At 70.1% G+C, this 51,404-nt stretch carries 81 protein-coding genes (2 of these 81 running past the window's edge); 12 read left to right on the top strand and 69 right to left on the bottom strand.

Going from position 1 to position 51,404, the window contains the following annotated elements; all coding sequences use genetic code 11:
• A protein-coding gene (locus VA596_RS41760; RefSeq protein ID WP_323335129.1) for an SAM-dependent methyltransferase crosses the window boundary here: on the top strand, nucleotides 1–5 show its 3' portion. 808 nt of this gene lie to the left of the window's left edge; 5 of the gene's 813 nt are visible here — the last part of the coding sequence; the start codon falls outside the window, past its left edge; the stop codon is at nucleotides 3–5.
• Nucleotides 6–554: 549 nt separating this feature from the next.
• Here VA596_RS41760 and VA596_RS41755 read toward each other — a convergent pair.
• The 28 genes from VA596_RS41755 to VA596_RS41620 all read right to left on the bottom strand — a co-directional run bounded on the left by VA596_RS41755 (nucleotide 555) and on the right by VA596_RS41620 (nucleotide 23,148).
• A complete protein-coding gene (locus VA596_RS41755; protein ID WP_323335126.1) occupies nucleotides 555–1,436 on the bottom strand; it encodes a glycoside hydrolase domain-containing protein in 882 nt (293 codons plus the stop codon).
• Nucleotides 1,436–2,173, bottom strand: coding sequence for a hypothetical protein (locus VA596_RS41750; RefSeq protein WP_323335124.1), 738 nt, complete (start codon nucleotides 2,171–2,173; stop codon nucleotides 1,436–1,438). Before VA596_RS41750 ends, VA596_RS41755 begins: the two co-directional genes overlap by 1 nt.
• Nucleotides 2,166–2,432, bottom strand: coding sequence for an MYXO-CTERM sorting domain-containing protein (locus tag VA596_RS41745; RefSeq protein ID WP_323335122.1), 267 nt, complete (start codon nucleotides 2,430–2,432; stop codon nucleotides 2,166–2,168). The genes VA596_RS41750 and VA596_RS41745 overlap by 8 nt, the downstream gene beginning before the upstream one ends.
• 42 nt (nucleotides 2,433–2,474) lie before the next feature.
• Nucleotides 2,475–2,927, bottom strand: a complete 453-nt coding sequence (locus VA596_RS41740) for a hypothetical protein (RefSeq protein ID WP_323335120.1) — start codon at nucleotides 2,925–2,927, stop codon at nucleotides 2,475–2,477.
• A gap of 9 nt (nucleotides 2,928–2,936) precedes the next feature.
• Entirely contained in the window at nucleotides 2,937–6,185 is a 3,249-nt protein-coding gene (locus VA596_RS41735; protein WP_323335119.1) for a carbohydrate binding domain-containing protein, read from the bottom strand.
• A gap of 12 nt (nucleotides 6,186–6,197) precedes the next feature.
• Nucleotides 6,198–8,042, bottom strand: a complete 1,845-nt coding sequence (locus VA596_RS41730; protein ID WP_323335117.1) for a hypothetical protein — start codon at nucleotides 8,040–8,042, stop codon at nucleotides 6,198–6,200.
• Between the two features lie 121 nt (nucleotides 8,043–8,163).
• Nucleotides 8,164–8,604, bottom strand: a complete 441-nt coding sequence (locus VA596_RS41725; RefSeq protein WP_323335115.1) for a hypothetical protein — start codon at nucleotides 8,602–8,604, stop codon at nucleotides 8,164–8,166.
• Between the two features lie 4 nt (nucleotides 8,605–8,608).
• Nucleotides 8,609–9,016 (bottom strand): hypothetical protein, encoded by a 408-nt coding sequence (locus tag VA596_RS41720; protein ID WP_323335114.1) that lies wholly within the window; start codon nucleotides 9,014–9,016, stop codon nucleotides 8,609–8,611.
• A gap of 3 nt (nucleotides 9,017–9,019) precedes the next feature.
• A complete protein-coding gene (locus tag VA596_RS41715) occupies nucleotides 9,020–9,475 on the bottom strand; it encodes a hypothetical protein (RefSeq protein WP_323335113.1) in 456 nt (151 codons plus the stop codon).
• Complete coding sequence (locus VA596_RS41710; RefSeq protein WP_323335111.1) at nucleotides 9,475–10,239, bottom strand: hypothetical protein; 765 nt, start codon at nucleotides 10,237–10,239, stop codon at nucleotides 9,475–9,477. The genes VA596_RS41715 and VA596_RS41710 overlap by 1 nt, the downstream gene beginning before the upstream one ends.
• 1 nt (nucleotide 10,240) lies before the next feature.
• Nucleotides 10,241–10,714 (bottom strand): hypothetical protein, encoded by a 474-nt coding sequence (locus tag VA596_RS41705; RefSeq protein ID WP_323335109.1) that lies wholly within the window; start codon nucleotides 10,712–10,714, stop codon nucleotides 10,241–10,243.
• Nucleotides 10,711–11,085, bottom strand: a complete 375-nt coding sequence (locus VA596_RS41700; RefSeq protein WP_323335107.1) for a hypothetical protein — start codon at nucleotides 11,083–11,085, stop codon at nucleotides 10,711–10,713. The genes VA596_RS41705 and VA596_RS41700 overlap by 4 nt, the downstream gene beginning before the upstream one ends.
• Nucleotides 11,082–12,131 (bottom strand): hypothetical protein, encoded by a 1,050-nt coding sequence (locus VA596_RS41695; protein WP_323335105.1) that lies wholly within the window; start codon nucleotides 12,129–12,131, stop codon nucleotides 11,082–11,084. Before VA596_RS41695 ends, VA596_RS41700 begins: the two co-directional genes overlap by 4 nt.
• 53 nt (nucleotides 12,132–12,184) lie before the next feature.
• Nucleotides 12,185–12,442 (bottom strand): hypothetical protein, encoded by a 258-nt coding sequence (locus VA596_RS41690; RefSeq protein ID WP_323335104.1) that lies wholly within the window; start codon nucleotides 12,440–12,442, stop codon nucleotides 12,185–12,187.
• Nucleotides 12,439–12,813, bottom strand: a complete 375-nt coding sequence (locus tag VA596_RS41685; RefSeq protein ID WP_323335102.1) for an SAP domain-containing protein — start codon at nucleotides 12,811–12,813, stop codon at nucleotides 12,439–12,441. Before VA596_RS41685 ends, VA596_RS41690 begins: the two co-directional genes overlap by 4 nt.
• A 53-nt stretch (nucleotides 12,814–12,866) precedes the next feature.
• Nucleotides 12,867–13,328 carry a hypothetical protein gene (locus tag VA596_RS41680; protein WP_323335100.1) on the bottom strand — a complete coding sequence of 154 codons (462 nt, stop codon included), beginning with the start codon at nucleotides 13,326–13,328 and terminating at the stop codon, nucleotides 12,867–12,869.
• Between the two features lie 24 nt (nucleotides 13,329–13,352).
• Nucleotides 13,353–13,769, bottom strand: coding sequence for a hypothetical protein (locus VA596_RS41675; RefSeq protein ID WP_323335098.1), 417 nt, complete (start codon nucleotides 13,767–13,769; stop codon nucleotides 13,353–13,355).
• An 82-nt stretch (nucleotides 13,770–13,851) separates the two neighbouring features.
• Nucleotides 13,852–13,998, bottom strand: a complete 147-nt coding sequence (locus VA596_RS41670; protein WP_323335097.1) for a hypothetical protein — start codon at nucleotides 13,996–13,998, stop codon at nucleotides 13,852–13,854.
• Nucleotides 13,995–15,428: a phage major capsid protein gene (locus VA596_RS41665; RefSeq protein WP_323335094.1), complete on the bottom strand. Its 1,434-nt coding sequence runs from the start codon at nucleotides 15,426–15,428 to the stop codon at nucleotides 13,995–13,997. The genes VA596_RS41670 and VA596_RS41665 overlap by 4 nt, the downstream gene beginning before the upstream one ends.
• Nucleotides 15,425–16,462: a head maturation protease, ClpP-related gene (locus VA596_RS41660; RefSeq protein WP_323335092.1), complete on the bottom strand. Its 1,038-nt coding sequence runs from the start codon at nucleotides 16,460–16,462 to the stop codon at nucleotides 15,425–15,427. The genes VA596_RS41665 and VA596_RS41660 overlap by 4 nt, the downstream gene beginning before the upstream one ends.
• Nucleotides 16,462–18,741, bottom strand: coding sequence for a phage portal protein (locus tag VA596_RS41655; protein WP_323335091.1), 2,280 nt, complete (start codon nucleotides 18,739–18,741; stop codon nucleotides 16,462–16,464). Before VA596_RS41655 ends, VA596_RS41660 begins: the two co-directional genes overlap by 1 nt.
• Nucleotides 18,734–18,949: a hypothetical protein gene (locus VA596_RS41650; RefSeq protein ID WP_323335089.1), complete on the bottom strand. Its 216-nt coding sequence runs from the start codon at nucleotides 18,947–18,949 to the stop codon at nucleotides 18,734–18,736. The genes VA596_RS41655 and VA596_RS41650 overlap by 8 nt, the downstream gene beginning before the upstream one ends.
• Before the next feature lie 503 nt (nucleotides 18,950–19,452).
• Nucleotides 19,453–20,889: a phage terminase large subunit gene (gene terL / locus VA596_RS41645; RefSeq protein ID WP_323335088.1), complete on the bottom strand. Its 1,437-nt coding sequence runs from the start codon at nucleotides 20,887–20,889 to the stop codon at nucleotides 19,453–19,455.
• A gap of 3 nt (nucleotides 20,890–20,892) precedes the next feature.
• Nucleotides 20,893–21,636, bottom strand: a complete 744-nt coding sequence (locus VA596_RS41640; protein ID WP_323335087.1) for a hypothetical protein — start codon at nucleotides 21,634–21,636, stop codon at nucleotides 20,893–20,895.
• Nucleotides 21,637–21,694: 58 nt separating this feature from the next.
• Nucleotides 21,695–22,342, bottom strand: coding sequence for a hypothetical protein (locus tag VA596_RS41635; protein ID WP_323335085.1), 648 nt, complete (start codon nucleotides 22,340–22,342; stop codon nucleotides 21,695–21,697).
• Nucleotides 22,339–22,476 carry a hypothetical protein gene (locus VA596_RS41630; RefSeq protein ID WP_323335083.1) on the bottom strand — a complete coding sequence of 46 codons (138 nt, stop codon included), beginning with the start codon at nucleotides 22,474–22,476 and terminating at the stop codon, nucleotides 22,339–22,341. Before VA596_RS41630 ends, VA596_RS41635 begins: the two co-directional genes overlap by 4 nt.
• A 106-nt stretch (nucleotides 22,477–22,582) precedes the next feature.
• Nucleotides 22,583–22,924, bottom strand: coding sequence for a DUF6221 family protein (locus VA596_RS41625; protein WP_323335082.1), 342 nt, complete (start codon nucleotides 22,922–22,924; stop codon nucleotides 22,583–22,585).
• Entirely contained in the window at nucleotides 22,921–23,148 is a 228-nt protein-coding gene (locus tag VA596_RS41620; protein ID WP_323335080.1) for a hypothetical protein, read from the bottom strand. The genes VA596_RS41625 and VA596_RS41620 overlap by 4 nt, the downstream gene beginning before the upstream one ends.
• Nucleotides 23,149–23,306: 158 nt before the next feature.
• Here VA596_RS41620 and VA596_RS41615 point away from each other — a divergent pair, with 158 nt between their 5' ends.
• From VA596_RS41615 to VA596_RS41590, 6 genes are all read left to right on the top strand, one after another.
• A complete protein-coding gene (locus VA596_RS41615; protein WP_323335078.1) occupies nucleotides 23,307–23,669 on the top strand; it encodes a hypothetical protein in 363 nt (120 codons plus the stop codon).
• A gap of 60 nt (nucleotides 23,670–23,729) precedes the next feature.
• Nucleotides 23,730–23,864: a DUF6011 domain-containing protein gene (locus tag VA596_RS41610; RefSeq protein WP_323335076.1), complete on the top strand. Its 135-nt coding sequence runs from the start codon at nucleotides 23,730–23,732 to the stop codon at nucleotides 23,862–23,864.
• A gap of 82 nt (nucleotides 23,865–23,946) precedes the next feature.
• Nucleotides 23,947–24,363, top strand: a complete 417-nt coding sequence (locus VA596_RS41605) for a hypothetical protein (protein ID WP_323335075.1) — start codon at nucleotides 23,947–23,949, stop codon at nucleotides 24,361–24,363.
• A 104-nt stretch (nucleotides 24,364–24,467) separates the two neighbouring features.
• Nucleotides 24,468–24,704, top strand: a complete 237-nt coding sequence (locus VA596_RS41600; protein WP_323335074.1) for a hypothetical protein — start codon at nucleotides 24,468–24,470, stop codon at nucleotides 24,702–24,704.
• Nucleotides 24,705–24,850: 146 nt separating this feature from the next.
• A complete protein-coding gene (locus VA596_RS41595) occupies nucleotides 24,851–25,477 on the top strand; it encodes a hypothetical protein (protein WP_323335072.1) in 627 nt (208 codons plus the stop codon).
• A 6-nt stretch (nucleotides 25,478–25,483) separates the two neighbouring features.
• The gene (locus VA596_RS41590) at nucleotides 25,484–25,696 is read left to right on the top strand and encodes a hypothetical protein (protein WP_323335070.1); all 213 of its coding nucleotides are present in this window, start codon (nucleotides 25,484–25,486) and stop codon (nucleotides 25,694–25,696) included.
• A 67-nt stretch (nucleotides 25,697–25,763) separates the two neighbouring features.
• Here the strand turns inward: VA596_RS41590 and VA596_RS41585 are convergent, their stop codons facing one another.
• The 38 genes from VA596_RS41585 to VA596_RS41405 form a co-directional block, all read right to left on the bottom strand.
• Nucleotides 25,764–26,081, bottom strand: coding sequence for a hypothetical protein (locus VA596_RS41585; RefSeq protein WP_323335069.1), 318 nt, complete (start codon nucleotides 26,079–26,081; stop codon nucleotides 25,764–25,766).
• A 232-nt stretch (nucleotides 26,082–26,313) separates the two neighbouring features.
• On the bottom strand, nucleotides 26,314–26,523 hold the full coding sequence (locus VA596_RS41580) for a hypothetical protein (RefSeq protein ID WP_323335068.1): 210 nt from the start codon (nucleotides 26,521–26,523) through the stop codon (nucleotides 26,314–26,316).
• Entirely contained in the window at nucleotides 26,520–26,732 is a 213-nt protein-coding gene (locus VA596_RS41575; protein WP_323335066.1) for a hypothetical protein, read from the bottom strand. Before VA596_RS41575 ends, VA596_RS41580 begins: the two co-directional genes overlap by 4 nt.
• Entirely contained in the window at nucleotides 26,732–27,415 is a 684-nt protein-coding gene (locus VA596_RS41570; RefSeq protein ID WP_323335064.1) for a hypothetical protein, read from the bottom strand. The genes VA596_RS41575 and VA596_RS41570 overlap by 1 nt, the downstream gene beginning before the upstream one ends.
• A complete protein-coding gene (locus VA596_RS41565) occupies nucleotides 27,412–27,861 on the bottom strand; it encodes a hypothetical protein (RefSeq protein ID WP_323335063.1) in 450 nt (149 codons plus the stop codon). The genes VA596_RS41570 and VA596_RS41565 overlap by 4 nt, the downstream gene beginning before the upstream one ends.
• Nucleotides 27,858–28,106 carry a helix-turn-helix domain-containing protein gene (locus tag VA596_RS41560; RefSeq protein ID WP_323335062.1) on the bottom strand — a complete coding sequence of 83 codons (249 nt, stop codon included), beginning with the start codon at nucleotides 28,104–28,106 and terminating at the stop codon, nucleotides 27,858–27,860. The genes VA596_RS41565 and VA596_RS41560 overlap by 4 nt, the downstream gene beginning before the upstream one ends.
• The gene (locus tag VA596_RS41555; RefSeq protein WP_323335061.1) at nucleotides 28,103–28,732 is read right to left on the bottom strand and encodes a hypothetical protein; all 630 of its coding nucleotides are present in this window, start codon (nucleotides 28,730–28,732) and stop codon (nucleotides 28,103–28,105) included. Before VA596_RS41555 ends, VA596_RS41560 begins: the two co-directional genes overlap by 4 nt.
• The gene (locus tag VA596_RS41550; protein ID WP_323335059.1) at nucleotides 28,729–29,016 is read right to left on the bottom strand and encodes a hypothetical protein; all 288 of its coding nucleotides are present in this window, start codon (nucleotides 29,014–29,016) and stop codon (nucleotides 28,729–28,731) included. The genes VA596_RS41555 and VA596_RS41550 overlap by 4 nt, the downstream gene beginning before the upstream one ends.
• Nucleotides 29,013–29,366, bottom strand: coding sequence for a hypothetical protein (locus VA596_RS41545; RefSeq protein WP_323335057.1), 354 nt, complete (start codon nucleotides 29,364–29,366; stop codon nucleotides 29,013–29,015). The genes VA596_RS41550 and VA596_RS41545 overlap by 4 nt, the downstream gene beginning before the upstream one ends.
• Complete coding sequence (locus VA596_RS41540; protein WP_323335056.1) at nucleotides 29,363–29,779, bottom strand: hypothetical protein; 417 nt, start codon at nucleotides 29,777–29,779, stop codon at nucleotides 29,363–29,365. The genes VA596_RS41545 and VA596_RS41540 overlap by 4 nt, the downstream gene beginning before the upstream one ends.
• The gene (locus VA596_RS41535) at nucleotides 29,772–30,086 is read right to left on the bottom strand and encodes a hypothetical protein (protein WP_323335054.1); all 315 of its coding nucleotides are present in this window, start codon (nucleotides 30,084–30,086) and stop codon (nucleotides 29,772–29,774) included. The genes VA596_RS41540 and VA596_RS41535 overlap by 8 nt, the downstream gene beginning before the upstream one ends.
• Complete coding sequence (locus VA596_RS41530; RefSeq protein ID WP_323335052.1) at nucleotides 30,079–30,627, bottom strand: hypothetical protein; 549 nt, start codon at nucleotides 30,625–30,627, stop codon at nucleotides 30,079–30,081. The genes VA596_RS41535 and VA596_RS41530 overlap by 8 nt, the downstream gene beginning before the upstream one ends.
• 1 nt (nucleotide 30,628) lies before the next feature.
• Nucleotides 30,629–30,832, bottom strand: coding sequence for a hypothetical protein (locus tag VA596_RS41525; RefSeq protein ID WP_323335051.1), 204 nt, complete (start codon nucleotides 30,830–30,832; stop codon nucleotides 30,629–30,631).
• On the bottom strand, nucleotides 30,825–31,166 hold the full coding sequence (locus VA596_RS41520; RefSeq protein WP_323335049.1) for a hypothetical protein: 342 nt from the start codon (nucleotides 31,164–31,166) through the stop codon (nucleotides 30,825–30,827). The genes VA596_RS41525 and VA596_RS41520 overlap by 8 nt, the downstream gene beginning before the upstream one ends.
• Complete coding sequence (locus VA596_RS41515; RefSeq protein ID WP_323335048.1) at nucleotides 31,163–31,852, bottom strand: hypothetical protein; 690 nt, start codon at nucleotides 31,850–31,852, stop codon at nucleotides 31,163–31,165. Before VA596_RS41515 ends, VA596_RS41520 begins: the two co-directional genes overlap by 4 nt.
• Nucleotides 31,845–32,285, bottom strand: a complete 441-nt coding sequence (locus VA596_RS41510) for a hypothetical protein (RefSeq protein ID WP_323335046.1) — start codon at nucleotides 32,283–32,285, stop codon at nucleotides 31,845–31,847. Before VA596_RS41510 ends, VA596_RS41515 begins: the two co-directional genes overlap by 8 nt.
• Complete coding sequence (locus tag VA596_RS50845; RefSeq protein WP_458364033.1) at nucleotides 32,282–32,545, bottom strand: zinc finger domain-containing protein; 264 nt, start codon at nucleotides 32,543–32,545, stop codon at nucleotides 32,282–32,284. The genes VA596_RS41510 and VA596_RS50845 overlap by 4 nt, the downstream gene beginning before the upstream one ends.
• On the bottom strand, nucleotides 32,542–32,811 hold the full coding sequence (locus VA596_RS41505) for a hypothetical protein (RefSeq protein ID WP_323335044.1): 270 nt from the start codon (nucleotides 32,809–32,811) through the stop codon (nucleotides 32,542–32,544). The genes VA596_RS50845 and VA596_RS41505 overlap by 4 nt, the downstream gene beginning before the upstream one ends.
• The gene (locus tag VA596_RS41500) at nucleotides 32,808–33,590 is read right to left on the bottom strand and encodes a hypothetical protein (protein ID WP_323335042.1); all 783 of its coding nucleotides are present in this window, start codon (nucleotides 33,588–33,590) and stop codon (nucleotides 32,808–32,810) included. Before VA596_RS41500 ends, VA596_RS41505 begins: the two co-directional genes overlap by 4 nt.
• Nucleotides 33,587–33,925, bottom strand: coding sequence for a hypothetical protein (locus tag VA596_RS41495; RefSeq protein WP_323335040.1), 339 nt, complete (start codon nucleotides 33,923–33,925; stop codon nucleotides 33,587–33,589). Before VA596_RS41495 ends, VA596_RS41500 begins: the two co-directional genes overlap by 4 nt.
• Nucleotides 33,926–34,125: 200 nt before the next feature.
• Nucleotides 34,126–35,043, bottom strand: a complete 918-nt coding sequence (locus tag VA596_RS41490) for a DUF2303 family protein (RefSeq protein WP_323335038.1) — start codon at nucleotides 35,041–35,043, stop codon at nucleotides 34,126–34,128.
• A gap of 34 nt (nucleotides 35,044–35,077) precedes the next feature.
• Nucleotides 35,078–35,410, bottom strand: a complete 333-nt coding sequence (locus VA596_RS41485) for a hypothetical protein (RefSeq protein WP_323335036.1) — start codon at nucleotides 35,408–35,410, stop codon at nucleotides 35,078–35,080.
• A complete protein-coding gene (locus tag VA596_RS41480; protein WP_323335034.1) occupies nucleotides 35,407–35,943 on the bottom strand; it encodes a DUF6011 domain-containing protein in 537 nt (178 codons plus the stop codon). The genes VA596_RS41485 and VA596_RS41480 overlap by 4 nt, the downstream gene beginning before the upstream one ends.
• Entirely contained in the window at nucleotides 35,943–36,065 is a 123-nt protein-coding gene (locus VA596_RS41475) for a hypothetical protein (protein WP_323335032.1), read from the bottom strand. The genes VA596_RS41480 and VA596_RS41475 overlap by 1 nt, the downstream gene beginning before the upstream one ends.
• Complete coding sequence (locus tag VA596_RS50840; protein WP_458364032.1) at nucleotides 36,062–36,472, bottom strand: response regulator transcription factor; 411 nt, start codon at nucleotides 36,470–36,472, stop codon at nucleotides 36,062–36,064. Before VA596_RS50840 ends, VA596_RS41475 begins: the two co-directional genes overlap by 4 nt.
• A 166-nt stretch (nucleotides 36,473–36,638) precedes the next feature.
• Nucleotides 36,639–37,550, bottom strand: a complete 912-nt coding sequence (locus VA596_RS41465) for a hypothetical protein (RefSeq protein ID WP_323335030.1) — start codon at nucleotides 37,548–37,550, stop codon at nucleotides 36,639–36,641.
• Entirely contained in the window at nucleotides 37,547–37,921 is a 375-nt protein-coding gene (locus VA596_RS41460) for an SsgA family sporulation/cell division regulator (protein WP_323335028.1), read from the bottom strand. The genes VA596_RS41465 and VA596_RS41460 overlap by 4 nt, the downstream gene beginning before the upstream one ends.
• Nucleotides 37,918–38,283, bottom strand: a complete 366-nt coding sequence (locus tag VA596_RS41455; protein WP_323335027.1) for a hypothetical protein — start codon at nucleotides 38,281–38,283, stop codon at nucleotides 37,918–37,920. Before VA596_RS41455 ends, VA596_RS41460 begins: the two co-directional genes overlap by 4 nt.
• A gap of 100 nt (nucleotides 38,284–38,383) precedes the next feature.
• Entirely contained in the window at nucleotides 38,384–39,103 is a 720-nt protein-coding gene (locus VA596_RS41450) for an exonuclease domain-containing protein (RefSeq protein WP_323335025.1), read from the bottom strand.
• On the bottom strand, nucleotides 39,100–40,014 hold the full coding sequence (locus VA596_RS41445; RefSeq protein WP_323335024.1) for a recombinase RecT: 915 nt from the start codon (nucleotides 40,012–40,014) through the stop codon (nucleotides 39,100–39,102). The genes VA596_RS41450 and VA596_RS41445 overlap by 4 nt, the downstream gene beginning before the upstream one ends.
• On the bottom strand, nucleotides 40,014–40,910 hold the full coding sequence (locus VA596_RS41440) for a YqaJ viral recombinase family nuclease (RefSeq protein ID WP_323335022.1): 897 nt from the start codon (nucleotides 40,908–40,910) through the stop codon (nucleotides 40,014–40,016). The genes VA596_RS41445 and VA596_RS41440 overlap by 1 nt, the downstream gene beginning before the upstream one ends.
• The gene (locus VA596_RS41435; protein WP_323335020.1) at nucleotides 40,907–41,206 is read right to left on the bottom strand and encodes a hypothetical protein; all 300 of its coding nucleotides are present in this window, start codon (nucleotides 41,204–41,206) and stop codon (nucleotides 40,907–40,909) included. The genes VA596_RS41440 and VA596_RS41435 overlap by 4 nt, the downstream gene beginning before the upstream one ends.
• Nucleotides 41,203–41,670, bottom strand: a complete 468-nt coding sequence (locus VA596_RS41430; RefSeq protein WP_323335018.1) for a hypothetical protein — start codon at nucleotides 41,668–41,670, stop codon at nucleotides 41,203–41,205. The genes VA596_RS41435 and VA596_RS41430 overlap by 4 nt, the downstream gene beginning before the upstream one ends.
• Nucleotides 41,667–41,924, bottom strand: coding sequence for a hypothetical protein (locus VA596_RS41425; protein ID WP_323335016.1), 258 nt, complete (start codon nucleotides 41,922–41,924; stop codon nucleotides 41,667–41,669). The genes VA596_RS41430 and VA596_RS41425 overlap by 4 nt, the downstream gene beginning before the upstream one ends.
• On the bottom strand, nucleotides 41,924–42,211 hold the full coding sequence (locus tag VA596_RS41420) for a hypothetical protein (protein WP_323335015.1): 288 nt from the start codon (nucleotides 42,209–42,211) through the stop codon (nucleotides 41,924–41,926). Before VA596_RS41420 ends, VA596_RS41425 begins: the two co-directional genes overlap by 1 nt.
• Nucleotides 42,211–42,678, bottom strand: a complete 468-nt coding sequence (locus VA596_RS41415) for a hypothetical protein (protein WP_323335013.1) — start codon at nucleotides 42,676–42,678, stop codon at nucleotides 42,211–42,213. Before VA596_RS41415 ends, VA596_RS41420 begins: the two co-directional genes overlap by 1 nt.
• Nucleotides 42,675–43,529, bottom strand: coding sequence for a hypothetical protein (locus VA596_RS41410; protein ID WP_323335011.1), 855 nt, complete (start codon nucleotides 43,527–43,529; stop codon nucleotides 42,675–42,677). Before VA596_RS41410 ends, VA596_RS41415 begins: the two co-directional genes overlap by 4 nt.
• A gap of 329 nt (nucleotides 43,530–43,858) precedes the next feature.
• Nucleotides 43,859–44,206, bottom strand: coding sequence for a hypothetical protein (locus VA596_RS41405; RefSeq protein ID WP_323335009.1), 348 nt, complete (start codon nucleotides 44,204–44,206; stop codon nucleotides 43,859–43,861).
• Nucleotides 44,207–44,396: 190 nt separating this feature from the next.
• Between VA596_RS41405 and VA596_RS41400 the strand changes: the two genes are divergently transcribed.
• Together VA596_RS41400 and VA596_RS41395 are read left to right on the top strand one after the other, a co-directional pair.
• Nucleotides 44,397–44,903 carry a hypothetical protein gene (locus tag VA596_RS41400; protein ID WP_323335007.1) on the top strand — a complete coding sequence of 169 codons (507 nt, stop codon included), beginning with the start codon at nucleotides 44,397–44,399 and terminating at the stop codon, nucleotides 44,901–44,903.
• A gap of 203 nt (nucleotides 44,904–45,106) precedes the next feature.
• Nucleotides 45,107–45,445, top strand: a complete 339-nt coding sequence (locus VA596_RS41395; RefSeq protein ID WP_323335006.1) for a hypothetical protein — start codon at nucleotides 45,107–45,109, stop codon at nucleotides 45,443–45,445.
• Nucleotides 45,446–45,569: 124 nt separating this feature from the next.
• On the opposite strand, the gene VA596_RS41390 is transcribed toward VA596_RS41395, so the two are convergent.
• From VA596_RS41390 to ligD, 3 genes are all read right to left on the bottom strand, one after another.
• On the bottom strand, nucleotides 45,570–46,466 hold the full coding sequence (locus VA596_RS41390) for a tyrosine-type recombinase/integrase (RefSeq protein WP_323335004.1): 897 nt from the start codon (nucleotides 46,464–46,466) through the stop codon (nucleotides 45,570–45,572).
• Complete coding sequence (locus VA596_RS41385; protein ID WP_323335002.1) at nucleotides 46,466–46,867, bottom strand: GIY-YIG nuclease family protein; 402 nt, start codon at nucleotides 46,865–46,867, stop codon at nucleotides 46,466–46,468. The genes VA596_RS41390 and VA596_RS41385 overlap by 1 nt, the downstream gene beginning before the upstream one ends.
• An 81-nt stretch (nucleotides 46,868–46,948) precedes the next feature.
• Nucleotides 46,949–47,971, bottom strand: a complete 1,023-nt coding sequence (ligD, locus tag VA596_RS41380) for a non-homologous end-joining DNA ligase (RefSeq protein ID WP_323335000.1) — start codon at nucleotides 47,969–47,971, stop codon at nucleotides 46,949–46,951.
• Nucleotides 47,972–48,760: 789 nt separating this feature from the next.
• Between ligD and VA596_RS41375 the strand changes: the two genes are divergently transcribed.
• The 3 genes from VA596_RS41375 to VA596_RS41365 all read left to right on the top strand — a co-directional run.
• On the top strand, nucleotides 48,761–49,435 hold the full coding sequence (locus tag VA596_RS41375) for a TVP38/TMEM64 family protein (RefSeq protein ID WP_323334999.1): 675 nt from the start codon (nucleotides 48,761–48,763) through the stop codon (nucleotides 49,433–49,435).
• A 118-nt stretch (nucleotides 49,436–49,553) separates the two neighbouring features.
• On the top strand, nucleotides 49,554–51,218 hold the full coding sequence (locus tag VA596_RS41370) for a serine/threonine-protein kinase (protein WP_323335363.1): 1,665 nt from the start codon (nucleotides 49,554–49,556) through the stop codon (nucleotides 51,216–51,218).
• Between the two features lie 56 nt (nucleotides 51,219–51,274).
• Nucleotides 51,275–51,404: the start of a hypothetical protein gene (locus VA596_RS41365; RefSeq protein ID WP_323334997.1), read on the top strand. It continues 176 nt past the right edge of the window; 130 of the gene's 306 nt are visible here — the first part of the coding sequence; the start codon lies at nucleotides 51,275–51,277; the stop codon falls past the right edge of the window.

Raw genomic sequence — 51,404 nt, 5'->3', positions numbered from 1 at the left:
CCTGATCCCCGGCCCGGCGCGCAGAGTCCGACTGCTCGCTGGTCCGGCGCCGCGCGGCGGGTTCCGCGCGGCACCCCTGCCGGGGCCTGGTCCATCCCCCCTCGTCCAGGTCCCGGCAGGGACTCCAGCTCCGCCCGCTCCGCACCCCGGTTCTTGCACGGCCTGCAGGGTCCACGTGAGCGGGGCGGGCGGACCAGACCGCGCTTGTCCCTGCGGGTGAGCGCGGAGCCGGGCCCCGGGTGCTGCCGGGGCCCGGCGCAAACCCGAAATAGCCAAGAGAGGGGAGCAAAGGTGGACCAGGAGACGACGCCCTTGCGCCGCAACGGCAATCGGCATCACCTCGACTACAACGAGTACGCCAGGGCGTACCGGAACGGTGCCTCGGTGCGCGACCTGGCAAAGGCCGCGGGTGTCGCGTACTCGACGATGCACGCCGGCCTCACGGGCAGCGGCGTCCAACCTGGACCTGTCGGTAGTCGCCTGACCCGGTCTCGATCTTCGAGCGCGGGACGAGCTTCGCGCGCAGTGCCATGATCGTTCTCCTTCGAGGTGAGTTACTGCTGGGAATCAGCCGCGGCGGCCGGTCCGATGTGGACCTCGCCGGTGATCTGGATGTTCTGCTTCACCGCGTCGGTGACGATGGTCTTCACCTGGTCGACGGTGAGGTCGGGCTCGGCGGACAGCGCCGCCACGGCGGCGGTGAGGCCCGCGACCGAGGACGTCAGCTGGGCGACCTGCCCGGCCATCGGCGCGATCGCGCCGAGCACGTCCCTGACGTAGTACCACTTGCCGTCGGGAGCCTTGACGCTTCCGGCGAGCAGGAACTCGAGGTCTTTCTGGTCGAATGCCACGTCTTCCTCCTGTGCGTTGTGCTGGCCCCAGTCGGCTGCCAGGACGTCGTTCACGTCGACCTGGATCCCGCCGACGTAGATTTGCCCGGCGCGCTGGTACAGGTGCCGGGTTTTCGCGGTGCGGCCGCGGGACCACGCGACGGTCTGCCAACCGAAGCGGGCCAGTCCGGCGTCGAGCACCGCGTCGAGCACATCGGCCTCGCCGTACACGCCGGCCGGGCGGCCGCCGAGCACGGAGCCGATGCCGCGGAAGTACTCGAGGACCGTGCCCATCTGGCCGGTGATGTCCTGGTCCACGGCGAAATACAGCGGCCGCGAGGCGGGGAAGCCGACGGCGGCCGCGTCAGCGACGATCGCTTGGGCCGCGGTCACGCCGCGCGGGCGACCCTTCAGCGCGTCGCCGGCGGCGTCTTCGAAAACGAGGGCGACGCCGACGCCCTGCCGGTCCATGTCCAGGTACTCGGCCCTGGTGATGTTCTTCGTCCGACCGGGCGTTCCGGCGTAGCGAACGACGCCGACGTGCTGAGCAGCCTTGACCGCGGCACCCGTCGGCCGGCCTTGGGAGTAGTCGAGGGCGGTGGGCATCAGCTTCCTCCGAGGGGTAGGGGCGGGTCGGTGCTCGGCGGCGCCGAGCGGGTGCACGTGTAGCGGGGCGCGGCCGGGTCGAAGTCCGGCGCCCGGGTGCAGCTGCCGGTCGAACCGTCCGGGTAGGTCGTCGTCCACCCGGCCGGCGGCTGGCCGTCGGCGCCGCGGCACTCGCTCGGCTCCGACACGCATGTCGGGGTCTGGCCGTTCGTGCCGTTCGTTCCCGCCTTCCCTCGGCACGGCTCGTCGGGCTGCCCGCAGTACGCGGCGACCGCGCTGGCGACCTGCGTGGCGGTGGCGTTCGCGCCGTCCTGACCGTCGTCGCCGTTCTTCGGCGCCGGGATCTTCGCGACGACGGCGTCGACGATCGCCTCGAACGGCGGAGTGGATCCGTCACTCCCCCGGCACGGGTGCGTCGGCGCCGCGCAGTACTCGGCGACCGCCGTCTTCGCGGCCTGCCGCAGCTGCGCCGGGTCTGGCTGCACCGAGGCCTGCGCGACCGGCGCCTGGTCCTTCACCTCGGCGGCCTTCGCGCACGCTCCGCGCTGCACGAGCTCGGCCGCCGCCGGGCCGCCCTTCGCGCACGCCTCGGCGACCTGGTCGGCCAGCGTCTTCGCCTGAGACTGGACCGCGGCGGCGTCCTGCTTGACGACGATCGGGCTGACCGTCGCCCACACCGCGGCCACCACGGCGACGACCGACAGGATGAAGGCCACGATCGCGATCCGGCTACGCATCTACGTCACCGACCTTCCGCTTCGCGCGTGCCGCGGCGTCCTCGGCCCGCCACCGACGCCGGCGTTCGTCGTCGACCTGGTCGCTGTTGCGTTCGCGCTCCTTGTCGAGCAGCGCCTGGACGCGCTCGGTGCGCTGGTCGGCGCGTTCGGCGCGACGCTCGGCGCGCAGCCACAGCCAGACCAGCACGATGACGACCACGAGCAGCGCCGCCGACGGACCGGCGCTCTGCAGAAGCTGACCGATGTCAAGTGCACCCACCGTCACCCCTTTCCGACTTCGAGAACAGACCATGTTGGACGGTCACAGTGGCCGCCAGCTGAGCGCGATGTGGTTCTGCCGTCCGGCGCCGGTCTCCAGCGCCTTCGTCGAACCGGTGGTGTGCAGCACCGAAACCTTCACGATGTCGTTGGCGGACACTGGAAATCCGGTTGCGATGTTCCCCTGAAGGGTCGAGCCGCCGTTCGTTCCCGTGACGAGACCACCGTTGAGCTTGATCTTCAGTTCGTATCCGGTGGTCCCCGACGCCATTCGGACAGCGGATTCGGCCTCCAGCCAGCCCGCTTGCAGGATGGTGATGTTCGCGGCGGACACCGAAAAGTACGCCGTGTCTGCCGCGATCAGTGTCCCGAAAGGGATGTCGGTGTCGGTGCTCGTGGTGCAGTTGGTCGCCACGTTGGTCTCGTAGCGGAGCGCGTGCGCGAGCAACTTGTTCAGTTCTGAGGCCCGGACCTTCTGTCCCGCAGCGAATGCCATGGTCGTCTCCTACTGGGCCAGCACCGGCAGGTGCCAGACGGATACGGGCAGCCCGGACGCACGGGCGACGGGCAAGGCATCGACAGTGAACCGCTGGGGCCCCGTGAGGGAGCAGTCGTCGATGTACCAGATCTGTCCGGCGGCAGGCGTTCCTTGCAGGAACGCGGTCACTTGGGCGGAGGCGGCACCGGCGGGCGCGGTGAACGTGTTGCTGACCTGGGTCCAGGTCGCGGCGGTGGCGGACACGAACGCCGTCGACACGCCGAGGGAGTTGTTGTTGGCGTCGAGCCAGGTGATTCCCGCGCAGTAATTGCCGGTGACGGTGTTGGTGAACCAGACCCAGGTCGACACGGTGACCTTGAGCCCAGCCGTGACGCCGATCTTCTCGCTGTTGACGCCGACGTTCGCGGTGACGCCGTCCGGGACGATCCGGCCCGAGAAACTGCCGCTGTGCTTCTGGGTGCTGGACTGCGTGAACGAGCTGGCGCCGAACGACACCCACGGCGAGATGCCGGCCTCGAAGTCGGTGTTGGCCAGGTTGGTGTTGGCGCAGGCGGTTGCTCGGACCATGACGCCGTTGACGTCGAGGTAGATCGGGAAGTCGTCCGCTGCCGTCGTCCACGGTGGACCCGACGGTGTCGCGACGGCCAGGCTGGTTGCGCCCGCGGTCGCTGCCGTGGTCACGACCGAGCCGTCGGTGTCCGCGCGGAACACCCACGGATTGCTATCGCCGGTCTCTTTCGCTACCTCGACGACCTCGTACGGGGTGCCGGGTACGCACACGAAGGTGATCTCGTGCTGCTTGCCGGCCAGGTTTTCGGTGTAGCCAGGCACAATCTGCGAGATCGTGCCGTTGATGATCAGCGCCTTCGGGTTCACGATCTGGATGCGATCTTGCAGGTTCACCGACAACGCATCGACGTACAGCTGCTTCGACACCTTCGCCAGCTTGGCGAGGTTCACCGTGACGCGGGGGTAACGAGGCGCGTCGTTCGTGCCGAGGTGCACCTTCCACGTGGCGATGTCCGGCAGGTCGCCGTCGAACGCGACGTTGTACTCCTGCTCGTCGGCGTACCGGCCGACCCCGGCGCCGTTCGTCGGCGACGTGAGCGCCAGCGGCCCGGTCTCCTGGGTGGCCCGGTAACTCGACCCGTCGGTCCGCTTCGCGGTGAAGTCGTTGACGAGAAGCTGGTCGTCGTCGACCTGACCGAATGGAGGTTGCACCTGACCGGTGTCGTAGTCGAGGGTCAGCACGGGGTCCTGGTTGTACAGCGATCGGCCATAGCGATGCACGAATCCGATGACGTTGCGAGATTCGTTGAGGTAGCCGAGGTCGGCCTTCACGGCTTCGTCGAGCAGGTCCAGCAGCGTCTTGCGGCCTTGCACGCCGACCTGGGTGAATGCGCGGATGCTGCTTTGGTACGACGCGATCGGGATGTCGTCGTTTTCCTGGCAGAGTCGTTCGACGCGGGATGTGACGAACTCTCCTGCGTAGCCGCCGAGCTGGGGGCTGAAGGTGAAGACGGAGATGATGTCGTTGCGGACCATGACGTGCCCGATGGCGGAGCCGGTGATCTGTGTGTACGGGGAGATCAGCAGCTGTCGCGGTGCACCGATCGTGCGGGTGCTCACGGAACCGGAAGTGGTCGTCCCCGCGGCATCACCCTTCGGGAACCAAGCAAGCTTCCAGTCCACATTGGACCCGTTTTGCGTCAGTTCCAATGAGACGATCATTGGGCGTCCGTCGACGTTGACGTCGAGACTGCCCGAGCTGGTGATCAAGGTCCGGTTCTGGTCGTAGAACTTGATCTCCAGATCGCCGCCAGAACCCGTGTGGTAGAAGAGGTCGATGTAGCCGATCGTGCCGGAGCACACCAGCTGCGTGAACGTGCCGAGATCCACCTCGCCGGTGCTCGGCGTCGACAGAAGGAACATCAGCTGAACCTCGCCGGTCGCCGCAACGTTGACGACCGGAGACGTCCACCGCGAACCGTTCGGCTTTCCGAACGGAGCACTGCCGTCGTAGCTGGAATCGGCTCCAAACTGCGGCTTACCCGCACCCGTGATCACCATCGGAGCGACGTTCGGAAGGCCGGACGCGACCACAGTTGAGCCGCTGGGGTCTTCAACCGGGTAGTACAGGACATGCGGAGGAGAGCCGGGATCGAACACGAATTTCTGGTCCTGGTTCGCGCGGGTGACCGGCGACACCAAGGACGCCTGGCCGCGCGACAGGCGCCGGCGGATTCCCCCCGCCTCGATCGGGATGTACACGTCGTTGCCCGAGCTATCCCACTGGCTCGGCCACGACGACACCTCACCGTGGTACCGGTTGAGCCGGACCTCGAAGTCGTCGTAGGAGAACGTCACAGGCGTGTTCGTGTTGCCCGTCGCCACGCCGGACCGGATCCCGACCCACCCCGCCGGCCGGTCGATGTAGGCGTCGATCGCGGTACTGCCCTCGATGTCCCACGCGTAGGGCTCGGGGCCGGAAGCCAGCCACACCTTCGCTCGCAGCACCTGACCTTCCATCTGGAACGCTGCGCGAAGAGGCGCGCCGGTGTAGGTGAGGGCAAGCGTGGTGGTCGGCGCGATCTCGGTGCCGTCGTAGTGGTTGAGCCGGACGGTGATCGCCTCACTGGCGGTGACCTTCATGCTGAGGACGAAATAGTCCGTGCCGCCCGCCCCGGCCAGCCCCTGTCCGCTGAGGATCAGGTTCAGGGGCTCGACGTTTCCGCCAGTCACGTCCGAGGTGGACAGGCTGACGGTGGCACGGATCTCGACGTCCCGATACAGCAACGTTTGCATCGTCGCGATGCGGTACTGGTTGGTGCCGCTGACGACCTGAGTGCCCTTCCCGCTGGCGACGTCGAAGTCGGCCCCGCTCGCACCAGCTCCGCTCCAGTAGTAGTAATTCCAGAGATCGCCGGTGTCAGCGCCGCCCCACGAGTCGTTGACGGTGCGGGTGAAGGTGTCCTTGACGACTCGGGTGGACACACGGACCGGAGTGTTCTGGCCGAAAGAACCGTAGTACGGGCCGAGCACGTTGCGCGGGCTGTATTTCCCGGTGTGGTTCTTGAGGGTGAAGCCACACGACTGCGGTGACGCCGCGCCCGATGCCCGTTCCGAGGTGAAGCCGCGGGTAAGGCTGCAGCCGTCGCGGTTGTACAGGTCACTCGTGACGTTCACCCAGCCGTTGCCGGGGCCCAGGAACAACTCATAGAGGTTGTCCTCCGGGACATCGGGAAACTGCGCCATGCGGTCCTCCTCTCAGCTTCGTCCGAATGCCTGTTGCACATTGCCGCCGCCGTTGACCTGGACGTACTTCCGGATCATCTCGGCGAACAGCTGATCGAACGGCGACGATCCGCTTTGGACGGTCAACTGCACCTGGATCGGGCCCGACACACCAGCCGCGGCAGGGCTGCGGCTTGACGCACCAGCTGGGTTCACGAACGATCCGACAGGCAGCTTCACCAGCTCCGGGCCGTACTCGCCGACCAGGGTCGTGTTGCTGCGTGGTCCGCCCTCGGCGGCGTGACCGATCGGGCCGCCGACTGCGCGGGCGACCGGGATGCCGGTGAGGCTCTGGCCGCGGCCGGACGTGCCGTAGTACGTCGTCACCGTGATCTTGAGGTCGCGGTCGTGCAGAGCGGCGAGGTTCCGGCGCAGGGCCTCGATGGCCGGGGACGCGTAGTCGGCGGCGTACAGGTTCGCGTTGTAGTTGCCCTGGTACCGATCCGCGGCGCCCTTGGCCTCATCCACCCGGGAGCGGATATTCTGCGCCTGCTGGGCCGTCAGGGCGCCGGAAGACACCCAGTGGTTCAGGGTCGCGTCGAACGCCTGGTAGGACAGATCGCCGTTGAGGGCAGCCGACTCCATCTTCGACAGCGACTCGGCGAGCCCGAACGCGGCGTCCTTCGCCTCACCGGAGTTCTTGCCGTGCTGCTTGACCGCGTCGGTGTAGCCCTTCTGCGCCGTCGTCACACCCTCCAGCGAATGCACCAGGTTGAACACCGGGTCCGTCGCCGACTGCAGATTCGTGAGGTACTCCGACAGCGAGTCGCTGAGCGTCTTCGTGTCCTGAGCCGTCCGCCCGGTCGAGATGCCGGCCGCGTCCATCGCCGCGGTAAATCCGGGCAGATGGTTCTTCAGCGCCTCGATCTGGTCCTTGGTGAACCCCGCCTTCGTGGTGAGCTCGCCGAAGATCTGCGACGCCTTCTGCGGGCTGGTCCCCGCGATGCTCGTCAGCGACGCGTCGAGCGCCTTCAGCCGGCCGTTCGCGTCGTCGAGCCGCGAGTCGACGCCGACGATGTTCCCGGCGATGTCGGTCAGACCCTCGAGGAACCCGTCGACGCCGCGCGAGGTGGCGATTGTCAGGGAGTCCTTGAAGTCCTGCATGTTGCCGCCGAACACGTTCGCGGCCTCGCCCGCAATGTGTCCGGTGGCGTAGAACCGCTGGAGGCTGTCGGTCAGCTTCTGCACGTTCGGCGGCACCACCGGGTCGGCCAGGGCGTGCAGCGCGACGACGGCGCCGCCGATCACCGCGGCGGAGGCGCCGACCTTGACCAGCATCGAGCCGAGCGCCTTGCCGTCGGTGACGGTCGCGACGATGCCCTTCCCGAAGTCCGCCAGGGCGTCCTTCGCCTTACCGAACATCGGCACGAGGAAGTTGTAGCCTGCCGAGCCGAGGTCGCCGATGCCGGCGCCGAGGGTCAGCAGCCGCTGCTCGGTGGTGAGGCTGGTGTCGCTGAACCCCTTCAGGGTGTCCGACACACCGGTGACGGTGTCGCGGAAGCCCATCGCCTTGGTGTCGACTTCGTCGGAGGCCTCGCCGATGTTCTTGAGCCGGTCAGCGGTCTCTTTGCCGCCCTTTCCTAAGTCCTCCGTGGACTTGCCGCTCTTTTTCGCGGTCTCGCCGAGCTTGCCGAGGGACTCGTCGGCCTCTTTGGCGCTGTCACTGGTTTTCTTGAGGCCGTCGGCGACCTTGTCGGTGGCCTGGTCCCACGACTGCTCGGTTTTGCGGGCTGAGCTGGTGGCGTCCTTCTCGACATCTTGGAAGACCTTCGTGGCCTCGTTCTTGCCCTCGACCACGATCTCGATCGTGTTGCTCACAGCTCACCCCTTCCCAGGTTTTCCAGTTCCAGCAACCGCAGCAGCGACGCGTCCGCGGCGTAGATCTCCTCCGGCAGCTTCCCGAACCGCTGGCACAGCGCCAGCACCGTCCGGGCTTCGGCTAGCTCGCTCGGCTCGTCGACACGACGGCCGTCTCCATCTGTAGCTCCTCCGACGGCTTTCCATCGGAGGATGGCGCTTTTGTGTCGTCATCGACCCGGATCCGCATCGCGAGGATCCACGCGTGCACGAGGGTCCAGAAGAAGTCCGGGTCCTCCGCGCGGATCGCGGCGACCGACGGCGGGACCGGGTCACCGTCCTTTTCGGTCTCCAGGTTCCACGACACGATGGCGTCGGCGACCGCCTGGTGCATCTTGCGCAGCCGCTCGTCGACCTCCGGCTTCGGGACGTCGCCGGCCGCGATCGCGGCCTCCCACGCCTTCAGGCCGTCGAACAGGAACGAGTCGTCGATGGACATGCGGCGCATCTCGACCCGGAAGCCCTCAAACTCCGGGTCGAGAAACGACAGCGTGACCGTCTTGCGCTTGCGCTGGAATCCCACCGCGTCACGCCCAGGTCGGCAGGGCGCCGTTGGCGAGCGACCCGGTGGTCTTCCAGGTGAACTCGCCGCCGGAGCCGCGGGTGAGGGCGTAGTCGGAGAAGACGCACTCGTTGGCGAGGGTCTTCGACGCGATGCCGAGGGACACCGTGCGGACGACGTCGGTCGAGGACACCGACGACAGCACGTCGTGGCTCGCGTTCGCGGTGGGGTTGAACGTGCCGGAGAGGTTGATCTGGAAGTCCGAGAGCAGCAGCAGCCGCTCCATCGCGCTCTTGTCGACGCCGGTCGTGTCCTGCACCGCGCGGGGCGTGGAGAAGTCGAACTCGTGCACGTCGTTGCGGATGTCCCGCAGGGTGCCGAGAGCGTCGTCGACGCCGAGCGCGGTCCATCCGAGGCCTGACTGCTTGGGCATGGCTCATCCTTCCTGGATCGCGTCGGCGATCTTCTGCTGATGGGTGGCGAAATCGTCCGCCCAGTCCTCCGGCCGCGTGTGCACGCGGACGTTTCCTTTGCGCTGACCGACTTGCTGCAAGGTCTCGCGCAGATCGCCGTCCCGCACGACGTACAACTCCGGTTTCCCGAGCGGGACCTCGTGCTCGGTGAAGCACGTCTGGCCCGGCTCGAACGTGAAGCTGGTCAGGCCGTTTTCGGTCTCCGCGCGGAACCGGCGCCCGGACACCTTCCGGATGTAGTGCGCCTGCCGCTGACCCAGCTCGGTCGTCTCGTCGATCAGCATCACCCAGCCGTGCTCACGGCCTTCGCACTCGACCTCGGCGCAGCTGGCCGTCCGCCAGTGCGTCTCCCTCGGCGCCTTGATCGAGTACGTCTTTTTCGCGTCCGGCGGCAGCAGCGGCTCGCCCAGGCCGGCCATCAGAAGGTCACCGCGACCGGGTTGCGAGTGACCGCGACGGCGAACGCCAGCGACGAGAACCCGCCCGTCGTGACGGTGATCGCCCGCAGGTAGCGGCGGACCGTAGCCGCCCGGCCGGTCTGCAGCCGCTGCGACCCGGGCGCCGTCGTCACCGCGGCGAACGCGCCGCCGGTCAGGTCGGCCCAGCTGGCGTTGTCGGCGGAGTCCTGCAGCTTGACCGTCGCGTCGGTGCCGGTGAACCCGAACACCTGGAGGTAGGCCTGCAGCCCGAACGCGGAAGACGCGCCGCCGTCGAGCGAGGCGCCGTTCGTGGCCGCGATGTCGGTGCGCACGCCGGCGGTGAGCAGCTTGCCCCACTCCAGGCCGTATCCGTTGGCCTGCACGCTGGTCTTCTGGGCGAGTGAGCCGTCTGCGCCGCGGGTCGGGTCGTAGTTGAGCTGCTTGCCGATCATGCACGCGGCCGGGACGCCGAGGGTGGCGCGGTGGGCGTACATCACGCCGATGTCGGCCGTCGGCAGGGCGGACAGCACGACGTGCGCGCCGTTGCGGGTCTGGCCGCCGGCGATCGTGTCGGGGTTGAAGTACGAGGAGAACTCCATTCCCCCGTCCTTGGTGCCGTAGATCCGTTCGTTGGCCAGCTTGTCGATGCCGGTGGTGTCGAGCAGGCCGCGGGGGCTGCTGATGTTGTCCAGCGAGCCGATGTCGCCGGACAGGTCGTAGCCGCCGACGAAGAACCGCGCGCCGAGGCCGCTTTCCTTGCCCACGTCAGGCCTCCTGGGGGAACACGTCGTTGATGATGAGCGGGAGCGTGATGATCCCGACCCGCAGCAGCACGCCGTCGGCGTTGATGTAGCCGCCGTCGAGAGCCAGAGGCGCGCCGGTTTCGCCGAGCAGGTCGACGTTGCGGATCGCGCCGCCGAGGTCGAAGTCGCCGGAGTAGGCGGCCATGAGCTTCAGGCTCGACGTGAGGATCTCGATCTCGACGTCGTCCTGGGGCTCCTTGAGCATGTTCTGTCCGATGCGGACGTTCAGCGTCAGCACGGCGGCCGTGACGTTCAAGCCGGACGCTTTCGGGTGCGGGCGGAACGACTTCAGCCAGAACGAGGCCGACAACCCCGAACCCGGCGCGTTCTTCGGCTCGTGCCCGGTGACCCGCTCGAAGACCCCGAGGCCGTTGGCGTGCGAGGTGACGCGGGAGAACACGTCCGTGATCAGCTGGTCCATCGTCGTGTCGCTCACGTCAGCTCCTGCACCAGTCGGGCGACCAGCGGCCGCGTGATGTCCTCGACGCGGCCCTCGGTCTGCTGGCAGCCGCGACGGAACGCGGCGTAGCCCTTGAACCGCGTCCGGCTGTTGCGGGACCCGGTGCCCTCCAGCCACGGCCCGTACACGACGCCGCGGTCGTTGACGACCTGGGCGCCGTTCTCCTGCACGACGTGCAGCTGCGTCTCGTAGTACGGCGTCGGGTGCCTGATCCGGGCGTCGAGGATCTCGTGCACCGCGGCCAGCGCCGCGCCGGCGACCGCGTACTTCGCGTCCTCGAGGAACTGGTCCACGACCGCGGCGGAGGCGCCGGTGAACATCGGGCCGGTCAGCGTCACGGTGGTCATCGCGCCACCACCCGGATCCGGCCCTTCCGGCCGAAGGCGCGGTAGACCTGCCGGCGGAGGCTGTCGATGCCCTTGCCCAAGGCCTCGCGCTCCGACTCGCCGGTGCCGATGGTGCGGGCGTACCCGGACGCCTTCTGGCCGAGCGTGGTGAGGGCCTCGGCGACCGCGAGTTCCCGGACGGCGCCGGGCGGCTGCCAGGCGGTCACGGTGTCGGCGTTGCCGTGCGCGGCCGCGGTGGTGCCGAGCACGCCGCGGTCGACGAGCAGGCGCCGCGGCGAGTACACAGTGGCGCCGGTGGTGTGTCCGGCGAGGACAGTGCCATCCCAGGCGCGCTTCACGATCAGGGTGTCGGCGGCGATGTCCACGATGAGCATGCGCTCGGTGTCGACCAGGACGACCTCGCCGATGGCGAAGGCGTCGCCGTCGCCGACCTTGAGGCCGGTGAGGTTGTTCTGCGCGGCAAGGTCGTCGGTGATCGTCTGGCCGGTGTCGAGCTGGCGGCGGCCGGTCACGACGAGCCGCTCGGTGCCGATGCGCAGGACCGAGCCGACGCCCACCTGCGAGCCGTCGGTCACGTCGACCGCGGTCGCGGTCGCGTTGGGCACGGCGGCGGTCAGCGCGGCGGCGGTGGCTTCGTCGTTGCGGTGGCCGAACAGGCCGTAGATCTCGATGGTCTGCTGCGTGGTGGAGCCGGAGCCGAACACCGCAGCGCCGGACAGGTCGGTCTCGATCCGGTCGTACGGCGGCCCGGACTGCGGGTACAGCTTGAGCCCGTCGACGGCCAGCGTGACGCCGCCGGCGGTGACGGTGATCGGCTCGATCAGCTCGTGCTGTTCGAGCCACAGCCGCCACGACGTCGGCGACTGAGGGTCGGGCCAGTCGAACGCGACGGTCTTGAGCTCGGGGTAGAACGTGCGGTGGCACAGGCCGGTGATGGTGTCGGTGGCCGTGTCGAGGGCAGCGTCGATCTTCGTGTTGTTCCGCGCGGTCTCGGCGGAGTCGAGGGCGTCTTTGACGTCCTCGCGGGTGGCGTAGCGAATGCCCATTCCCTTGCCTTGCTTTCTGGCCTAGGGACCGAGGTCCCGGGTTCGAGCGGGGTTCAGTTGTGGGTGTTGCTGATCTGGCCGATCCGGCGCGGGCCGGGCCCCCAGATCGACCCGTCGAACGGGCAGTAGTTCTCCCCGTTCGGGCCGGTGCGGAGCGGTTCCCCGCAGTCCTGGCACGCGACGGGAGCGCGGGTCTGCTGGTCTTCGAACTTCTGGACGGCTTCGCTGGCGATGTCGACGAGGCCGTACCAGCTGCCGCCGGAAGCGGCCGGGGACTCGGCCGCGCCGACCTCGTCCCCGGCCGGGCTCACTCGGCGCCGCCGGCCTCGTGCTGTGCGGCGGCCTGGCGGGCGTCGTCCTCCAGGAGCCGGTCGACCAGCTCCGGCTTGTTGCCGGTCGTCGGGAGTTCGCGCTCCTTCAGGTCGGCCTTGAGGTCTTCGACGGTCAGGGCCTCATACAGCGCGCGGGCTTCCGCGTCCTGGGCGGCGTGCTCGTCCTCGGTCGTGACGCCGTCGTCCTGGCCGTCGTTGCCGTCTCCGGCGCCGTCCTCTTCGGACTCGGCCGGTGCGGCCTCCTCGTCGGCGTCCGGCGGCAGGATCGGCTCCTGGACGTCGACGCGCGCGCCGTCGTCGACGGGCTCGTCGGCGTTGGTCGCGCCGAGCGCCTTGGTGATCTTCGGCATGGTGTTTCCTCCGTCCGGGCCGGGGCGGCAGCTGGTGCCGCCCCGGCTGTGCGTCAGGCCGCAGCGACCGACGCGTTGTCGTCGAGCGGGACGTACGTGATCGACCACTTCACCGCGCCGGTGTTGCTGGCCGCGCAGTTGAGCTTGATCGCGCCGATCGGCACGATCACCGGGTTCCGCGGCAGCACGCTCGCGCCGGCGGCCGCGCCGACGAGCGCGTCGGAGAACAGGCCGGTGATGCCGTAGAGGCAGCCGACCTCGTCCGCCGTGATGTCGAGCACCGCGCACAGGTCGACGGCCGAGCCGGTCGTCGGGACGGACTGCAGCTTGGTGTTGTTCGCCTGCGTCTGGATGACGGTCGTGACCTCGCCGACGATGGACGTGAGCACGATCCGGCCGCCGGTGACGGTGAACAGCGTCCCGGCCGCAGTCTGCGGAAGGGCCGCAGTCGCGCGGTCGACCTTGCGGCCGAGCGTGAGTGCGCGGACCTGCGGGCCCTGGATGAGGGTCGTCATGGTGGTGTAGTCCTCTCCGGGGTGTCAGGCCGCGCTGCTGAGCGCGGGCAGGTTGGCCGGCGTGCGCTGCTCGGTGAGGTCGTGGAGGATCGCCATGACCAGACCGGAGCCGCCCGCGCTGCACTTGACGAAGGCCTTGCCGTCCGGCAGCGAGTCCGCCCCGACGTGGATGGACGCGGCACCGGAGGCGATCGTGACCGCGTTGCTCGCGGCCTGCGTGGCCTCGGCCCAGGCGGCGGTGCCGTTCGTGGCGGTGTTGGTCACCTTGCGGGTGATGATGTTGCCCGGGGTGGCGTAGGAGCCGCCGAAGGTGTCCGCGCACGTGAGCGTGAAAGTGTCGTTGCCGGTGCACACGAAGGTGACCGCGACGCCGCGCTTCAGGCTGACCGCGACGCCCGCGGCGATGGGGATGACGTTGAAAACTCGGCCGAGGCCTTCCATGGTGTTGCCTTCCTCTGGGGGTTGAGTGCCGTTCGGTACAAGGGCCCGGCGGGGTGTGAATGCCGCCGGGCCCCGGCAACGCCTACGTGGCGAAGGGGTCCGGGAACTCCGGCGCCGGCTTCTCCTCGAGGGCGGCGGGCTCGTCTTCCCACGAGCCGCCGACGATGAACGCCCCGGCGAGGCCGCCTTCGGGCCCCGCCGGGTACTGGATCTGCGGTCCGTCGGTCACGGGCGGTCGGCCAGCTTCACGAACGGGCTCAGCGTGTTCGAGCTGCCGCTCTTCGGGGTGATCGCCGACTTGATCCACGGCGTGCCGTCGACCCGCTCGATGACGCGCAGCGCGGTCTTGTCCTGCCCGAACTTGTAGTCCGTGGAGGTGTTCGACTGCATGACCTGCCGGTCACCGATGAGGTAGTAGCCGAAGTCGACCAGGTTGATGTCGCCCGAGGTGCCGACGGTGGACACCTTCTCCGTGAAGATCACCGGCCGGCCGAGGATCTGCACCGGCGGGGTGTTGCCGCCCTGGCTCTCGCCGATCCAGATCGCGGAGCCGCCGGTGCCGACCGACAGCGCCATCGTGGCCAGCTGCGGGAAGGTGTCGATGTTCGCCACCCACACCGCCCGGTTCATGCTCGACGGGAGCATGCGGGAGTACATCCTGACCAGGTTTTCCCAGACGATCGTGCCCGTCGGCTGGCCGGCCTCCGCGGCGACGGTGACCGCGGCGGAGGCGTTGAGGTAGCCCAGCGGCATGCCGACGCCGTTGCCGGAGGTGAAGCCGACGTCTTCGAACCACGCGAGCGCCTCGGGGAAGGACTCCGAGAGGAACTGCTGCAGGGTGATGATGCTGTCCTGGAACAGCTCGTTCGGGATCTCGCTGTAGAGCGTGAGCTTCTTGGCGACCAGCTCGATCCGGCCGAACTTCGGCGAGGAGTCGGTGAGGGTGCCGCCCTCTTCGGTCCAGTACCCGGTGATGCCGCCGTAGACGCTGGACGCGTTCGACGTCGAGTCGATCGTCGGGTACGGGACGGACAGGGAGTCCATCGGCACGACGCGGGCCCGGTTGCGGACGACGGCCTGCTCCAGCGCGACGCGCAGCAGCTCGGCGCGCAGGACCTCGGGGATGAGGAACCCGCCGTCGCCGGGGATGCTGGAGCCGAAGGCGTTCTGGATCTTCTTGACCTCGGAGCGCGCGGCGAGGGAGTCGCCGTCGGTGTGGCCGATCCAGGTGGCGGCCATGTAGTCGGCCCAGTTGCCGAACTTCTTGTCGAGGCCGGCGCCCGGCGCCTTCGAGTTGTAGAACTTGTTCCGCTGCACCGGGATCGCGGACGGGTCCAGGTTCAGGCGGTTGATGTTGTCGATGTCGCTCTTGCGCAGGATGTCCGCGAACTGCGCCTCGGCCAGCTCCTTGACCTGCGCCTCGATCGAGTCGTCGATGCGGGACTGCTGCTCGGCGTACTTGTTGATGAACTCGACGAGGTCGGCGCTGTTCGACGCGACCTTCTTCACCTGGCTGACGTCGCCGAAGAACTCCTCCAGCTCGGTGGAGTTGCGCGGGATCGTGGTCAGGTCGTTGACGACGCGGCCGATGTGGGTGTGCGGGATGCCCAGGCGGTCGAGGCGGTCGCGCATCCCCGGGGAGAGCGTGGCGGTGGTCATGCCGGGTTTCCTTCCTTCAACAGGGACTGCAACACGTCGTCCACCGTGGACGGTGCTGTCGTGAACAGGCCGCTGAGGGCGGCGGCCCATTCGTCCGTCGGGCCCGGCTCTGCGGGCGTGACGGGGGCTTCGGGCTCGTCGGTGGCGGGCGCCTCCGGCGTGCTGGTGGTGTCGTCGGTCGGCTGCTCGACCGGCGCGTCCGGCTCGGTGACCGGGGCGGCCGGCGCGGCCGGGGTCTCGACCGCGGCGGGCTGCTCCGTGGTGTCCTCGTTGGACACCGGGGGTGCCGGGGCCTTTTCGCGGCCGGCGTACCGGTAGGCGAACACCGTCAGGTCGTAGGCCTTCGCCATGAGCCCGTCGAGGTCGTCGGCGTCCTCGCCCGGTACGACGGCGGCCGGCTCGTCGGTCTCCTCGTCGGCGTTGTTGACCTCGTCGCACAGCCCGGCGGCGAGCGCCTCCGGACCCGAGTACCAGGTCTCGACACGCATCGCCTCGCGCCAGGACTCGACGGTGCCGCCCGCTTGCTGGACGTAGATGTCGGCGATGTTGTTGCTGGCCTGGTCGAGGACTTCGACCATCTTCTCCATCTCGGAGACGTTCCCGTAGCAGAAGCCGATCGCGTCGTGGATCATCATCTGCGCGTTGCGCTGCATGACGATCGTGTCGCCGGCCATCGCGATGAAGGACGCGGCCGAGGCGGCGATGCCGTCGACGCGGACCTCGATGTTGGCCGGGTGGTCGCGCAGCGCGTGGTAGATCGCGAGGCCGTCCCAGACTTCGCCGCCCGGGGAGTTGATGTGGACGATGATGGTGGAGACGCGCAGGCCCATCAGGTCCCGCACGAAGTCCTGCGCGGTGACGCCCCAGTAGCCGATCTCGTCGTACAGGTAGATCGCGGCGACGTCCGGCTGGTCGACCAGGTCGGTGACCATGCGGAACCAGGTCCGGCCGTCGTTCAGCTGCTGTGCCTGCTCGGCGGTGACCCGCATCGCCTGCATCCGGCGCTGTGCCCGGAGCCGGGCGCTCTTGGACATCACTGGCCTCCCTCGGTGGTTTCCGGGCGCCAGACGCCCACGACGGTGCCCCGGCAGCGATCGCGACCGAGGCAGTCGACGTAGCCGCTGTGCGGGTAGAGCTTGTTGAGCGCGGTCAGGTCGTCGGTGTTGCAGATCCACCGGCCGTGGATCTCCCGGCACGGCTCGCACGTCGCGCTGTCGAGAATCTCCGAGGCGTAGAGCGCGCCGACCGGGCCGCCGGAGAAGGTGTCGGCGCGGGCTTGGTTCTGCACGCCGGTCAGCGCGCCGCCGAGCGCGGTGCGCGCGCCGGCGTCGGATAGCCCGTCGAGGAACGTCGACAGCTGGGTGATGACGTCGTCGACGTCAGCGTCCGGCCCGGCAAGCCGTGAGGCTTCGCGACCGGCGGACAGCGCGTAGCGGGCGGCTTCGAATCCGGCGACGGCTTCGGCGAACGTGCGGAGGAAGTCGGTGCCGGGCCACGCGGGTTCGAGGTCCACTCCGGACTCGTCGGCTTCCTCGACGACGTGCCCGGCCGCGGTTTCGGCGTAACTGGCGAGGGCGTCGGCGAGGATGTCGACGGCGTCGCCGACGTCGAGCTGCAGCGCGGCGAGGGCGCTGCGGTCGCCGTCGATGGCGTCGCGTGCGGCGGTGAGCAACTGCTGGATCCAGTCGGTGACGACGTGGCCCTGCCACGCGGTCAGCAGTGCGTCGAGGGCGCTCTCCCAGTCGGTCTGGACGTGGTCGAGGCTGATGCCGTCGACGGTGTCGGTGGCGTCCTGCTCGACGCCGTCCGGCGCTTCGGGGAGGTCGGCGTTGTGGTGCGTGCACGGCCTGGCGTACAGGCCGGCCAGCAGTTGCTCGACCTCGGCGTCCTGGTCGCGGAAGAGGCTGGCGAGGAGGTTGTTGACGGCGTCCTCGTCGGACTTCGCCGGGGCGGGCGGGGTCGGCGGGACCGGTTCGGCCGTCTCCTTGGGTTCGGATTGAGGGTCGGCCTCGGGGTCGTCCGATGTCGGGTCGTCCTCCCCCGGGCCGTCAGGGGCGCCCGGCTGGCCAGGCGGGAGGTGGAACATCTGCACCGGCGGTGGGGGCGGCTTCTCCCAGACCAGCGCCTCGGGCAGGTCGAGGGCTTCCTTGACGGACTCGCCGTCGAACCCGGCGTCGATCAGCGTCTTCGCGGCGGTCGAGCGGGCGGTGAGCGACGCGTTCTCGGCGGCCTCGTCCTCGGGGACGGGGCTGTCGTAGTCGAACTCGAGCTTGTCCGGGACGTCGGCGCCGAACAGCGGCAGGAGCTTGGTGTTGAGGGCGTCCTTCCAACGGTCGTCGCGCGGGACGGTGAGCCACTTCGCGAAGACGTACTCGCCGGCGTCGGCGTTGGCGCGGTTGACGTCCTCGGTGATGCCGAGCATCGGCTTCGGGAACCCGAAGCCTTCCATGATCGCGTCGCGGGTCACGCCGCGCAGCGACGTGAATTCCATGTCCCGCTGGGAGAATGCCCGCGGGACCCACTCCATGTTGGCTTCGAGGATGCCGACGCGGTGGGCGCGGGCGACGCCGCGGTGCTGCTCTTCCCAGCGCGTCGCGAGCTTGGTGAACTCGTCGTCGGTGAGGTTGTCGTCGACCTTGATGATGCCGCCGGGCTCGGCGGAGTCGCGGAAGAACGCGGCGTTCCACTGGGAGGCGTACTCGGCGCCCATGATGTCGGTGAGGACGGCGGTCACCGGCGACAGCCCGCGGTACGGGTCGGTGGGGTTGGGCATCCGGACGTGGATGACCTCGTCGGTGCGCAGCGGGATCTGCTCGCCGTCGGGCCCGGCGTAGATCCAGCCGGTGAGGTACTTCGTCGGGTGCGCGACCGGGGTCATGCGGTCCGGGCGGACCGGCCACAGCTCGAGCGGGATTGAGGCGAGGGAGGAGCGGCCGACGACGAAGCAGCCTTCGCCGATGAGGTCGAGGTGCTGCTGCCCGGTCTGGAACAGCTCCATCCGGGTCATGAAGGGGTTCGGCTTGTTGATCAGGCTGAGGGCGGCGTGGCGGGTGATCTCGACGCGGTCTTCGTCCTTGCCGGACTTCGCCTTGCGGTAGAGCCGCCATTCCGTCTTCCCGACCGCGGTCGAGGTCTTGTCGACGATGCCGAAGATCGTCCCGTTGGTGGCCATGACGCCGAGCTGGGTGGTGCCGTCGCGGCGTGCGTAGAAGCCGCTCAGGCCGCCCGCGGACCGGGAGACGAGGGGCGCGGGGCTCTCGTTGCCCGACGACTCCCTAACGTCAGGGCGAAGTCCGCCGAGGAAGCTAGCCACGGCGCTCGTCCTGGTCGGCTTCGTGCTGCGCCTTCTCCAGGTCGAGGCGGGATTCGAGGAGCCAGCATGCAACGCCGGTGGCGGCGAGGCCTGCGGTGAGGTTCCAGCGGTAGGCGGCGATGACGAGGAGCACGAGGCCGAGCAGGGACAGGACGATGCCGACGCGTGATGCCGCGGGCTTGAGCAGCGCGGCGAGGGTCGTCAGCATGATCGCGGTTATACCTGTCCAACTGCTCAGATGAACAGTTGTGCATAGCCTGGTGCGCGGTGGCGCGCCGAAATACACACTGTCGTGTGCACGCGCCGCGCTGGAGGTGACCGGCATGTGCCGACGACACTGCCGCTGCGAGACCTACGAACCGCGCGGCGACAAAGACGAGACTCCGCCGCCGACCAAGCCGGGGCCCGGACTGGAAGCCAACGAGGAGCCAGCTACGGGCCCGCGGGGCGGGTCGGGTGTGAGTTCGGCTGGCGACGACAGGAGGTGATCACGATGTGCAAGCGCGAAGACGAGGAGACCAGCACCCACGAGGAGACGTCCCCTCCAACGAAGCAGGGCCCGATCGACTGAGCATGCTCACTAGCTTGTGAGCTCACATGCCAGTGAGCATGCGGAAGGCCCCCGGAGCACGGCGCTCGACGGGGGCCTTCCCGGCTGGCCGTCTCTCCCGTGTGGACGCCAACCGCTGCGTGCCGGAGCCTACGCGGTCATCACAGCCAGCGGACGTTCGGCTTCGCCGCCCGCACCAGCAACCGCGCCAGCGCCTGCGACATCGCGTCCACCTGGTCATCATGCGACCCGTTCGGAAACGACGCACACTCCTCCACGAACCCCGCCGACCACTGCACGAACGACGCGTCGTCCCGGTCGAGGGACGGCACGTACACGTTGCCGGCCTCCACGAAGTCCGACACCGCGGCGACGCGCGCCTCCTTCGACTCGGTCGGGGTGATCGCGACGATGCCGGAGACCTTCGACTTCAGCTGCTTGATGACCGCGGCGCCGTTCGCCTTCTTCTCGATGAGCTTCGTGTGCGCGTCCGGCCAGCGGGTCGTCATCGCCTGCACCGCGCGCACCGTCGTCGGGAAGTCCATGCGGTCGCGGACCTGGTCGAGCAGGTACACGTCGGCGCCGCGCCTGCCCCAGACCTGGCCGACGACGAAGTCGCTGCTCTTGGTGTCGTCGAAGGTGAAGTCCCAGGACTGGATGATCTTGTCGAATTGGGCCGGCTGCATGACGCCGTCGACCTCGACGGCCTGCGGGGCCGGGTAGAACTGCCACCAGCCGCGCTTGAGCAGGTCACCGTCGGCCGGGCTGGGGTTGCCCTGGTAGAGCGCGCCCCAGACGCGCGGGCCGACGTCCTTCTCGATCGCCTCCCACTCCTCGGTGGTCCGGCCGCGGGTCGAGGTCAGGTACTCCCCCGGTTCCCGGCCGAGCGGGTCCTCTTCGGACTCGGCCTGCGCCGGGATGTTCACGACGTCCCAGTCGCCGGTGGAGATCAGGCGGCCAGCGAGGTCGTCCTCGTGCCACCGCGTCATGATGATGACGACGGCGGTATTGGATGCGAAGCGGGTGCGGGCGACGTTCGTCCACCACTCCCAGCACGAATCGCGTTGCGTCTGGCTGTCGGCCTGGGCGCGGTCCTTGATCGGGTCGTCGATGATCAGCAGGTCGACGGGGCGGCCGGTGAGCGGACCGCCGATGCCGACGGAGTAGACGCCGCCGTCGTGGCCTTCCAGCTGCCACTCGTGCGCGGCGCTGGTGTCGCTCCGGACCTTCAGGCCGATCTCGGGGTGCTCGGCGAGGTCGTTGCGGATCTGCCGGCCCCACCGGCGCGCCACCCCGAGTTCGTAGGAGGTGATCGCGATGCGCAGCTCGGGGTTGCGCTTGAGCATCCACGCCGGGAACCGGCGCGACACCCGCTGGCTCTTCCCCTCCTGCGGGGGCATGGAGATGATCAGCCGCTTGATCTCGCCGCGCGCGACCGCGGCGAGCTTCTCGTCGAGCAGGTCCAACGCCGGCGTCTGGACGTTCCTCGGGTCGACGCTTGTGGTGAACTCGCCGAGCGACTGCGGTGGCCGCGCCGCCTCGGCGACCTGCTCCTCGAGGGCCTGGGCGAGGAGCAGCTCGAACGTCGCGGCGGTCATCGGTTACGCCACCAGCTGCAGGTGCCGGGCCGCGGCGATCTTCGCCGGGCCGCGGTCGCCGGCCGGGACGCCGGCCGCTTCGAGGGCGGCGTCGATCGCGGCGAGCGCGACCTGGACCTGCTTCTCGGCGAGGCGGACCTGGCGCTCGGCGAGCCCGGCGGCGACGGCCTTGGCGGCGAAGTTGGCGCAGCGGTCGCGTTCGTCGGCTTCGAGCTTGGCGAGGCCGCGGATGGCTTCGCCGGTGGCGTAGATGCCGCCGCCCTTGGCGTCGCCGTAGGTGTTGCCGACGAGCGCGGCGACGCCGCCGGTGTTGAAGATCCGACGGAGGTCGTCGCGGGCGACCTGGACCGCGGCGCGCTCGTCGTCGGTCTGCTCGGCGGTCTCGATCAGCTGCTCGGCCTCGTGCGCGGCCTTGAGGCGTTCGGCGGCGTCGTAGGCCTCGGCGAGCAGCACGCCGTACAGCTCTACCCGGGCCGCGGACTGCGAGACGAGCCGGAGCAGCACCTCCCCCGGGTCCACCTTGGAATCGCCGAGCCCCCACGCCGCGAGCTCGGCGCGGACGGCGGCCCTGGCCTTGACCTGGGGTGCCCTGCCGCCGTGCGCGTGGCAGACCTTGCCGCCCTTGATCGGCGGGTTGATGCAGGGTCGGGTGAGCGGCTTGCCGTCTGGGCCGACGACGACTTCGTCCTGGTCGTTCTTGACCTTGGCGCGGCCGCTGCAGCGCGGCGTGTCGGGGTGCAGGGGCATCGCGGTCACTCCCTTCGGTGAGGGCTCATGTGGACAGTGTGCGCCACAGCGCAGCCACTCAGCTGCGGCGCGCTCGCGGCAGCTTGCTGCGGACGTACAAGGCTCGGGGACTGAGCGGCGCAGGCCGAGCCGGGTCCGTACCCGTGCGGGCCCAGCGGTTGCCGCGCAGATCGGTGTACTCGATCACGATGTTGCCCGGGTGCTCCTTGAGCATCCTTTCCTTCTGCCACAGGACGGTGTCAGCCTCTAGCGGGTGAACTTGCCAGGTGAGTTTCACCTGCGTCGAGCCCTCCCCTGGCCGCTCGGGCATGAGGATGTCTTCACCGATGCCGATCAGCGGTATCGGATCGACCGGGACGTCGCTGTTTGGGTGGCGCTGGTACGCGGTGACCTGCAGCGCAAGGATCGGTTCCGTGCCGATGTTCCGCACGAAGACGTCGCCCTCGGGGTTCATGTTGACCGTGACGAAGTTCGCGCGGACGAAGTCCTGGTGCGCGTCGGCTTCCTCGCGGTGGCGGGCTTCCCGCCCTGCAATGTCGAGAGCGACCCACGCGGCGAAGAGCGCGCCGAGCCCACCGACCCACTGGCCGAGGCCGGCCCAGCCGTCGGTGCCGATGAAGGGCTGGAGCGACAGGCCGATGATGACGGTCGAGATGGCCATGATGATCGGGCCGCGACGGCCGATGCGGTCGAGCAGCTTCTTCACGGGCGTACCTCCCATTCGGACGTTCCGCCCCATGGCCCGTTCGGGTCGTTGACCTCGTCGTCGATCGACATGAACCACACCAGCAGCACCACGAAGACCACCGCCACGCAGGCCAGCAGCGCCCGGCCGCTCACTGCGCGAACAGCTTCTGCGCGCTGATCAGCTCCACGCAGCCGGGGCAAAGGATGCCGCCGGGGCCGGCCGGGGCCTCGCCGCACTTCGAGCACATCGGGGTCTCGGTCACGGTCGGAAGTCCTCTCGGTAGTCGGGGTGCCCGGCGAAGGGCGAGGCCAGCAGCTCGACGGCGTAGCGGAGCCCACGCGCGCAGTGGACGACTTCGTCGTTGTTCGGATCCTCGACGGCTTCTCGTGCGGTCGCCTCGTACTGGTTGATGATCTCCCGCTTGGCGGCGACGTCGGCCAGCGCGAAGTCCGGCTCACCGGAGTCGCGCCGCCCGGCCTCGCGCTCGTCGAGCCGGGCCCGCAGGAACGCGACCAGCGGGTCGACCGGGCCGGGCAGCTGATTGCCCTCGGCGTCGAAGTACGCGGAGGTGCGCGTCGGGACGTGGTCATCGTCCGTCATGAGCCGGCCTTTCCGTCGCGGATCTGGGCGACGTACTCGCGGGAGAGACCGCTGCGGCGGGTGACTTCGGCGAGGACGCCGCGCTGGGGCGCGCCGCCGGCGGTCTCGGGGAAGGCGGCGCGGATGGCCTCGTGGAGCTGTTCGCGGGCTTCTTCGAGCTGGCCGTTGAGGTTCTCCATGCGGGCTCGTTGGCGGTCTATCTCCTGGTAGTGCTCCTCGTCCATCGGCCGAGGATACGTGTTGGCCAAGTTGGTTGGCCAGCCCGGTTGGCATTCAACCGCCCGCCCTCGATCAGAGTGGTCAACTAACTTGGCCAACCGACTTGTCATTGCCAACCGACTTGGCTAATGTGGTTCTCACACCGAGAACCACGGAGGCCACGATGACCAGCACCACCACGATCGCCCGCTCCGCCGGCATCGGCCCCCGCACCAAGCGCTTCCAGGTCACCGACGAGTACGGCTTCACCGGCGGCACTCGCACCCAGAACGTCCTCGACGCCCTGGGCCGTTCGGACCTCTCGGAGATGGACGACCGGACCCGGGTCATCGCACAGGCCATCCGCAAGGCATACGCCTCGTGCCGCATCTCTCCCGCACTTGCTCGTCACCTCCGGGAACTGCGCCCCTACCAGGTGGTCAAGTTCGTCACCACCGTCGCCGAGCGATACCAGGGCGAACCGACCATCGGCCACATTGCCGACGACTGGCTGAACGCCCACGCCGCCGAACTGATCGCGGCCTGACCACCCGCCCCCGGCTCCGGCCGGGGGCACCCGCTCCCCCACCCCGCGAAGGAGGACCCGATGCCCACCACCACGAAGTGCCGCCGCTGCCACCGGGCCCTCCGCTCCGCCACCTCCATCGCCCGCGGCTACGGCCGCACCTGCCTCCGCCTGCACCGCCAGGAGCAGGCCGCCCGGCTGGTCCTCGCCACCTAAGGCGGGCCAGAACGGCCGCCAGTGCTACCACCTCGGCGCCGCCCAGCTCCTCGCCGCCTGACCATCCAGAAAGGACAGCACCTTGTCGAACAACGACCTCCCCGCCCTCACCATCGCCGAGCTGAACCGCGCGTTCGAGGACCTCACCGGCGCGCTGGCCGACTACACCGGCATCCACGGCGACCGCCTCCACACCCGGCTCCAGGCCATCGTCGACCAGCTGCACGCGCGGGCCGAACTGGAGGGCACGGCGCGCAGCATGTCCGATGACGAGCTGGCCACCCACGCGCGACTGCTGGACACCTACCCCGCGCTGGGCGGCGTCGTGCCTGCCGCCAAGGCGATCGTGCGCGGCGAGCAGGCGCGGCGGCGCCAGCCCGCGCAGCTGCCGCCCCGAGCCGACTTCAACCCGCGGCCCCCGACGGCCGCCGCGCCGCACAGCGACGGCACCGGCTGCCCGCCCGGGTGCTGCGGCGCCGGCGTCCGGCAGTGGCGCTGACCTGACCAACAGCCCTGGAGCACGGCGTGAGGCCGCCGGATCGAATCCGGCCCAGGGCACTCCCCCGCATCCTCCGCGATGCCGCACGCCCTCAGGAGGCCGCCGTGACCCTGCCCGAAACCGAACTCGCCAAGCTCGACAACGCCAACCTGAACGTCCTGGTGGCCGGCGGCTCCCCGAATGTCGTCACCGCCGCCCTTGACGAGCTGCACGCCCGCGCCTACGCCGAGGACCGGCACCGCCGCAACACCGAAACCGGCTGCTACCGCACGGCCGCCGCCATCCGGGGCGAGGCGTGGATCCGGAAAGTGTTCCCGCAGCGCCCGAACCCCTTCAGCTGAGCCGAAACGTCCCGCGCCGGGAGGCGTGGGCGTCGCCGGGGATCGAGACCCGGCCTGACGAGGGCTCCCCAGTCAGCGACCAATTTGCGGCGCTTGCCGTCTATCCACAGTGGATCAACCATGCCCAAAACCACCCCTCCCACCACATGACCGATCCGCCCAACCCTCGTTCCCCAGGCGACAACGAGGCACCCGGGGACCACTACGCCACCCCCGCCGAGCAGGAGGAAGAAGGCGCGGTCGGGCCGGACGAGTTCTTCAACATCCCTTGGGACCAGGTCGAAAGCGACGAAGAGCTGATCGATGCACTCGGCTCCGACGCCACGATCACCACCCCCGACCTGCTCGACCAGGTCCTGATCGACTCGCTCAGCGGCGACCGAGACCGCATCCGCCATCCCGAGCTGCCCGCGGGCACCGACCCCGACGCCGTGATCGAGGAACAGCGGCGTCGAGACAGCGCGAAGCCGCCCGGCCCGCGCACCCCACCAGAAAGAGGAACCGCAATGTCCAACGTCGAACTCGCCGGACAGGTCGCAGCTCTCGGGTCCAGCGACCACCTGCGCGAGGCGTCCGCCGCCCTGAGCCAGGCGGACATCGCCCTCGGCCACCTCGCCGAGCAGGTGGGCACGGTGCTGAGCGAAGGCGACTCGCAGACGGCCATCCTCGGCGCGATCAACGTCGTGCGTCAGGGCATCTCCGACCTGACCGGCCCGCTCACGGGCATCCCGCAGACGTGCGAAACGGCTGCTGCCAAGATCCGCGGCGTCTAGAGAGCCGTGTCCGGCCAACCCGGACCGGTCAACGGAAACCGCTTCCGGCTGCTGCAGCTGCTGCCCGACTACCTCGCCCACCCCGAGGGGTTCGCGCGGCCGGCACCCCCGGCCGCGCCGCCGCTGCCGCTGAAGTTCACGTGTCGGGCGTGCGGGGAGCAGGTGCATCCCGACGCCACGCGGTGCAGCCGGTGCCTGGCCAAGCTCTACGAGCGCTGAACACGACGAAGGCCCCTGCCGGTGGTACCCCGGCAGGGGCCTTCGCGTGTCACCTTACTGGCCGGGCTCAGCCGCGGGTGAACACCTCCGGGTCGTCCGGCCGCACCCCGGCCAGGTCGAACGCCAGGTGCGGCGTGACGCCCTCGACGACCTTCACCTGCAGGCCAAGCAGCGTCCCGAGCCCGGGGACCTCGGTCGGCGGCAGGATCCACACCGGCTTCTCGCTCACCCACGCACCCTGCAGCCGGGACCACAGGGCGAGGCCGGCCTTGAACCACGACTTCTCGGCCATCGCCGCCATCAGCCACTGCAGCTCGTCCTCGCTCGGCGGCCGCGGGCGGGCCCCGTAGTCGCCGCGCTCGGCGACGTCCACGTCGAAGGGCACCAGCTGCCGCCGTAGAAGCTGACCCACACCGCGCCGCCGTCGGCGAGGCGCGCGAGGTCGACGGCGTCGGCGAGGCACCGGGCGGACAGCACCGGCACGCCAGCGGTGTCGGAGATCCAGCGGAGCATCTCGACGGCACGGATGTCGCCGGTCAGCTCGTGCCCGCGGGGTGGCCCGATCACGACGCGTTCGGATCCGGGCCACACCTCGCTGTCGGGGATCGGCGCGGGCCTCACGCGCCGCCCGCCTCTCCGGCTCGGCGGCAATGCGGGCAGTCGACGAGCCGCCAGTCGCCGGAACCGAGCAGCGCGCCGAGCGCCCCGCACAGGGCGCCTTGGCCGCCGAGGCGGTGCACCCGCTTGTCGGGTCCGGTCGTGATCGGCTGGATGGGCATGGTGACGAGCAGCGCATCGCGGCGCTTCTCGTCGAGCGACTCGATCACGCCGGGGCCTCCGTCGGCTCGCCGCGGTGCTCAAGCAGGGCGCGGTAGGCCTCGTCCTGGGTGCCGCTCTCGCAGGTCACCGTCGGCCGGCCGTCCTGGTCGAGGCAGTTACATTGCGAGCGCCAGAGGCCGGAGTCGTCGGGCAGCTGCTCGACGGCGGCGGTGATGGTGGTGGAGTCGGTCGGGAAGCAGTCGGGGTTGCGGGGCATCAGCTCTCCTGGGTGAGGGTGGGGATGGACGTGCCGGTGATGCGGCAGGTCAGGACGTCGTAGACGCTGGCCGACTCCCCGGGCTGCCACGGCCCTTCGGCAGGCTGCGGCTCGGCCGGCGGGTTCGTGACCAGCTCGGCGTGAGTGCCGGCTTCGGCGCGGTGGCGGGTCCAGACCGGGCCGGTCGTGGTGACCAGCATCCGGCCCTGCACCCGCAGCTCGTGCGTGATCTGCTCGGCCAGGCCCTGCTCGACGATCGCGGGGAACTCGGTCGGTGCGCCCTGGACCTGGGCGCCGTAGAGCGCGTGGGCCAGGTTCACGCGCTTGCGGTTCGGCCACGCCGCGGAGAGCTGCTCGAGCAGATGGGTGGGGACGGCGTCGAGGTTGGCCAGTTCCTGCGGGCGGGCTTCGTAGCGTTCGACCTCGGCGCGCAGCTGGTCTTCGCTCCAGTCGCACGAGTCCGTCCACTCGACGGCGTGCCACACGTCGGCCAGGTCGGCGATCGCGTCCGAGACGGGGTCGTCGTCGCGGAGCACGGCGAGGAGCCGTTCGGTGGCGGCCGCGGCGCGCGGGGCGTAGCCGAGGCCGGTCAGCCGCTCGGCCATCCGCTGAAGGTCGTCGAGCGCGCCGCGGATCTCGCTGGGGTCCTTGCAGTGCAGGTAGTTGTAGCTGCCGCCGCTCACGCCGGTGCCTCCGTCCACTCGGTCTCACCGGGCAGCCGGCGGAGCAGGATGACGGAGTGGTCCTCGGCCGCCCGGATCCGCGCGGCCCGTTCGGAAACGGGGCCGACGCCAAGCCCGGGTGAGTCGACGAAGCGGTAGCCCCACTCCCACCGGGTGGCACCGGGCACGCTGCCGATGCCGGCGTCGACGAGCACGGCGCGCCCGTCGACGAGCTCGTAGCTTGGCATCAGCGGGGGCGCGTACAGGCCGGGCTCGACCTCGGGGAGGTCGGGTGAGGTGACGGCGACGTTGATGCTGAAGCCGTCCTGGGCGACGGCGAAGTGGTGGACGTGGACGTTGGGCGGTAGGCCGAGGAGCTTGTGGAACAGCTCGCCGTGCACGGGGATGACGGCGCGCCGGTGTCGGTTCGGGTCGGTCGGCGCCGGGCTGCTGGGCTGGTCTGTCACGTTTTTGTCCTTTCGTTGGAGGGTTTTTCTTCGAGTCCGATGTGGACTCGGGCGCCGATGGCTTCGCAGTAGCGGATGATCGTGGACATCTGCGAGTCGCGGTGGTCGTTCTCGATCTGGTAGACGCGGCCGACGTCGGTGCCCAGCCGCTCGGCGACCACGGCCGCGGACAGGCCGGCTTGCTCGCGGAGTCCGCGGAGGTGCTTGCCGATGCCGGTGCTGGTGCTCGTCGTCCGGTAGGTCACCGCGTCCACCGCCGGACGCGGTCGAGGGCGCGGCGCCACCACGGGCGCAGGTAGCGGCGGCACTGCACGCACCGGGCTGGGCTGGTCGTGGACCAGATGTGGCGACCGGCCACGCAGTGGTCTGCGGCCGACCACCCGTACCACGGGACCTTCTCGACGTCGGCCATCGCCGCGACCGCCGCCGTGCGCAGCTGCTCGCGGTCGACCACCGCGCGCTCGGCGACGCTCGGCTCGCCACCGTCCGGGTTGCTGATGACGATCATCTTCGACCGGCACCGGATCCCCGGGCCGATGCCGAGCTGACGCCGCGCGTCGGCGAGCACGCCGATGCTGCCATCGTCGGCGACCTGGTTGAGCAGCTCGGCGACGAAGACCTCGTCGAGGCCTCCGTGTGCGTTCAGCTCCGCGGCGATCTCACGCAGCTCGGCAGGCGTCGGCGACCTGGACCCGGCGCGCAGAGCGGGAACCAGGCTGCCCAGCGGGACGACGACCTCCTCGCCCGGGTACGGCCGCACGGGGATGCGCGGTGCGGGCTCGCCGGTGGTGCAGTGGTCGCCGACGTCCATCGTGGTCTTGGCACCGGCGGTGCCGGTCTTCGGCCATCGGCGCTCGGGGGTCTCGGTCACGATGCCTCCAGGGCGGTCGCGATGGCGCGCACCGTGGCGCAGGGGTACGGGATGTCGTCGTAGGTGTCCTCGCGCTCGCTGCACGCCGCGCAGGTACCGGACGGCACCATCTGCTTGCCGTCCCACACCTCACGGTCACAGTGCAGGTCGAGCACAGCGACGACGGCGTGGCCCCAGCTGGCCGCCATGTCCGCGGCCTGCTCGGCGGTCGTTTCGCCGCCCTTCATCGCGATGACCTGCTTCGCCATCGTGTCCGTCGGATCGGTGAAGGTGTCGTTGCTCATCGGGTTCTCCTGAGTTCGTGTTGGATGCGGCCGGACAGCCAGTCCGACGGCCGCCAGATCCCGCCGAAGTCGCCGAGCGCCTCCAGCCAGGTCACCTGCCCCTCGGACGGTTTGCCCTTCTCCCGCTTGAGTTCCCGCAGCAGCACCACGCCGTCGCGGGCCAAGCACAGGTCCGGGAAACCCTTCTGGCCCTTGATCGCAGTGCGCCACTCGCCGTTCCTCGTGCGGGCGGGGCGGTGGTGGACGACGACCCAGCCCTGCAGCTGGGCCGCCTCGATCACGGCGTCTTCGAGTTCGTCCTCGGACATCGCCGCAGCGACCGCGGCCCGGTAGGTGGCCGCCTTGGTCACGGCTGCTCCCGCGCGATGAAGTCGCGGATCCGCTGGTACTTCTCCGGAGTGGTGTGGCCGTCGTACTCGCCGCCGTAGGCCGGCATGTGCCACGAGACCTGGCCGGCGGGGAGTTCGATGTAGACGACCGGCCACGCGGGTTCGGCGGGGTCGAGCGCGATGCCGACGACGTAGCCAAGCTCCGCGGCGATGCCGAGCGCACGGACGACGAGCGGGTAGCGGATGACGTAGTTGGTGTCGTGGCGCTCGACCTCGGCTAGGAGTCGCTTCAGGGCGTCGATGCCGAACCGGCGGCGGGTGGCGCGAACGATCGTGGCGAGGTGCTCCTGGCCCTCGGCGTCAAGCTGGCCGCCGCCGTGAGCGATGACCGGTTCGCCGTCGACGTCGTAGCCGCGGCAGGTGTCGTCAGGCATGGCGGGCCTGCTCGGCGTCGAGGACCAGGCGGTGCCCGGCGAACCCGATGACGTTCGTCGAGGTGTCGGCGAGCGGGTCGACGGCCAGGTGCGTGATCACGCCGATGCTGGCCGCGGCGAGGACGAGCGCGCGGCCGGCGGTGTCGGCCTGGTCGGGGGTGAAGTGCCGGGCCATCTGCAGGGCGAGCTTGTCGGCGATGAGGACGGTTTGGCGGGTGAGGGGGTCGTTGCGGCGTCGGGCGCGGCCGAGGAGTTGCAGGGCGTGGTCGACGTCGTAGAGCGGTGGTTCGGTTGCGGTGTCAGGCATTGCTCGGCTCCTGGTGGTCGTTGTCGGTGAAGGGCATGACGGGGCCGTTGTTGGTGATGCGGCCGGATGGTTCGGGCGGTGTCACGTCCGGCTCGGCGCGCTTCAGCTTGGCGCGCAACGCTTCGATGCTGACCCGGGTCAGCTCCATGCCGTCGGCGTCCTGCAGCCACGCGAGCGCCGCGTCGATCTGGCGCTGCCGCTCGACGGCGATCCCGCGCATGTCGTGGAACTGCTGGATCAGCTGGTCCCGCTCGGCGCGGACTTCGGCGGCGTGGACACTGACCGCGCGGCCGTTCGGGGTGCCGAGCGCTTCACGGACGCGCCCCAGGACCCAGCTGGCGGACTGGTCGACACCCGGGTCGACGAGCAGGCCGGCCACCGCCAGCACATCCACGTGGTGACTGGTCCAGTCGGACACTGGGCGTCCGCACGTGCACGGCTCCTCGTCGCTGTCGCACCCGGCGATCTGTGGGTCGGTGGTCCCGGAGAACGTGTGCTGCAGAAGCAGATCGAGCGCTCGGCGGCGGCTCGGTTCAGCCACGTCAGGCCTCCTTGGGGTTGGCGGTGTACCACTCGATGGCGTCGCGGACGGCGGCGAAGTGGGCTTCCGGGTTGCGGCGGTAGTTGTCGGTGACGGCGCGCTGGAGGTCGTGCGGGAGTCGGGCCCAGTCGGCCGGGCAGGCGAGCCGGCTGCGGGTGATCTGGGCGCCGCACTTGCCGGGGCAGGCGTGCGTTCGGTCAGCCACGGGCCACCGCCCAGCGGCTGTACGCGTGGCCGTTGTCGCCGTACCACGTGTGGTCGTGTGCGTGCCCCTCGTACTGCTGGCACTGCCGTCCCGCGGTGATGAGGTCGCCCTCGGGGGTGACCGCGGGGCAGCGACGCGGGGGCGGCTGCCGACGGCCGGACGCGAGGTTCGTGAGCGCCTGGAGGTCGCGGGCGAACAGCGGCGGCGCGCCGGTCTCGGCGTACACGAGGCCGTCGCCGTACCAGGCCAGGAACTCGTTCACCCTGCGCGCGGCGCCCTCCGGTGTCGGGAGGTCGTACGAGTCGTTTGCGATGCCTTCGGGCTGCTCGGTCACGGCTGCGCTGCCTTCCACTCGCGGATGACCTGCCACAGCCAGTCGGCGTCGGACTGCGCGACGTGCGCGCCGTTGCTCGGCTGGACGACGAGGTGCGTGGGCTGCCCGTCGCCGTCCCGGAACGGGGCGACGTACACGCCCCACGGCCGCGATTCCGGACGCTCGTGCGTCGGCGAGCAGTGCGGGCACGCGTCCTCGGTCTCGCGGTCGGACTGCGGCGGATGCTCGTCGAGCCACTCCTGCACCACAGCGACGATCGCCGTCGAGCCGCGCTCGAAGGTCGGGTCGCTGAACGTCTCGCCCGCGTAGGTGTCGCCGAATGCGAGCCCGATCGCCTCACCGAGGCCGCGGTGGTCGTCGACCCACGCCCGGAGGTCAGCGAGCTTCGTGCGCGCAGAGGCCTCGTCGGGCAGCTCCGGCCGCCACCCCGCGGCGAGGATCGCGTCGGCGAGCGCACCTGCGGCGAGCGGCGGCGCGGCAAAGGTCTCCGGCGGCATCGCGCGATCCACCGACTCGATCAGCTCAGCGAGCCGCTCGCGGTCCGAAACCCCCGTATCGGTGTCCTTGCCCTCCGGAGCGATCTTCTCCGCTCCTGCGCCCGGCTGGGCCACCGGAATGATGATCTCCGCGTGATCGTCCCGCGGCGGATTCGGGGTCCGGCGCACCGCGCCGCTCGCGTCAGCCACGCCCCGCGCCCTTCGGACGCCGCGCCCGCGCAGCCGGCTTCGGCGCTGGAGCATCGGCGGGCGGGACCTCGTCGAGCGTCGGCTGCACCGGCTCGCCGCCCTCCGGCCGCTGCTCCTCGAACGCCTGGATCCCGCGGCGCAGCGCCGCCTCCAGCTCCGGCGGCAGCGGCGCCGCCGGCTGCGTCAACCGGATCGGCTCAGGCCGCTCGACGGCCACGCCGAGCACGGCCAGCTGCGCGTACCCGGCACCCACCACCCCGGCCGCCGTCGCCAACGCCACCGACGGGAAGTTCCGCCCGTACGACGCCGCCAACTGTCGCTCGGCCTCGGCGAGGAACCGACGCGCTTTGTCCACATCGGACTCCACCGCCTCGGCGAAGGCCTCGCTCTCGACCGCCTCGACGGCGGATTCCTGCTGGTCAGACTCGATCATGGCTGCTCCTGAGGGGCTTGACGGGTGGTGGGGTTCGACGGGTTGAGGCGGCTGTGGTGGTAGCTGCGGAGGGGTGTGCGTCCGCCTCGGGCTGGTCGTGTGCAGGGTTGGCGTGGTGCTGCGTGGCAGAAGCTGCAGGGCCTGGTGAGGGGCGAGGTTTCTTGCTCGATGCGGAGGTCGTGGGCGGGGACGTAGTCCTGGTCGGGGAGGCCTTGCCAGAGGCCGTCGCGTCCGTTGGCGTGCTGTTTGCCGCGGGTCATGGTTCGCACCCGGCGCAGGCCCAGGTCTGCCTGCTTTGCCCTGGGGCGGCGACTGCGGTGATCAGGTCGCCGGGGTCGATTTGCTCGCCGCAGAAGGCGCATCGGCCGGGGTAGCGCGCGATGGTGGTTCGCGGCGTCTCGATGTCGACGGCGTAGTGCCGAGGGCTTCCGGCGGCGAGGGCGTCGGCGGCGGGGTCCTGGTGGCCGAGGCAGTGGGCGCACTGGTCGACGAGGAGTTCGGTGCGTTCGCAGCGTTCGTCGGTCACGGGGCACCTCTGGCGGGTCGGCATGGGTCGAGGAAGGCGTGGGGGTGGCGGCAGATGGGGCATGCGTCGTTCGGCGGGCTCGCGCGTGCGGTCGGTGGTTGCGTGGGGTGGCGAGTAGTTGTTGTGGTCTTTGGTGGTTGGTGTAGTTGTTCTGGTAGGCGCTCGGAGCTGCGAGCGGTCAATCGCTCGAATCGAGCGCTCAATCGCTCGGTAACGGTGTTTTCCGAGCGGTCAATCGGGGCGGTTGCTTCGGATTGACCGCTCTTCTGGGCGAGCGCTGAATCTCCGGAATCCACAAGATCAGCGGGGTTATCCACAGTGGACGTTCCGGATTGACCGCTCTCAGTTGCGAGCGGTGAAACTGTGTCGCTGCCCGATTGAGCGCTCCCCTGAGCGAGCGGTGAATCGGGAACAGCCGACAGCCGCCGCTCGCCGACCGGCAACATAGGCACCCGCTCGAGCAGGTCCACCGGCACCGTCAGCCGGAACTCCGCGGCCCGCCCGCGTCCCGAGCGGCCACCACCGCGAGACACCAGCACCAGCAGCCCGTACTCCTGCAGGGCGGCCAGCTGCTTGCGGATCGTGCTAGCGCCCTGCGCGGTCACCGCGGCGAGGACCTCGGCGCCCGGTCGCACACGCGAGCCGTCGGCGTCCGCGTACGACGCGACCATCATCGCGGTGAACTTCACGCGCATCGGCAGCTCGAGGCGGCGCACGATCCGCTCCCACTCGAAGCGGCCGCACGCCTGCGGGCCCGGGTCGCTCGTCACGGCGGTCACGCGGCGGCCTGTTCGGCGTTCGCCTTGGCGCGGGCCGCGGCACGAAGTCGGCGTTTCTTATCGCGCTGGTAGGTGCGCTCGCCCTGGACGACCCATTGCCGGCGGTCTCCGGCGGAGTAGGCGGTGTGTGCGCGCCGGAGAGCGGCCGAGCTGTCCGCGCGCGGCTCGATCGTCAATGCCACCCGCTCGGACAGCTTCACGACCAGCTCGACCATGCGACGTGGGTCGGTCCGCGCCTGCACCATCAGGTCGAGGAGCCGGTCGTCGAGCTCCTCATCGGCCGCTGCCTGCACGAGCAGTTCCGCCTGCCCGACGGCGTTTGAGCTGATGATCAAAGGGTCACCTCCTGGTCGTTGGTGCGCTCCGCCCCGGGCGAGTCATCACCAGGTCCGGGGCGGAGCTGTTTGAGGCCGCTCGCCCGGCGCCGTCGGGGCAGCCGGCGGCCGGGCGAGCGGCGGGTGCGGAGGTGGGGCCGGGCGCGGTCGGCGCCTCTCCGCGGGTGTGCTGGCCGAGCCCCCTGGCCCGGCCAGCGAGGTCAGCTGAACGGCGTGATGGGCGCGGGCGGCGGACCGAGCAGCACCGGCGTGCTGAAGTCGGTGTCGTCGACCTCGGCCAGCGCGTCGCCGATCGTGGTGCGGATGTCCGCGAAGGCGTCCCGCTTCACGATGTCCGGGCGGCGCAGCTTGAAGCCCATCCGCAGCTGGCTTCCCTCGAGGTACCAGCGGAGCCGGGCGTCGATCTGCTGCAGCGGGTAGCCGAGGTACGGCGTCAGCTGCACGACGAGGTCGCGCGGCACCTCGATCTGGCCGGACCGGGTCGTTTTCGGGGTCGTCTCCTCGCTGTAGGTCAGCTGGACGTCGCCGTTGTCGAGGTTGATGGCCTGGGAGAACTCGGCTTTGCGGTGCGCCTTGAACGAGGTGGCGACCTCCAGCATCCGAGCGCCGTCGGGCTGGACGAACGACGTGTCGTAGTTGCTGAGGAACTCGGCGAACATCGCCTGCGTCATGTAGTCGCCGTCGACCTGCAGGAAGGCCGTCCACTCCGGATCCGACTGGAGGTCGAGGACGGCAGTGTGGTCGCGCCAGCCCGCGGTGGGGCCGCTGTCGTCGCCTTCGGTCTCCTCGTGGTCATTGAAGACGGCTGTGATGCGGCCGTGCTTCTCGTCGGCCCACACGGTGGTGCTGGGGGTGCGGAGCCGGTTGACGTACTCGGAGAAGTCGGTCGGGTCGTAGAGGGTGGCGGTGCCGCGGGCGCGGTCCGGGAAGGACAGGAGGCGTTCGAGGTTGACGGTCTTGATGGTCTCGTCGTTGCGGAGGACGCGGGTGATGATGCTGTCGCCGTAGATCGGCTGGTGGGTTTCGGGCGTGGCGGCCGCGGCGGCGCGGCGGGCGAGGTCTTCGATGAGGGCGCCGTCGCCGGCGGTGGTGTCGAGGGCGACGCTGGGGTCGGTCACGGTGTCTTTCTCCTTGCGGGGTAACAGTTGTGGGTCAGTAGAGGGACTGCTGATTGGGGTTGTTGCGGTGAAGCGCGCCGTCCTCGCTGGCGTAGAAGATGGAGGGGTCGGCGTCGAACTTGGGCTTGGCGACCTTGACGTCGGCGGTGACGAACATCGCGCCGGTGCCCTTCTGGGGCTTGAAGTTGAGGGTGAGCTGGACCTTCCCGGCCTTGAAGGTGGCGTTGCAGGCCTTGATGACTTCGCGGAGCTGCTCGGAGAGGTCGCGGTGGGTGCGGCCGCTGCCGATCGCGAGGAGCGTCGCGGCGAAGTCGGGGGCCTCGCCCTCGGTCGAGGTGGTGTCCTGGGTGGACTGTTCGTTGGTCACCGCGGTGTTCCTTCCGTTGTGGTGCTGTCGGTCTTGGGCTCGTGGTGGTGGCAGGCGGGCCACCAGGCGCGGCAGTCGGTGCCGGGGCCGCCAGTGGCGTGCCGCCAGTCGCCGCCGTAGTTGCATTTCGGGTAGGTGCCGGAGACCTCGCGCAGCGGCACCACGCGGTGTGTGCAGCTCCCGCAGCGCGGTCCGGGTGTCTTGCGGTCGTCTCCGCGCGGCGCGTCCGGGTGCAGCGGCAGGTTCGTCCGGAGCGCGACGCCGAGTGGGTGGTAGCCGCGCCGGATCGCTTCGGCCTGGCGGGTGTTCCGTCGCGTGTCCCGGGACGGCCTCACGTTGGTCGCCGGTGCGCCGTCCAGCTCGAACAGCGGCACGGCGACGCCCGGCGTGTACCGGGGCGGCCTGGTGATCGGCACGAGCCGAGGACCGTGGCCGTGCACCTTGCGGTAGCACACGGGCCCGTAGCCGCGCTCCTGGCTGGCGGGGTCCGTGAGCTTCCTGCCGCACTGCGTGCGCTGGCACCGGGTCGACATCAGGCCGAGGCCTCCAACTGCTCGAGCAGCGCCTGGACGCGCGGCATCGGCGGGAGCGGCACGGCCTCGACGTCGTCACGCCACGCGGCCAGCAGCTCGGCGAGCTGCTCGTCGACGGTCACGAGGTCGCCGCCTGCCCGAGCAGACCGCGCTCGTAGCCGCGCGCCACGGCGTGCGCCCGGTCCCGCACGTCGAGCTTCCGGAACAGGCGGCGGCAGTGCGTCTTCACCGTGTCCTCAGACAGGTGCAGGTGGCCGCCGATCTCCGGGTTCGACTGGCCGTGCGAGATCAGGAGCAGCACCTGCATCTCGCGCTCGGTCAGCGTGTCGGCCATGCGGTGCGAGTACGACCGGTACCCCGAGACGGTGTACCGCGGGATCTGGCCGGGTGCGCTAGGCGCGGCGGCGTCGAGTTGGTAGCCGACGCCGACGAGCAGCCGCTCGATCCCGACGGCGACGTCGGTGCCGATCAGGTAGGCGGCCGCGTACTTCGGCGCCGCTACGGGCTGGATGTCGGCTGTCACAGCCATTTCGGCCTCCTCTGGGCGGCGAGTCTGTGTTCGGTGGCGGCCCACAGGTCGAGTTGCAGGCGCGGCGGGATGTCGGTGGTTTCGGGGCGGCGGGCGACGGCGGCGCGGAGTCGGCCGGCCAGCTGGCGCCACTGCGCGCGGCCACGGCGGTGCACTTGATCCCCAGTCAAGGGGCCACCTCCCCCAGCTCGTCTCGGATGCGGGCGAAGAGCTGGTCGAGCGGCTCGATGTCCGGCTCGACCGGCTCGTCGTCCTCGACGAGGTCGCGGATCCACGGCTGCCCGCACTCGCAGTCGTCGTGCTTGCCGGTGGCCAGGTCGAGTTCGAACTGGTGCCGGTGCGGCCCGGCCTGATGGTTGAGTTGCTCGTCGGCGATCTCGTCGAGCGTCCGGTTCGCCAGCGCGAGGTCGCGGTTCGCGGCCGCGAGCTGCTCCGTCAGCTGCGCGACCTGGTCGGCGGCCGCGTCCAGCTTCTCCCGCACGGTGACGTCGGCGGCCGCGGAGACGAGCTTCTCCCGCACCGTGCCGGGCGCGGGCCGGTCGCGGAGCTGAGCGCGCGCGGTGTCACGTTCGGCGCGGGCCTCGTCGAGTTCGGCGGTGCGGAGGACGAGCGCTTCCCGGAGCCGGTCCGTCTCCTCCCCCGAACCGGCGCTGGCCGCCGTGATCGCCCTGACGGCGGCGTCGATGCGGCACCGGGTGTCTTCCTCGGCCGCATCGAGCTTCTGCTTCAGCTCGGCGACTTCGCGCGTAAGCGACTCGCGTTCGCGGTTGGTGCGCTCGACCCCGGCAGTGCCGGCCTGGCGGGCCTTGGCCAGTCGCTCGGTCAGGCCCTCGATCGTTGCGTCGCGCTGCGCGATGATCCGGCCCCGCGCGTCGGACTCGCTCCGGAGCCGAGCCAGTTCCGCCAGGTCCACGCCGGGGCCGGGCGCACTGGTTTGCTCGAGCAGCGGGTGGAGCGCGGTGGCGAGCGCAGCGAGGTACTCCGGCGGTGCCGGATCGTCTCCGGCACGCTTGGCGTACTGGCCGTCGGCGCGCTTGAGCACGCTGTCGAGCGTCGGCGCGGAGACGGTGGCCGTCATGATCCGCCGCCCGCGGCTGGCAGGAGCTGGTCCCAGTCGACGTTCGCGTACTCGGTGCCGCGCGGGACGCGGCCGTAGGTAGCGCGGACGAACCCGGCGACCGGATCCCAGAGCAGCCGGACGAACGCGCGCCCGTGACGGGTGCGGATCTCGACGGCGACTTCGTCGGTTGCGGGGCTCGGCGCGATCCGGACGTCGCCTTCGCCGGCCGGGTTCATGAGGCCGTCGGCGAGGAGGTCGCGGCCGAGGATCCACATGACGGGCGTCCGGGTGAGGAACAGGACCGTGATGACGTCCGGGCGGGTGACGTCGTAGCTGAGGTTGGCGTCGAACTGGTAGCCGCCGATGCGGGCCTTCGTGGCGATGATCATGCGGTCACCGCCCGCAGCGCGAAGACCTGGTCGTGCCAGTCGGCGAGCTGCTGCAGCGCGGCCTTCGCGTGTCCGGCGAGGAGCAGCGGCAGGAAGTCGAAGCTGTACCCACGGTGAGTCTCGCGGCTCCAGCACGTGCCGAGCAGAACAGTGCACTCGGCCGCGTGCTGGTAGCCCTCGCGCTGCTGCGGGAGGTGGGCGATGACGCCGCCGGTAGCCGGTTCGCGCAGGGCGTGCCAGACCTCGACGGCGCCACGCGTGTTCTGGACGACGACGCCCTGGCGGCGTTCGTTGCCCTGACGCCGGAACGTCAGGCCGGGGACGTAGAGGGCGTCGAGGTTGAGCTGGTCGAGCGTGATCATCGGCGTGCGTCCTTCCGGACGAGGTAACGGAGGTGCGCGTTGATGGCCCAGGCACCGACGGGCAGCAGCGCGAGCAGCACGACGAACACGACGGTCGCGTTCACGGGGTCACCGCCGGGACCGGCCGGATCGGCCACTCGGTTGAGACGTGCTCCGTCTTGCCCTGGCGGAGGAAGTACTCAGCCAGCGACAGCTGCTGCTCGCGGTACCAGGCGACCTGCGCGTCGTAGAGCGCGTCGAGTGTCATCGCGGCCAGCTGCGGGTATCGGCGCGCCATCACCCACAGGATCCGCGCTGACGCCAGCGCGTCGGCGGTGGCGTCGTGCGCGTCCTCTTCGGACAGCCGGATCCCGTAGTGCGCCGCCGTCGGCACCAGCTGCCGCTTCCCCGACCGGTACCGGTCGAAGTGCTTGTCCAGTACGTAGGTGTCGAGCACGGCCTTGCGGAGCTTCAGGCCTCCCTCGTTCGGGAAGTAGCGGCGCAGCTCGGAGTCCTCGACGGTGAAGTCGTAGCCGAGGTTGTGGCCGATCACCGGGATGCCCTGGTCCCATGCCTGGTCGATGGTGGCGGCGACCTGCGCGGCGACCTCGGCGGCTGGCTGGCCGTGCGTGCGGGCGTGGGCGGTGGTAATGCCGTGGATCGCTGTGGTCTCCGGCGGGATGTCGTGGCCGTCCACGTCGGACAGCCAGTTCGTGACGTCTTTGCCGCCGGTCGACGGGTCGATCAGAATCGTCGTCGCGGTGACGATCCTGGCGAGGTGCGGATCGCGGTCGGTGGTTTCGAGGTCGAACGCCAGGAACCTCCCGGCCAGCCAGGTCATCGCGCCGCGCCTTCCTGCTCGTGCGCGGTCAGGTCCGGGTCGCCCGGCAGGTACGGGTCGCTGTCCTCCACGAACTCGGCCTCGACGATCGGGTTGCCCTGCTCGTCCGTTTCGATCCAGTTCTCGTCGAGGTGCTTCACCGCGTCGGGCGCCGGCGGGATCTGCGGCCGCTGCTCAGCTGCGACCTCCGCCTGCGCCCGCAGCTGCTCCCGCACGTACTCCGCCGACGTCGGCACCCATTTCGCGAGCTGCCGCACCGCGGACTTCAGCCACATCGCGGCCTCGTGCTTCACCCACGGCGAATAGTCGCTGCTCGCGCCTTGGCTGGATTCCTTGATCTTGTTGATGGCGGCTCGGTTCAGGACGACCACCTTCGACGTGGCGCCGTCCTTCATGACCGCGTAGGCGTAGACCAGTCGGAGCTGGCCTCGGCTGTCGGCGTCCCAGTCGATGGCGTGGTCGGGGCGCTCGTGCCGGCCGGGCTGGAAGTCGAACTTGTCGCCGGAGTAGACGACTTCGGCGACCACGGACGAGATCGCACCGGCGCGGTACATCAGTTCGATGTAGCCCTGGTAACCGACGATCCCGAGGATTTCCAGGCGCCCCTTCACCTTGCGCGGCGTGAGGTAGTACTGCTCGGTGCCGGGTTCCAGGCCAAGACGCGCGGCGTCGAGCAGGGAGGCCATGAACACGGCGGGGTTGTTGAGCGCGGCGAGCTCCAGCTCGGTGCCGGTCTGGCCTCCGATGCTGACCTTCTTGCCCTTCTTCAGCGCGCCCTGTGCGAGCCGCACCCACGTGTCGGGCTTGATGTGGCTGGGCAGGACGGCGGTGAAGTCCTTGGAGTAGGTGCGGATCATCGCGCCCGGGGTGTTGTCGACCGTTGCCACGGCCTTCGAGACGGAGTCGGTCATCAGGCGGCGCTCACTTTCAGGCCAGGGGTCTTCTTGCTGGGGGTGGCGCGCAGGGACGGCGGGTTGTCGCCGCGGCCGGCCACGCGCATGGCGATCTGCTCGCCGTCGAACATGGCGCGCCGGGCGGTTCCCATCGCATCGAGCACTTCGGTGGTAGCGCGCTGCTTCTCGGCCACGGCAGCCTTGTGTGCGTCGAGCGCGTCGAGGTACGGGACGGCGATGTAGCCGGGCACGTCGAACTTCACGTCGTCGATGTCGGGGTGTAGCTCCCGGACGACGGCGTAGGTCGCGTCGTGCTCGTCGATGTTTGGCCGCTGGTTCTCGCGGAGCGTGTCGAGGAACTCGGCGGCCCGTTCGCGCATCAGGGCCATCTCGTCGTTGGCGCGCTCGACGTAGTACTCGCGGTAGTCCGAGCCGGAGATCAGCACGGCGACGTGGCACAGGTTGAGCCCGAACACGTCGAGATACCAGAGGCACTGGGTGCGGTAGTACACCGGGATTTCTTCGGTGCCTTCTTCCCCCCAGCCGTCGTCGTTGTACGCGGTCTTGCCTTCGTACAGCGCGCCGTCGAGCTTCCCGTCCGGGTTGGCGATCTGCCACGGCCGGGCGGCGTGCCGCCACGTGCCGACGGTCACCGCGGGCGACAGCTCGCCGGCATGCCGGAGGTTGAACTCCTCGCGGATGACCTCCTCGAGGCGGGTGCCCCAGTACATGACGTCGTTCTGTGCGACCGGCGCGACGAGTCCCTTCTTGCGGTGCCACAGGGAGAACCGGGACTCCCACGGAGACAGGCCGAGAACGGCGGCGATCTCGCTACCGCCGATCCCGTGCGCCCGCGCCGCGTGCCACTCGGACGAGCCGGGCTCGAAGTCGCCGACGAACACCGGGGCCGTCACGACGCCACCGCCGTACTTGGCTCCTCGTCGACGATCTCTGCCTCGACGATGTCGTGGTGGACGTACTGCACGCCGAACTCGCCGCCGGTGGCCTGCCACAGAGCGTCGAGGGCCATCTCGTACCCGCACGCCCACCCGCGCCGGTACCGCGCGTCCTGCAAGTCGCCGTCGCCTGACTGCCGGCTGCGCTTCTCGGCTTCCTCGGCCCGGGCGGTCCAGGCTGCCTGGTTCCGTTCCATGATCTTCGCGGCGAGCACGACCTGAGCGCGGAGCTTCTTCACCTCGGAGACGGTCACGACGTCGCTCCCGGGTCGCGTGGCAGCGGGTTCGCGGCCCAGTGCTCGGCCTCGGCCAGCAGCTCCGGCGTCAGCTCGCCCCTGCCTGCCGCGATATTCGCGAGCTGCCCGCGGATCACCGGGATTTCGTCCTCGCCGCTGCCGATCTCGTCGGCCAGCGCCGGGTAGTCGTCGCCGTCGACGATCACGACGAACTCGGCGGCGAGATCAGTGCCGGGCAAAGTGCCGCGCGCGTACAGGTGGAAGCGCGAGTCCTTCTCGCGCGGGACGACCACGAGGGCGACGTCACCGTCGAGGGTGTCGGCCCAGCGCAGGAACACGGCCACCCGGTTGCAGTTCAGCGGAGAGCCGTGGAAATCCACGACGTCCGTCAGGCCGCTCACGGTCACGCTGAGCAGTCGGGGCACGTCGTGCCTGTCGATGTAGTCAGCGGTGGCGCGCAGCCGGGCGGCGTAGTCGTTCATCGACGCCACCGCCCCGCCACCGCGGCCGCGAGCGTCGCCACGACGACACCCGCGAACCCGGCCGCCTGCAGCACGCGCAGCGAGCAGCCGCCAGACAGCGGCGTCGGCGCGACGACCGACGAGTCCGCCTTCGGTGCCTTCTTCGGCGCGGACTTGCGGTCGGCGGGCTTCACGCCGGCCCGCTCGACCGTCGTGTCGATCTTCTTGTCGGCGGCCTTGTCGATCCGCTCGACGATCTTGCGGAGGATGCTCATCACGCACTTCCCTCCCGGAGTTTCCGGGCCTCGTTGAGCGTCAGCTGTCGGTGCCGCTGGCCCTGCTTCTGCGCTGTCCACCCGGGCACGCACACCGGGCAGACGTCGGACGTCGTCCGGGCCGCGTTGCCGCTCCTGGTGGTGTGGTTAGGGAAGCGCCAGCCCGCCGCGTAGGCGGCGGCCCGCGCGTCCATGGCGCTGAGGAACCCGTCCGGCGTGCCGAAGACGGCCTCGCACTCGCCGCCGTCGCAGCTGATGACGGTGAGCTGGAACGTGAGGGCGGCCATCACACCCACCGGCCGTTCGGCTGGCGCAGCTCGACACCGACGTAGCCGGAGGTGCGGGCCTGGCCGCGCATCACGTCGTACAGCCCCGCCTTGCCCTGCGGGAACGCGCAGCACGGGCACACCTCGTGCAGCCCCTCATGCGCGCCGCGAAGGCCTCGCTCGGGGTCGGCGGTGAGCCGGACCGTGGCGAAGTGGCCGATCTCGTTGCAGCGGGTGCACGGGTCCGGCCGGGTCTCCAGCTCCACCGGTCCGGCGGGGCGCGGGCGGGGAACGTCGGCGAGGCAGAGCCCGGCGGCCTGCTCGATGCGGTGGTTGCCGGGGTGGCGGCCGAGACCGAAGTCGGTGGGCAGGTTGGACGGGACTCCGTGCTGGGCGAGGTACAGGCCCCAGCGGACGGCGCGGCTCTGGCCCTGCACGGTCGCGTCGTCGGTGAGGACGGTGGCGACGCGGGCGGTCTGGTCGGTCACGCCAGCCACCACCCGATGCCCGACCCGACGAGGATCAGCGTGACGATGATCAGGACGACGACCTTCGCGACGACCCGCGCGTGGTCGATGACGTCCTGGCCGACGTTCTCGACGTGCGAGGCGACGGCGTCGACCACCGACGCGAACCACGCGACGACGTGGAACCAGGCGAACGCCAGCCAGCCGGTGCGCACGCGCGGCTGCTCGTCGACGACCTCGTCGTCGTACGGCATCCCGTGCTCAAGCACGTCGGCCAGCTCGGCCGCGTAGTCGGCGCCGATCGTGTCGACCAGGGCCTCGTCGTCGGTGCCCGGCGTCGCGACCGCGGCGAAGACCTCGGTTTGGGCGTCGGTGTCGGCAACGACCGGCCAGGCCTGCGTCGGCTGCTCGACGTCGGCCAGGTCTGCCAGCACCTCGGCGACCGCGTCGGCGGCCTCGTCCGTGATCGGCTCAATCACGGGCGCCTCGACCGTCGCCTCGCCGGTCTCGTCGGCGGCCAGCTGCTGATTGGCGACGGCGGTGACGGGCAGGAAGACGTGCAGGAGGCTCGCCCGGCGGTTGCATGCCAGCACGACCACGGTCCCCTTCGTGACGCCCTCCGGCCACGCGATGCCGGACAGCTTCACGCCGTCCCGGACCGCGTCGACGTTCGTAACGTGCTCGACGCCGCGGGTCTCGCGGGCCCGGCTGATGGTCACCCGGATCTCGGGGCCGTCGGCCAAGGCGCCGGCGATCCGCTCGGGGAGGCGGAGTTCGCCGTACTTGACGTGCACGGCGGCGAGCCGCGACGTGCCGTCGATCTGGGAGTCGGTGACCTCCAGGTCCGACTCGCTATCCTGTGTTCCGATCATGAGGGTGTCCTCCTCGTGGTAAGCCCGCTCCGGAGCCCCGCAATGGCTCGGGGGCGGGCGTCTTCTTGTGGGCGGTCAGGCGGCTGTGTCGCGTCGCTTCTTGGCAGCGGCTGCGCGAGCGGCAGCCATGCGGAGGTAGTGAGCGCGGCGGAGGTTTTCGGCGGCGGCTGCTCGGTCAGCCGGGGACATGACGCCGTCCGGGTCGGCTTCGCGTTCGAATTTCGCGAGCAGTCCGCGGCGAGCGGCTTCGGTCGCGGCGGTCCGGTCAGGTGTCTTCCCCCACCGGGTGTGGGCCGCGATCCGCGCGCGACGGGTCCGCTCCTCCGGGGTCACGCCGCGACTCCGGCGGCGTTGCGCTTCGGGGCGGTCTTCGTCTTCTCGCTGTCCTGCCGCGACGGCGGCGACTTCGGCTCACGCCTCGGCGTCGCCGGTGGCGTGTCGGGCTCGCCCTCCCCCACGGCGACGATCTCTTCGACGACGTCGCGCACGGTCTCGTCGGGCCGCTTCAGCTGCTCGGCGATGCGGTAGATCCGCGTGAGCGAGAGCTGGTCGCGTCCGGCGAGGCCGTTCTTGAGCGAGCCCCAGGGAACGTTGACCTGCTCGGCGAGGTCGCTGGTCGAGGTGATGTTCGCCTCGGCCAGGCGGTGCTTCACCGCGTCTTTGTTCAACTTGGGCATGCCGTCACTTTGCCGTTCTCTGCTAGCAGTGTCAAGCAGAGTTAAGCAGTTTGGCGGTAACGGAACGGCATACGCTGCTCTACTCTGCCGTTCTATGCACTCAGGGGTGGGGCGCTACAGGCGCAAGGTGCGGAAGATCCGCAGGTCCAGACAGGTAGCGGACTGCCACGGTCTGCTAGACACTGCCGTGGTGACGGTTTCGCGGAAGCAGATCCGAACCGGCGACTACCCGCCGGAGCCACGGGCCCGACTCGGCGACGCCGTGGCAAAAGCCAGAACCGCCGCCGGCTGGCAGTACCGCACCGACCTCGTCAAGGCCGCCGAGGCGGCCGGCGAGAAGCTCAGCATCCGCAGCCTCCAGGCCCTCGAAACCGGCGATGCCAGCGTCGGCCAGTCCGCGCTCTTCACCGTCGCCCGGATGCTCCCGGGCTGGACCGAGGACACGCCACGGCACATCCTCGAAGGCGGCGAACCCCCGGCGACGAGCGACCAGCGGCCGCCGACTTCGCCCGCGCCCGTCCGTCACGAGTTCTCCGCCGACCTACGCGCGCGCTGGCGCCGGATGACGGTCGACGAAATCCTCGAGCGCGGCGCAGAGGAGGGCGAGCGGTTCGGGCTGCCGGCCAGGGTCAGGTACCTGCGGGCCGCTCTCCAGGAAAAAGAGGACCAGCTGTCCGTTGAGGACATTCCCCAGTAGACCGTCGCGGCGCGCCACCGTAGTCACATTGGCGCCAGAAGTGAACCCCGTGCCGAAACGTTGTGGCCGCGTTACAGCGATCTTCGGCCAGACGGGGTAATTCCCCCGAAAGTTGCAAGAACGAATTAACGACTCGTGATGTGACAGAGATACCTCTGGTGCAACTGGACCAAACCAGTCACCCAAAGGAGGCATCCGATCACATGACCGCGCCGTCTTCAGCCAAGACCTCGCCGCCGACCAGCGCCGTCGTCATGTTCACGCTCGCCGCCCTCATCACCCTCGCCGCAATCCCCCACGTCGTCCTCGGCGTCATCGACGACTGGCCACCACAACCGATGACCTTCCACGCCGCCATCGCCATCTGCTGCTGGCTCGCCGGGTTCCACTTCAAGGGACCGACGCGGCCGGCCGCCGTCACCCCGTCCGAGTCGCGCCCAGCCTGGGAGTCTGGGCAGCAGCTACGGAACCTCGACAACCAGCTCGACGACCTCGTCGAACTCGACAAGCTCGAAAAGCGGCTCCGCGACAACGACTGGTAGCCGCACCGGAGGCGGGCCGCTCCCCCGGCCACGCCCCTCCGCAGCCCGCGGGACAAACCCTAAAACTGCGGGGGGGGGGGGCGTCTAAAGCCTCTTTTTCTTTCACCCCAACAGAAACCGAACGCTACACCCTGTCGCCGCGCTTCATCTGCCGCGCCGCCTTCTCCGCCCGCGCATCCGCCGCCGAGCGGCCGTACACCTCCAGCATCACATCCGACGACCAGCCGGCCAGCCGCTTCAGGTCACGCTCCTGCCCGCCGGCGAGGAGGAAGTCGTTCGCCCAGGTGTGCCGAAAACGATGCGGGTTGCTCGGGTCCGCCAAGCCCGCCTGCGCAGCACGGACCTCCATCCGGGTGCGAACACCGTCGGTGGACAACGCGCCCCGCTGGCCGAGGAACAACGCCTCAGCGTGCGACCACCGGTGCTGACGCCGCATCCGCACGTACCGGTCCAGAGCCCGCTCCGTCCGCGCCCCGAAGAACGCCTGCCGCACCTTCCCGCGCTTCCCCGTCACCATCACCGACCCGTTGTCCAGGTCGAGCCCCTCCACGGTGATGCCGCACAGCTCCGACACCCTCAGCCCGCAGTCGAGCAGCATCCTGATGATCGCCTCGTCGCGGCGGGCAGCGAAGTCCTTCCCGCTGCACGCCTTGATCAACGCCGCGAGCTCGTCATCGGACAGGACGGGGACCGGCTTCTCCGGTACCTCCGGCTCGCCGAGGCCCGTCATCGGGTAGTCGTCGAGGACACCTTCGGCGACGAGCCATCGGGTGAAGCGCCGCATCCCGGCCCAGCGGATCCGAACGGTGCCAGGCCCGACCTGGTCAGCGAGGTCGGCGAGCCAGTTACGGATGTTGTCTTTCGTGCAGTTCTCGCTGATGGCCGACAGCCCCTGGCCGTTGAGCCAGTCGCTGAAGAACCGGATGGCCTGCTCGTGCAGGGCGCAGGTGCGTTTCGCGCGTCCCTCGGCGCGCAGGTGGCGCTGGAACGACGCGGACAGCTCCGACAGCAGTTCAGCCATCAGGCTCGATCTCCTCGAGCGAGAAGGCGATGAGCGTCACGCGCGCGGTCATCGAGGCTTGGCGGCGGCTGCAACGGCGGCAAGTTGACCCACCGCGGCCGGCGGAACTCCCGGCTCCGGCCCAGGACGTTGAAGACCGGGTCGAGGGTTCGGATGAGGTGCGACTCGACTCGCTCCGCCATCAACCGGGTGCGATAGATATCCCACTCGATCCGGACGGCCTTCAGCTCCCAGCGCGCGCGTGAGCGAGCGTGGTCGGTGAGGCGTGCGAACAGGTTGTGCGTGATCCCGACGTAGAGCAGATCGCCGCAGAGGCAGTAGGCCCGGTAGACGTAGGTCTCGTCGGCGTTCGGAAGAGTGATTTGACCCGAGCCTGTCGGGCGAGGGAGCTGGCGCGGCATTTAACGATGCTACCTGGTTTCAGTAGTAATCAGGCGAGTTCACGCTATGCTAGGCCGCATGACACCGACCTTGAAGCTGTTTCAGCTGGTCACCGGGCGCGCCTTGCTCGGCTGGACCCGCTTCGGCTCCCCCGGCATCTTCGGGTAGTCCGGCGGGTAGGGCATGTCGCCGAGGCCGTGGTCGCGCTCGTCGCGGTCGTACCACTCCAGCGCCGTCTCCAGGCCGTACGCCTTGTCGTCCATGCGGGCGTGCAGGTCGCCGTGCTCGGCGAGGAAGCCCGGGACGGTCAGGACGTCGAAGTCGTCCGCGTCGACCTCGGACAGGAGGTCCCAGGTCAGGGGCGTGGAGACGGTCGCGCGCGGGGTGCCGCGGACCGACCAGCTGGACGCGACCGTGCGGTCGCGGGCCGCCTGGTTGTAGTCGAGGAAGACGCGGCCGCCGCGTTCCTCCTTCCACCAGGCGATCGTCGCCTTGTCCGGGATCCGGCGCTCGACCTCGCGGCCCAGCGCGATCACCGCGTGCCGCACCTGCACGAAGTCCCACTCCGGGCGGATCCGGACCAGCACGTGCACCCCGCGCCCGCCCGAGGTCTTCGGGAAGCCGGTCAGCCCGGCGGCCTCCAGCACCTCACGCACGACGTGGGCGACCTCGACGGCGTCGGCGAACCCGGCCCGATCCGGCGGATCGACGTCGATCCGCAGCTCGTCCGGGTGGTCGACGTCCGGGCGGCGCACCGGCCACGGGTGGAAGTCGAACGTGCCGAGGTTGGCCGCCCACGCGAACACGCCGACCTCGGTCGGGCACACCTCGGCGGCCTTGCGCCCCGACGGAAAGGTGATCTCGGCGGTCTCCACCCACTCCGGCGCGCCCTTCGGCAGGCGCTTGGCGTAGAACCACTCCCCCTCGACACCGTCGACGTACCGCTTGAGGGTGGTCGGCCGCTCGCCGATCGCGCGCAGCAGCGGCTCACCGACGGCCAGGTAGTACTCGACGACCTGGCGCTTGGTGATGCCACGCTGCGGGAAGTACACCTTGTCCGGGCTCGAGACGCGGACGCTGCGCCCGCCCACCTCGTAGGTCACCGGGTCACCGTGCTTGGGCATGCGGCCACGCTAGCGGTGATCGCGGCCTCGGGCCCCCGCGAAAATGCCCCGGCGCGGCGATTGGTGGATCACCGTGGGTTCGGTGGGTGGCACGGGGCACGGCGCACGGCACGGCAACTCGGGTTCCTCTCGCGCAGCCACGCGGCACCATCGCCGGTGGATCGCAGTCGGCGACCAAGCCGCGCACTCGCCAACAGCCGGCAACCTCGAAGCACGGGGCGAGGAGCAGCCAACCGGCGAGCAGCCACAGCCGGACCGGGCCGTGGCAACACGCGGCCGACTCATGTCCGGCGCATGGCCACAGCCCGGCCGAGCCGCCACACAGGTCCCCGCCAAGACCCCGCAATCGCGCGAGGCACCAGGCCGAGGCAGACCTATCCGGCGAACAGCGATAGCCGGGCCCAGCCGCGGCAACACGAGAGGCATAGCCAGCCGACTCACCTCCGGCGCACGGCCAAGACTCCGGCAAGGCGCAAGCGCCCGGCCAAGACACAGACATCCAGCGAACAGCCGGACGAAGCCGCGGCAACCGGGCGAAGCGGCCCGAGGCACAGCCAGCCGACTCGACTCCGGCGCATGGCTGCAGCCCGGCCGAGCCGCAGCAGGTTCACCGCCGAGACCGTCGCAACCGCGCGGGAGACCAGCCGAATCGCGCGCCCGCACCGCCTCCAGCAGGCACCGCACACCAGCCGAAGCGCAGCACGTCGCCAACAAGACCCGGCAATCGTGCGCCCCCCAGCCCAGCACGCGCCGCGAGGCCCCACCACCCCGGCCGGTACCGTTGACCAGGTGTCCGGCCGCACCAAACTGATCGTCGCGCTCGCTGTGCTCGCCCTTTTCGTGGCGGCCGCGGTGCTGCTACCGATCCCCGGACCTGCCGATCTGCGCGCCTGGGCCGCGGCCACCGGCCCTGCCACCCCGGTCGTGCTGCTCGTCGCCTACTCGCTGCTCACCGTCGTGCCTATTCCGCGCACCGTGTTCAACCTGGCGGCCGGGCTGCTGGTGGGGACCGCGGCCGGGATCGCGATCGGGCTGGTCGCCACCACCATCGCGGCCGGGCTGTCGTTCGGGCTGGCGCGGCTGCTGGGGCGGGACCTCGTCACGCGGCACCTGCACCGTTCGTCGGTGCGGGCGGTCAACGAGCGGCTCTCCGATGGGGGCGTCCTGGCCATCACGTCGCTGCGGCTCATACCCGTAGTACCTTTCGCGCCCTTCAGTTACCTCTGTGGGGTGTCATCCGTACGGCTGACCCCGTATCTGGCGGGTACGCTGCTGGGAAGCGTGCCCGGCACCGTCGCGGTGGTCGTGCTCGGGGACGCCTTGACCGGCGACACGCCGCCCGCGCTGCTCGCCTGTTACGGCGTCTTCGCGCTGGCCGGAGCGATCGGGCTGGTCAGGGTGTTCCGGAAGCGGGCACCGGTGGCACCGGTACCCGAACCGGAGCCCGCCGGTCCGGCTGGCTGACGCGAACAGCACACGGCCGACCGCTACACTCGATCGGGTGCGCGAACCGGAAACGCGCTGAGCAGGGCCACCATCACCGGGAATTTCGTCAGGAGCAGTCGCCATCGACACCGGTCAGCTGATCGCGGGGCACTACCGCCTCGTCGAGCACATCGGAAGCGGTGCCATGGGAGTCGTGTGGCGCGCGACCGACGTGCGCCTCGAGCGCACCGTGGCGATCAAGCAGATCCTGCCCCAGCCGGGCGTCTCCGAGACCGAGCGCGACAACATGCGCCAGCGCGCGATGCGCGAGGCGAAGAACGCCGCCCGGTTCCAGCACCCGAACGCCATCGTCGTGTTCGACATCGCCGAGCACAACGGCGACCCGTGCCTGGTGATGGAGTACCTCAACGGGCCCAGCCTCTCCACGATCCTCTCCGAGGAGGGCACGCTGCCCCTCGGCCGGATCGCCCGGATCGGCGAGCAGGTGGCCTCCGCGCTGGTCGCCGCGCACCGCGCCGGGATCGTCCACCGCGACGTCAAGCCCGGCAACATCCTCATCGACGAGACCGGCACCGCGAAGATCACCGACTTCGGCATCTCGCGCGCGGCCGGCGACATGACGCTGACGGCGACCGGCCTGATCGGCGGCACGCCCGCCTACCTCGCGCCCGAGCTGGCGCGCGGCGCCGACCCGGTGCCCAGCTCCGACGTCTTCGCCCTCGGCGCGACGCTCTACCAGGCCATCGAGGGCACCACGCCCTACGGCAACACGACCAACCAGCTCGCGCTGCTCTACGCGGCGGCGAACGGCCAGATCAACCCGCCGGTGCAGGCGGGCGGCGCCACCGCGCTGCTGATGAGCCTGCTGCGCAGCGAACCGGGCGAGCGGCCGTCCATGGCCGAGGCCCGCGAGCGGCTGGCCGCGCTGGCCCGGACCGAGCCCGGCGGCATGTCGGCGTCACCGCCGCTGCTCTCGGGCGGCGGCGGCCGCAAGCCCGCCGCTCCCCCGGCCGACAGCGGCGACCGCCCGCCGTGGCAGCGGAGCGACCAGAAGGCGCCGTCGTCACCGCCGGTCGGCACGCCGGTGCCGGCGGCCAAGGCACCGGCCAACCCGCCGCGCCCGACCGCCGCGTTCATGCCGATGCGGTCCGCGGCCGCGCCGCCGAACACCCCGCCCAGGCCGATGGCCGCGGCTTCGCCGCCGTCGGCCAGAGCGCCCCAGTACTCCTCCTCGGACACGGCCAAGCCGGACAACAAGCGCAAGTACGCGATCTTCGCCGGCGCGGGCGCCGCGGTGATCGTGGTCGCGGTGATCATCTTCGTGATGGCGAACTCCAGCGGCGGCGGCACGGGCGGCAACCAGGTCGGCCAGTCGCCGGGTGCCGCGAGCAGCGCCCCCGGCACCGCGCCGAAGAGCACCGGTGCCCCGAGCAGCAACTCGAACGTCTCCGCCCCGCTGGGCCAGACCAAGACCGAGGGCGCGGTCACGAACTACGGTTCGGCCGGCAACCTGATCATCAACTACTTCAGCGACCCGGCGAGCCACTGGGACCAGCTCACCCCGGCCGCCCAGGCGGTCTACGGCACCCAGCAGGACTACCAGCAGTACTGGGCCGAAAACAAGAAGAACCTCGGCCTGATCAACACCGCGCGCGCCGACTCGGGCGGCAACGAGGCCGACGGCTCGCTCGTCATGAACGTCAACGTCGCGGGCAAACGCCCCGGCTACCGGCTGGTCAACGTCGGCGGCCAGACCCTGATCGACGCCGACACGAGGATCGGCGGCTCGGCCTCCCGGTAATGAGAGTTAACGCGTCACAGGTGGGCTGAGCGGGCCCGATGGCCTAACGTGGTGTCATGGCCGAGAGCGGAGCTTCGCCGCCGGGCGGGAACCCTCGCTTCCACGAGGACCTGGTCGGGCTGGACCCGTTTGACCCGGAGGCGCGCGCGTTCGCCGAGCACCTCGACCGGATCGAGCGATCCGGTC

It is taken from the genome of Amycolatopsis heterodermiae (assembly GCF_034929455.1).
GTDB lineage: Bacteria > Actinomycetota > Actinomycetes > Mycobacteriales > Pseudonocardiaceae > Amycolatopsis > Amycolatopsis heterodermiae.
The sequence above is the reverse complement of the archived record's forward strand: the minus strand, read 5'-3'. Positions and strand labels throughout refer to the sequence as shown.

Coding starts and splice junctions, on each gene's coding strand:
- VA596_RS41755 (WP_323335126.1), bottom strand. CDS start 1,436: ATGCCCACCGCCCTCGACTACTCCCAAGGCCGGCCGACGGGTGCCGCG.
- VA596_RS41750 (WP_323335124.1), bottom strand. CDS start 2,173: ATGCGTAGCCGGATCGCGATCGTGGCCTTCATCCTGTCGGTCGTCGCC.
- VA596_RS41740 (WP_323335120.1), bottom strand. CDS start 2,927: ATGGCATTCGCTGCGGGACAGAAGGTCCGGGCCTCAGAACTGAACAAG.
- VA596_RS41735 (WP_323335119.1), bottom strand. CDS start 6,185: ATGGCGCAGTTTCCCGATGTCCCGGAGGACAACCTCTATGAGTTGTTC.
- VA596_RS41720 (WP_323335114.1), bottom strand. CDS start 9,016: ATGCCCAAGCAGTCAGGCCTCGGATGGACCGCGCTCGGCGTCGACGAC.
- VA596_RS41715 (WP_323335113.1), bottom strand. CDS start 9,475: ATGGCCGGCCTGGGCGAGCCGCTGCTGCCGCCGGACGCGAAAAAGACG.
- VA596_RS41700 (WP_323335107.1), bottom strand. CDS start 11,085: ATGACCACCGTGACGCTGACCGGCCCGATGTTCACCGGCGCCTCCGCC.
- VA596_RS41695 (WP_323335105.1), bottom strand. CDS start 12,131: ATGGGCATTCGCTACGCCACCCGCGAGGACGTCAAAGACGCCCTCGAC.
- VA596_RS41685 (WP_323335102.1), bottom strand. CDS start 12,813: ATGCCGAAGATCACCAAGGCGCTCGGCGCGACCAACGCCGACGAGCCC.
- VA596_RS41680 (WP_323335100.1), bottom strand. CDS start 13,328: ATGACGACCCTCATCCAGGGCCCGCAGGTCCGCGCACTCACGCTCGGC.
- VA596_RS41675 (WP_323335098.1), bottom strand. CDS start 13,769: ATGGAAGGCCTCGGCCGAGTTTTCAACGTCATCCCCATCGCCGCGGGC.
- VA596_RS41665 (WP_323335094.1), bottom strand. CDS start 15,428: ATGACCACCGCCACGCTCTCCCCGGGGATGCGCGACCGCCTCGACCGC.
- VA596_RS41660 (WP_323335092.1), bottom strand. CDS start 16,462: ATGTCCAAGAGCGCCCGGCTCCGGGCACAGCGCCGGATGCAGGCGATG.
- VA596_RS41650 (WP_323335089.1), bottom strand. CDS start 18,949: ATGCTGACGACCCTCGCCGCGCTGCTCAAGCCCGCGGCATCACGCGTC.
- terL (WP_323335088.1), bottom strand. CDS start 20,889: ATGACCGCCGCGACGTTCGAGCTGCTCCTCGCCCAGGCCCTCGAGGAG.
- VA596_RS41640 (WP_323335087.1), bottom strand. CDS start 21,636: ATGCCCCTGCACCCCGACACGCCGCGCTGCAGCGGCCGCGCCAAGGTC.
- VA596_RS41625 (WP_323335082.1), bottom strand. CDS start 22,924: ATGACGGACGATGACCACGTCCCGACGCGCACCTCCGCGTACTTCGAC.
- VA596_RS41620 (WP_323335080.1), bottom strand. CDS start 23,148: ATGGACGAGGAGCACTACCAGGAGATAGACCGCCAACGAGCCCGCATG.
- VA596_RS41615 (WP_323335078.1), top strand. CDS start 23,307: ATGACCAGCACCACCACGATCGCCCGCTCCGCCGGCATCGGCCCCCGC.
- VA596_RS41610 (WP_323335076.1), top strand. CDS start 23,730: ATGCCCACCACCACGAAGTGCCGCCGCTGCCACCGGGCCCTCCGCTCC.
- VA596_RS41595 (WP_323335072.1), top strand. CDS start 24,851: ATGACCGATCCGCCCAACCCTCGTTCCCCAGGCGACAACGAGGCACCC.
- VA596_RS41575 (WP_323335066.1), bottom strand. CDS start 26,732: ATGCCCCGCAACCCCGACTGCTTCCCGACCGACTCCACCACCATCACC.
- VA596_RS41550 (WP_323335059.1), bottom strand. CDS start 29,016: ATGAGCAACGACACCTTCACCGATCCGACGGACACGATGGCGAAGCAG.
- VA596_RS41540 (WP_323335056.1), bottom strand. CDS start 29,779: ATGCCTGACGACACCTGCCGCGGCTACGACGTCGACGGCGAACCGGTC.
- VA596_RS41535 (WP_323335054.1), bottom strand. CDS start 30,086: ATGCCTGACACCGCAACCGAACCACCGCTCTACGACGTCGACCACGCC.
- VA596_RS41510 (WP_323335046.1), bottom strand. CDS start 32,285: ATGATCGAGTCTGACCAGCAGGAATCCGCCGTCGAGGCGGTCGAGAGC.
- VA596_RS50845 (WP_458364033.1), bottom strand. CDS start 32,545: ATGACCCGCGGCAAACAGCACGCCAACGGACGCGACGGCCTCTGGCAA.
- VA596_RS41480 (WP_323335034.1), bottom strand. CDS start 35,943: ATGTCGACCCGGTGCCAGCGCACGCAGTGCGGCAGGAAGCTCACGGAC.
- VA596_RS50840 (WP_458364032.1), bottom strand. CDS start 36,472: ATGGCTGTGACAGCCGACATCCAGCCCGTAGCGGCGCCGAAGTACGCG.
- VA596_RS41465 (WP_323335030.1), bottom strand. CDS start 37,550: ATGACGGCCACCGTCTCCGCGCCGACGCTCGACAGCGTGCTCAAGCGC.
- VA596_RS41460 (WP_323335028.1), bottom strand. CDS start 37,921: ATGATCATCGCCACGAAGGCCCGCATCGGCGGCTACCAGTTCGACGCC.
- VA596_RS41455 (WP_323335027.1), bottom strand. CDS start 38,283: ATGATCACGCTCGACCAGCTCAACCTCGACGCCCTCTACGTCCCCGGC.
- VA596_RS41450 (WP_323335025.1), bottom strand. CDS start 39,103: ATGACCTGGCTGGCCGGGAGGTTCCTGGCGTTCGACCTCGAAACCACC.
- VA596_RS41445 (WP_323335024.1), bottom strand. CDS start 40,014: ATGACCGACTCCGTCTCGAAGGCCGTGGCAACGGTCGACAACACCCCG.
- VA596_RS41430 (WP_323335018.1), bottom strand. CDS start 41,670: ATGAACGACTACGCCGCCCGGCTGCGCGCCACCGCTGACTACATCGAC.
- VA596_RS41425 (WP_323335016.1), bottom strand. CDS start 41,924: ATGAGCATCCTCCGCAAGATCGTCGAGCGGATCGACAAGGCCGCCGAC.
- VA596_RS41420 (WP_323335015.1), bottom strand. CDS start 42,211: ATGGCCGCCCTCACGTTCCAGCTCACCGTCATCAGCTGCGACGGCGGC.
- VA596_RS41410 (WP_323335011.1), bottom strand. CDS start 43,529: ATGATCGGAACACAGGATAGCGAGTCGGACCTGGAGGTCACCGACTCC.
- VA596_RS41405 (WP_323335009.1), bottom strand. CDS start 44,206: ATGCCCAAGTTGAACAAAGACGCGGTGAAGCACCGCCTGGCCGAGGCG.
- VA596_RS41395 (WP_323335006.1), top strand. CDS start 45,107: ATGACCGCGCCGTCTTCAGCCAAGACCTCGCCGCCGACCAGCGCCGTC.
- VA596_RS41390 (WP_323335004.1), bottom strand. CDS start 46,466: ATGGCTGAACTGCTGTCGGAGCTGTCCGCGTCGTTCCAGCGCCACCTG.
- VA596_RS41385 (WP_323335002.1), bottom strand. CDS start 46,867: ATGCCGCGCCAGCTCCCTCGCCCGACAGGCTCGGGTCAAATCACTCTT.
- ligD (WP_323335000.1), bottom strand. CDS start 47,971: ATGCCCAAGCACGGTGACCCGGTGACCTACGAGGTGGGCGGGCGCAGC.